At 30.9% G+C, this 57671-nt stretch carries 48 protein-coding genes (1 of these 48 only partly in view); 27 read left to right on the top strand and 21 right to left on the bottom strand.

What is annotated here, in order from left to right; genetic code table 11:
* The 3 genes from secDF to obgE all read left to right on the top strand — a co-directional run.
* Positions 1 to 1680, top strand: the 3' portion of a protein-coding gene (secDF, locus tag KV700_RS15105) for a protein translocase subunit SecDF (protein WP_218598385.1). 1296 nt of this gene lie to the left of the window's left edge; the window shows 1680 of its 2976 coding nt (coding positions 1297-2976); the start codon falls outside the window, past its left edge; it ends in the stop codon at positions 1678 to 1680.
* Positions 1681 to 1778: 98 nt separating this feature from the next.
* Entirely contained in the window at positions 1779 to 2897 is a 1119-nt protein-coding gene (locus tag KV700_RS15100; RefSeq protein ID WP_218598384.1) for an adenylate kinase, read from the top strand.
* 97 nt (positions 2898 to 2994) lie between these two features.
* Positions 2995 to 3984: a GTPase ObgE gene (gene obgE / locus KV700_RS15095; protein WP_166386633.1), complete on the top strand. Its 990-nt coding sequence runs from the start codon at positions 2995 to 2997 to the stop codon at positions 3982 to 3984.
* A gap of 394 nt (positions 3985 to 4378) precedes the next feature.
* Here obgE and KV700_RS15090 read toward each other — a convergent pair whose 3' ends face one another.
* From KV700_RS15090 to KV700_RS15080, 3 genes are all read right to left on the bottom strand, one after another.
* Positions 4379 to 4825, bottom strand: a complete 447-nt coding sequence (locus KV700_RS15090; RefSeq protein ID WP_254712931.1) for a hypothetical protein — start codon at positions 4823 to 4825, stop codon at positions 4379 to 4381.
* Positions 4826 to 5003: 178 nt separating this feature from the next.
* Positions 5004 to 6407: a M56 family metallopeptidase gene (locus KV700_RS15085; RefSeq protein ID WP_218598382.1), complete on the bottom strand. Its 1404-nt coding sequence runs from the start codon at positions 6405 to 6407 to the stop codon at positions 5004 to 5006.
* 160 nt (positions 6408 to 6567) lie between these two features.
* On the bottom strand, positions 6568 to 6930 hold the full coding sequence (locus KV700_RS15080; protein WP_166386627.1) for a BlaI/MecI/CopY family transcriptional regulator: 363 nt from the start codon (positions 6928 to 6930) through the stop codon (positions 6568 to 6570).
* Between the two features lie 166 nt (positions 6931 to 7096).
* Between KV700_RS15080 and KV700_RS15075 the strand changes: the two genes are divergently transcribed.
* The 9 genes from KV700_RS15075 to KV700_RS15035 all read left to right on the top strand — a co-directional run bounded on the left by KV700_RS15075 (position 7097) and on the right by KV700_RS15035 (position 18078).
* A complete protein-coding gene (locus tag KV700_RS15075; RefSeq protein ID WP_166386625.1) occupies positions 7097 to 7597 on the top strand; it encodes a DUF456 domain-containing protein in 501 nt (166 codons plus the stop codon).
* A 509-nt stretch (positions 7598 to 8106) separates the two neighbouring features.
* Entirely contained in the window at positions 8107 to 9801 is a 1695-nt protein-coding gene (lysS, locus tag KV700_RS15070) for a lysine--tRNA ligase (RefSeq protein ID WP_218598381.1), read from the top strand.
* 519 nt (positions 9802 to 10320) lie between these two features.
* Complete coding sequence (locus KV700_RS15065; protein WP_218598380.1) at positions 10321 to 11211, top strand: fructose bisphosphate aldolase; 891 nt, start codon at positions 10321 to 10323, stop codon at positions 11209 to 11211.
* A 406-nt stretch (positions 11212 to 11617) separates the two neighbouring features.
* Positions 11618 to 12112 (top strand): antitoxin Xre/MbcA/ParS toxin-binding domain-containing protein, encoded by a 495-nt coding sequence (locus KV700_RS15060; protein ID WP_166386619.1) that lies wholly within the window; start codon positions 11618 to 11620, stop codon positions 12110 to 12112.
* The gene (locus KV700_RS15055) at positions 12112 to 12570 is read left to right on the top strand and encodes an RES family NAD+ phosphorylase (protein ID WP_218598379.1); all 459 of its coding nucleotides are present in this window, start codon (positions 12112 to 12114) and stop codon (positions 12568 to 12570) included. Before KV700_RS15060 ends, KV700_RS15055 begins: the two co-directional genes overlap by 1 nt.
* Positions 12571 to 12848: 278 nt before the next feature.
* Positions 12849 to 13766 carry a glutaminase gene (locus KV700_RS15050; protein ID WP_218598378.1) on the top strand — a complete coding sequence of 306 codons (918 nt, stop codon included), beginning with the start codon at positions 12849 to 12851 and terminating at the stop codon, positions 13764 to 13766.
* A 113-nt stretch (positions 13767 to 13879) separates the two neighbouring features.
* A complete protein-coding gene (locus KV700_RS15045) occupies positions 13880 to 14791 on the top strand; it encodes an SMP-30/gluconolactonase/LRE family protein (protein ID WP_218598377.1) in 912 nt (303 codons plus the stop codon).
* A gap of 193 nt (positions 14792 to 14984) precedes the next feature.
* A complete protein-coding gene (pulA, locus tag KV700_RS15040) occupies positions 14985 to 17246 on the top strand; it encodes a type I pullulanase (protein WP_218598376.1) in 2262 nt (753 codons plus the stop codon).
* 130 nt (positions 17247 to 17376) lie between these two features.
* Positions 17377 to 18078 (top strand): hypothetical protein, encoded by a 702-nt coding sequence (locus tag KV700_RS15035; protein ID WP_218598375.1) that lies wholly within the window; start codon positions 17377 to 17379, stop codon positions 18076 to 18078.
* 148 nt (positions 18079 to 18226) lie between these two features.
* Here KV700_RS15035 and rsmG read toward each other — a convergent pair whose 3' ends face one another.
* Positions 18227 to 18856 (bottom strand): 16S rRNA (guanine(527)-N(7))-methyltransferase RsmG, encoded by a 630-nt coding sequence (gene rsmG, locus KV700_RS15030; RefSeq protein ID WP_218598374.1) that lies wholly within the window; start codon positions 18854 to 18856, stop codon positions 18227 to 18229.
* 121 nt (positions 18857 to 18977) lie between these two features.
* Here rsmG and KV700_RS15025 point away from each other — a divergent pair, with 121 nt between their 5' ends.
* Both KV700_RS15025 and KV700_RS15020 read left to right on the top strand, forming a co-directional pair.
* Positions 18978 to 20069, top strand: coding sequence for an acyl-CoA desaturase (locus KV700_RS15025; RefSeq protein ID WP_166386604.1), 1092 nt, complete (start codon positions 18978 to 18980; stop codon positions 20067 to 20069).
* 26 nt (positions 20070 to 20095) lie between these two features.
* Positions 20096 to 21283 carry a pyridoxal phosphate-dependent aminotransferase gene (locus tag KV700_RS15020; protein ID WP_205860434.1) on the top strand — a complete coding sequence of 396 codons (1188 nt, stop codon included), beginning with the start codon at positions 20096 to 20098 and terminating at the stop codon, positions 21281 to 21283.
* A gap of 556 nt (positions 21284 to 21839) precedes the next feature.
* Here the strand turns inward: KV700_RS15020 and KV700_RS15015 are convergent.
* The 14 genes from KV700_RS15015 to mraZ all read right to left on the bottom strand — a co-directional run bounded on the left by KV700_RS15015 (position 21840) and on the right by mraZ (position 40246).
* On the bottom strand, positions 21840 to 24488 hold the full coding sequence (locus tag KV700_RS15015; RefSeq protein WP_218598373.1) for a T9SS type A sorting domain-containing protein: 2649 nt from the start codon (positions 24486 to 24488) through the stop codon (positions 21840 to 21842).
* A 187-nt stretch (positions 24489 to 24675) separates the two neighbouring features.
* Positions 24676 to 26529: a cell division protein FtsZ gene (gene ftsZ, locus KV700_RS15010; RefSeq protein WP_218598372.1), complete on the bottom strand. Its 1854-nt coding sequence runs from the start codon at positions 26527 to 26529 to the stop codon at positions 24676 to 24678.
* Between the two features lie 64 nt (positions 26530 to 26593).
* Positions 26594 to 27949: a cell division protein FtsA gene (gene ftsA, locus KV700_RS15005; protein WP_166386598.1), complete on the bottom strand. Its 1356-nt coding sequence runs from the start codon at positions 27947 to 27949 to the stop codon at positions 26594 to 26596.
* A 6-nt stretch (positions 27950 to 27955) separates the two neighbouring features.
* Positions 27956 to 28591: a cell division protein FtsQ/DivIB gene (locus tag KV700_RS15000; protein WP_254712930.1), complete on the bottom strand. Its 636-nt coding sequence runs from the start codon at positions 28589 to 28591 to the stop codon at positions 27956 to 27958.
* Between the two features lie 79 nt (positions 28592 to 28670).
* Positions 28671 to 30053 carry a UDP-N-acetylmuramate--L-alanine ligase gene (gene murC / locus KV700_RS14995; protein ID WP_302849999.1) on the bottom strand — a complete coding sequence of 461 codons (1383 nt, stop codon included), beginning with the start codon at positions 30051 to 30053 and terminating at the stop codon, positions 28671 to 28673.
* A gap of 110 nt (positions 30054 to 30163) precedes the next feature.
* Positions 30164 to 31264, bottom strand: coding sequence for an undecaprenyldiphospho-muramoylpentapeptide beta-N-acetylglucosaminyltransferase (murG, locus tag KV700_RS14990; RefSeq protein ID WP_218598370.1), 1101 nt, complete (start codon positions 31262 to 31264; stop codon positions 30164 to 30166).
* The gene (locus tag KV700_RS14985; RefSeq protein ID WP_166386592.1) at positions 31248 to 32432 is read right to left on the bottom strand and encodes an FtsW/RodA/SpoVE family cell cycle protein; all 1185 of its coding nucleotides are present in this window, start codon (positions 32430 to 32432) and stop codon (positions 31248 to 31250) included. Before KV700_RS14985 ends, murG begins: the two co-directional genes overlap by 17 nt.
* A gap of 79 nt (positions 32433 to 32511) precedes the next feature.
* Entirely contained in the window at positions 32512 to 33846 is a 1335-nt protein-coding gene (murD, locus tag KV700_RS14980; protein WP_218598369.1) for a UDP-N-acetylmuramoyl-L-alanine--D-glutamate ligase, read from the bottom strand.
* Positions 33847 to 35073: a phospho-N-acetylmuramoyl-pentapeptide-transferase gene (gene mraY, locus KV700_RS14975; protein ID WP_218598368.1), complete on the bottom strand. Its 1227-nt coding sequence runs from the start codon at positions 35071 to 35073 to the stop codon at positions 33847 to 33849.
* Positions 35074 to 35075: 2 nt separating this feature from the next.
* Entirely contained in the window at positions 35076 to 36542 is a 1467-nt protein-coding gene (locus tag KV700_RS14970; protein ID WP_218599867.1) for a UDP-N-acetylmuramoyl-L-alanyl-D-glutamate--2,6-diaminopimelate ligase, read from the bottom strand.
* Position 36543: 1 nt separating this feature from the next.
* Positions 36544 to 38505, bottom strand: a complete 1962-nt coding sequence (locus KV700_RS14965; protein WP_218599866.1) for a penicillin-binding protein — start codon at positions 38503 to 38505, stop codon at positions 36544 to 36546.
* Between the two features lie 59 nt (positions 38506 to 38564).
* Positions 38565 to 38891: an FtsL-like putative cell division protein gene (locus tag KV700_RS14960; protein WP_166386586.1), complete on the bottom strand. Its 327-nt coding sequence runs from the start codon at positions 38889 to 38891 to the stop codon at positions 38565 to 38567.
* A gap of 1 nt (position 38892) precedes the next feature.
* A complete protein-coding gene (gene rsmH / locus KV700_RS14955) occupies positions 38893 to 39792 on the bottom strand; it encodes a 16S rRNA (cytosine(1402)-N(4))-methyltransferase RsmH (protein WP_218598367.1) in 900 nt (299 codons plus the stop codon).
* Positions 39779 to 40246 (bottom strand): division/cell wall cluster transcriptional repressor MraZ, encoded by a 468-nt coding sequence (gene mraZ, locus KV700_RS14950; RefSeq protein WP_166386584.1) that lies wholly within the window; start codon positions 40244 to 40246, stop codon positions 39779 to 39781. Before mraZ ends, rsmH begins: the two co-directional genes overlap by 14 nt.
* A gap of 202 nt (positions 40247 to 40448) precedes the next feature.
* On the opposite strand from mraZ, the gene KV700_RS14945 reads away from it, so the two are divergent.
* The 3 genes from KV700_RS14945 to KV700_RS14935 are packed head-to-tail and all read left to right on the top strand — an operon-like array spanning position 40449 to position 42560.
* The gene (locus KV700_RS14945) at positions 40449 to 41213 is read left to right on the top strand and encodes an alpha/beta fold hydrolase (protein ID WP_166386582.1); all 765 of its coding nucleotides are present in this window, start codon (positions 40449 to 40451) and stop codon (positions 41211 to 41213) included.
* A gap of 42 nt (positions 41214 to 41255) precedes the next feature.
* Positions 41256 to 41867, top strand: coding sequence for a ribosome biogenesis GTP-binding protein YihA/YsxC (gene yihA, locus KV700_RS14940; protein WP_166386580.1), 612 nt, complete (start codon positions 41256 to 41258; stop codon positions 41865 to 41867).
* 6 nt (positions 41868 to 41873) lie between these two features.
* A complete protein-coding gene (locus KV700_RS14935) occupies positions 41874 to 42560 on the top strand; it encodes an RluA family pseudouridine synthase (RefSeq protein ID WP_218598366.1) in 687 nt (228 codons plus the stop codon).
* A 408-nt stretch (positions 42561 to 42968) separates the two neighbouring features.
* Here KV700_RS14935 and KV700_RS14930 read toward each other — a convergent pair whose 3' ends face one another.
* Positions 42969 to 45353: a penicillin acylase family protein gene (locus KV700_RS14930; protein ID WP_218598365.1), complete on the bottom strand. Its 2385-nt coding sequence runs from the start codon at positions 45351 to 45353 to the stop codon at positions 42969 to 42971.
* 97 nt (positions 45354 to 45450) lie between these two features.
* On the opposite strand from KV700_RS14930, the gene KV700_RS14925 reads away from it, so the two are divergent.
* The 8 genes from KV700_RS14925 to KV700_RS14890 all read left to right on the top strand — a co-directional run bounded on the left by KV700_RS14925 (position 45451) and on the right by KV700_RS14890 (position 55145).
* Positions 45451 to 46614, top strand: coding sequence for a DegT/DnrJ/EryC1/StrS aminotransferase family protein (locus KV700_RS14925; RefSeq protein WP_218598364.1), 1164 nt, complete (start codon positions 45451 to 45453; stop codon positions 46612 to 46614).
* 105 nt (positions 46615 to 46719) lie between these two features.
* Positions 46720 to 47730 carry a UDP-glucose 4-epimerase GalE gene (gene galE, locus KV700_RS14920; RefSeq protein ID WP_218598363.1) on the top strand — a complete coding sequence of 337 codons (1011 nt, stop codon included), beginning with the start codon at positions 46720 to 46722 and terminating at the stop codon, positions 47728 to 47730.
* A 77-nt stretch (positions 47731 to 47807) separates the two neighbouring features.
* Entirely contained in the window at positions 47808 to 48752 is a 945-nt protein-coding gene (locus tag KV700_RS14915) for a TIGR01212 family radical SAM protein (RefSeq protein WP_218598362.1), read from the top strand.
* A gap of 160 nt (positions 48753 to 48912) precedes the next feature.
* Positions 48913 to 49323, top strand: a complete 411-nt coding sequence (locus tag KV700_RS14910) for a carboxypeptidase-like regulatory domain-containing protein (RefSeq protein ID WP_218598361.1) — start codon at positions 48913 to 48915, stop codon at positions 49321 to 49323.
* Positions 49324 to 49850: 527 nt separating this feature from the next.
* Positions 49851 to 50558: a hypothetical protein gene (locus tag KV700_RS14905; RefSeq protein ID WP_218598360.1), complete on the top strand. Its 708-nt coding sequence runs from the start codon at positions 49851 to 49853 to the stop codon at positions 50556 to 50558.
* 292 nt (positions 50559 to 50850) lie between these two features.
* Positions 50851 to 51525: a YiiX/YebB-like N1pC/P60 family cysteine hydrolase gene (locus tag KV700_RS14900; protein ID WP_254712929.1), complete on the top strand. Its 675-nt coding sequence runs from the start codon at positions 50851 to 50853 to the stop codon at positions 51523 to 51525.
* A 479-nt stretch (positions 51526 to 52004) separates the two neighbouring features.
* The gene (locus tag KV700_RS14895) at positions 52005 to 52199 is read left to right on the top strand and encodes a hypothetical protein (RefSeq protein WP_218598359.1); all 195 of its coding nucleotides are present in this window, start codon (positions 52005 to 52007) and stop codon (positions 52197 to 52199) included.
* Between the two features lie 111 nt (positions 52200 to 52310).
* Positions 52311 to 55145 (top strand): pitrilysin family protein, encoded by a 2835-nt coding sequence (locus KV700_RS14890; RefSeq protein ID WP_218598358.1) that lies wholly within the window; start codon positions 52311 to 52313, stop codon positions 55143 to 55145.
* Between the two features lie 135 nt (positions 55146 to 55280).
* Here KV700_RS14890 and KV700_RS14885 read toward each other — a convergent pair whose 3' ends face one another.
* On the bottom strand, positions 55281 to 55895 hold the full coding sequence (locus tag KV700_RS14885; protein ID WP_218598357.1) for an FMN-dependent NADH-azoreductase: 615 nt from the start codon (positions 55893 to 55895) through the stop codon (positions 55281 to 55283).
* A 119-nt stretch (positions 55896 to 56014) separates the two neighbouring features.
* Here KV700_RS14885 and KV700_RS14880 point away from each other — a divergent pair, with 119 nt between their 5' ends.
* A complete protein-coding gene (locus tag KV700_RS14880; RefSeq protein WP_166386560.1) occupies positions 56015 to 56380 on the top strand; it encodes a helix-turn-helix domain-containing protein in 366 nt (121 codons plus the stop codon).
* A 50-nt stretch (positions 56381 to 56430) separates the two neighbouring features.
* Here the strand turns inward: KV700_RS14880 and KV700_RS14875 are convergent, their stop codons facing one another.
* Positions 56431 to 56847 carry a helix-turn-helix domain-containing protein gene (locus KV700_RS14875; RefSeq protein WP_218598356.1) on the bottom strand — a complete coding sequence of 139 codons (417 nt, stop codon included), beginning with the start codon at positions 56845 to 56847 and terminating at the stop codon, positions 56431 to 56433.
* Between the two features lie 89 nt (positions 56848 to 56936).
* Here KV700_RS14875 and KV700_RS14870 point away from each other — a divergent pair, with 89 nt between their 5' ends.
* Positions 56937 to 57632, top strand: a complete 696-nt coding sequence (locus KV700_RS14870) for a hypothetical protein (protein ID WP_218598355.1) — start codon at positions 56937 to 56939, stop codon at positions 57630 to 57632.
* The last annotated feature ends 39 nt before the right edge of the window (positions 57633 to 57671 follow it).

The raw sequence follows: 57671 nt of genomic DNA, 5'->3' as shown, positions 1-57671 counted from the left end.
GCTGTTGTTTTAGATAACTATGTATATACTGCTCCTTCTGTAAATACACCAATTACAGGTGGTAGAACTTCTATCTCAGGTGGAAGTATGACTATTACAGAAGCAGAAGATATTGCAACTGTATTAAAAGCGGGTAAATTACCTGCAGCTGCAAGAATTATTCAAGCAGAAGTTGTTGGACCATCTTTAGGACAAGAATCTATAGATCACAGTATTCAATCTTTTGGACTAGCTATTTTATTAGTATTAGTTTGGATGATGTTATACTATGGTAAAGCTGGTTTATATGCAGACATCGCTTTAGCAGTAAACATCTTATTTATCTTCGGAATATTAGCTTCTTTCAACGCCGTGTTAACATTGCCTGGTATTGCAGGTATTATCTTAACCATTGGTATGTCTGTAGATGCAAACGTTATTATCTTTGAAAGGATTAAGGAAAGTTTATCAATTAAAAAAGGATTAAAACAATCTGTAGGAGAAGGATTCTCTATAAAAGGAGCTTTATCTGCAATTATAGATGCAAATATTACAACGCTTTTAACAGGTATTATCTTATATGTTTTTGGTACAGGACCAATTAAAGGTTTTGCGTTAACATTAATGATTGGTATTGCAACATCTTTATTTACAGCGGTATTTATTACCCGTTTGTTAATTGATAGATCTGTTAATAAAGGAGCTAACATAACGTTTAACACCTCTATCTCTAAAGGATGGTTCCAAAATATAAATATTGAATTCTTAAAGAAACGTAAGATTGCTTACATTGTTTCTGGAGCAATAATTATTGCAGGTATTATTTCTATTTTCTCAGTAGGGTTAAAGCAAGGTGTAGATTTTAAAGGAGGACGTTCTTACGTTGTTCGTTTCGATCAAAGCATGAATGCTACAGAAGTAGCTTCTACATTAAAAGATGCTTTTGGTACGGCACCAGAAGTAAAAACATATGGTTCTGATCGTCAATTAAAAATAACAACTGTTTATAAAATTGATGAAGACGGACAAGATGTAGATGACCAAGTGCAAAGTGCATTATTTACAGGGTTAAAATCTTATTTAAGAACAACTACTTACCAAGACTTTAAACCAGGTTTCGAAAAAGAAGGATCTGGAGTAATGAGTTATATGAAAGTAGAACCAACCATTGCAGATGATATTAAAACATCAGCATTATATGCAGTATTTGGCTCTTTACTAGTAGTTTTCTTATACATCTTATTACGTTTTAGAAAAGTTTCTTTCTCAATAGGTGCTGTAGTTGCAGTATTCCATGACGTATTAATAGTATTAAGTGTATTCTCTATCACATACAGCTTTATGCCTTTTGATATGGAAATAGGCCAATCGTTTATTGCTGCAATTCTAACAGTAGTGGGATACTCTCTGAATGATACCGTGGTAATTTTTGATAGAATTAGAGAATTTACAGGAACACACCCTAATTGGAAATACAGCGAAGTTGTAGACAAAGGACTGAGTTCTACTTTAGGTAGAACCATAAACACATCTTTAACAACATTATTAGTAATGTTAGCAATCTTCTTATTTGGAGGAGATTCTATTAAAGGATTTATGTTTGCCTTAATTATTGGTGTAGTAGTAGGTACTTACTCTTCATTATTTGTGGCAACACCAATTATGTATGACACTTCTAAAAAAGAAGAAAAAAATAATTAAATTTATTTCTAGATATATTGAAACCGTTTTTAATTTGTAACTATCAGATTAAAAACGGTTTTTTTCATTGAACAAATAGCAATTAAAATTACAACCTAATGAGTATTATAAAACTTCAAGATCTATATTTTAAACCCTTTATTAATAAGGAAGAAATTGCAGTAATCGTAAAGCAATTAGCCATTCAAGTAAAAGCTGACTTACCAAAAGGTGAAGTTCCTATTTTTATAGGAATTTTAAATGGATGTTTTTTATTTGCAGCAGATTTTATTAGAGAGTTTAATGGAGATTGTGAAATTTCTTTTGTAAAATTAGCTTCTTATGAAGGAACGTCTTCTACTGAAAATGTAAAACAATTAGTAGGTATTAATGAAGATTTATCAGGAAGAACTGTAATTATATTAGAAGATATTATAGATACAGGAAACACGCTTCAAGAAATTTATAATATCTTTAGAGATAAAAATTTAAAACAATTAAAAATTGCAACGTTATTTTTTAAACCAGACGTATTTAGAAAAGAACTTCCAATAGATTATATCGGAAAAAGTATTGAAGATAAATTTATTGTTGGTTACGGATTAGATTATAATGGTTTAGGTAGAAATTACCCAGCAATTTATCAATTATCAACACAACCTAAAATGAAAAATATCGTATTATTTGGCCCTCCAGGTGCAGGAAAAGGAACACAAGCAGATTTTTTAAAAGACATGTACAACTTAGTACATATCTCTACAGGAGATGTATTCCGTTTTAACATTAAAAATAAAACAGAATTAGGTTTGTTAGCTAAAAAATATATGGATGAAGGAGATTTAGTTCCGGATGAAGTAACCATAAATATGCTAAAAGCAGAAGTTGAAAAAAATACTGATGCAAATGGCTTTATTTTTGATGGTTTTCCAAGAACAGAATCTCAAGCAGAAGCTTTAGATATTTTTTTAGCTGAAAAAGGTGAACAAATAAACGGAATGGTAGCTTTAGAAGTTCCGGAAGATGCTTTAGTAACTCGTTTATTAGAAAGAGGAAAAACAAGCGGTAGAACAGATGATACTGATGAAAGTAAAATTAGAAACCGTTTTAACGAATACAATACAAAAACAGCTGTTTTAAAAGATTATTTTGACGCTCAAAATAAATACTACGGCGTTAATGGTTTGGGTTCTATTGAAGAAATTACACAAAGAATTGCAAAAGTATTTGATACACTTTAAAATGTGTAACTGTGTAATTGTTTAACTGAGTAACCTTTAAACGTATATTACATAGGGCAATTAAACATTTAAACATTTACACGATTAAACAACAATTATGACTGAAGGAAATTTTGTCGATTACATAAAAATATACGCTTCTTCTGGTAAAGGCGGACAAGGTTCTATGCACTTACATAGAGAAAAGTATATTACCAAAGGTGGACCTGACGGTGGAGATGGTGGACGTGGAGGACACATTATTTTACGAGGTGATAAAAACATGTGGACCTTGTTTCACTTAAAATTTAAACGTCACTTTAGAGCCGAAGGAGGTGGTGGCGGAAGTGCCAGTAGAAGTTCTGGTGCAGATGCAGATGATATTTATATTGATGTACCTTTAGGTACCATCATTAAAGATGCAGATACAGATGAAGTTATTGTAGAAATTACAGAACATCAAAAAGAAGTAGTTTTATTACGTGGAGGAAAAGGAGGACTAGGAAACTGGAACTTTAAATCTTCTACCAACCAAACACCAAGATACGCACAACCAGGAATGGATGGTTTTGATGGTTGGTTTAGAATGGAATTAAAACTATTAGCAGATGTTGGTTTGGTTGGTTTCCCTAATGCAGGAAAGTCTACTTTATTATCTGTATTAACCTCTGCAAAACCAAAAATTGCAGATTATGCTTTTACTACTTTAAAACCAAATTTAGGAATTGTAGAACACAGAAATCATCAAACATTTGTAATTGCAGATATTCCTGGAATTATAGAAGGTGCAGCAGAAGGAAAAGGTTTAGGACATCGTTTTTTACGTCATATAGAACGTAATTCGGCGTTATTATTCTTAGTTCCTGCAGATAGTAATGACATTAATAAAGAATACGAAATTCTTTTAAATGAGCTAAAACTACACAATCCAGAATTGTTAGATAAAGACCGTTTATTGGCTATTTCTAAAACAGATATGTTAGATGAGGAGTTAGAAGCAGAAATAAAAGCAGATTTACCAAAAGGTGTCGAGGCTATATTTATATCTTCTGTTGCTCAAAAAGGCTTACAAGAATTGAAAGATAAACTTTGGAAAATGTTGAATTAGGCAACGCAATTGCCTTTTGTCATTCAATATTTATTAAAAATAGAAACTCAAACATTCAATTGTTTGAGTTTTTTTTATGCTTGATAAAAGGAAAAAAATGATGATGTGCAGTTTTGTCATTTCGAACGGAGAGAGAAATAACATAAAGTTTGATTAGCATTTTGTTATCACTGTTATGAGATTTCTCTTAACGTCGAAATGACAATTATTGTTGCTTTGTTTTGTGGTAGCCCAGTTATGGAATGTCTAAATAATTCGAAATGAAATAACACGATTGTATTTTTCAGCGTCCAGTTTTGTCATTTCGAACCTTTTCGGGAGAAATCTCATAAAGTTGCTCTTTTTTACTTTAGCTCCCTTATGTAATTTCTCCTTTTCGAATGGCAGGAAATAATTATTCTGTTAATTGAATTCTAATCGGCAATCTATATTTAGTAGTAACCGGAATTCCTCGTTTGTTTGCTGGATAGATTTTTGGAAGTTTCTCTACACTCGCTTTTAGTAAACTATCTAATTCTGGTAATTCCTTTTTAAGGTTTTCAGAAGCCTGAATAGTGTCTAAGCTAAAAATTCCTTCAGAATTAATTATTACATCTACATAAACAATTTCATTAATAGAATCCTTAACAGCCAATGAATGTTGCTGCAACTCCGCTCCTATCTTCTTATGGATAGTTGTTCTAAAACAATCCATTTTTTCTTGTTTATCAATGATAGCGTCGCAACCTTTAAAAGAAGGAAAAGTATCTACAGAAGAAAAATCTACAATCGTATCTAAAGCTGTACTATTATTGCTTTTTGGAGGGCAAAATAAATCACACGAAGTGATAAAAACCATCATTATTAAAAAAGATAAAAACCTTAAATACATACTTTTAATTAAAATGTGAATTTACAAAACTTTAACGACTTTTATTCTAAAGATTTAACACACAGAAAAGAACCTATTAAAGCAAGAAAAAGCCGGAGTTTTTAACTCCGACTTTAACCATTTTAAATAAAAATACAATTTTCTTATTCTAAACTTTTTTCTCTACTAATACTACAAACGGAATTGAATATTTTACTCCTACTTTTTTACCATCTTGTTCTCCTGGAATCATTTTAGGTAAAGACTTCATTACCCTAATAACCTCTGCTTTAATTTTTGGATGTGGAGCTCTTGCCGCAATATCTAAAACATTCCCTTCACTATCTATTTTAAAGCCAACAAAAACTCTTTTTCTACCAGCATCTAAACCAAGTGTATTTACCATATCTGCATCAAAATATTTCCCGAAATGTTTTTGAACACCTTTAGAAAAACATTTTTTATCTCCAGATTCACAGCCAGGGAAAGTAGGTGCTTTGTCAATTATCATAAAAGAAACAAAATTACCATCTCTCTCAGCTTTTACTCTTTCATCAACTTTATCATATAGTTTCTTTTTCAGAAATTTATTAGAATTTAAATTAAATGCTATTTCATCATTTAACTTACTAATGGAATCCTTTAAATTTTGATTTTCTAAAGCAACATTTTTTAAATTTTCTTGTGCAATTTTTTCAGATTCAGTTAGTCGATTTACTGTAGTTTTTGACGCACAAGAAGTATAAAAAAGCATACTTGCTAAGACTGGAATCAAGACCAAATATTTTAATTGATTCATTTTTTTAGATTGTGTTTTCTTCATCATAATAATTCTTTTTTTAATTAAGGTTTTTTTATAAAATTGATTGACAAACGCTATGTTTTCAACTTGAAAAAAGTTGGATAGTAAATTATTGATATACATTTCTTTGGTTGCTGATTTTGCTGCGACTTCGTCAGAAATGTACTCATGTAGTAAAGTGATTCTTTTCTGATAGAAATAAATCATTGGGTTAAACCACATCGCAATTTTTAAAAACTCAAAAAATAATAAATCGAGTGAATGTTTTTCTTTACTGTGTACAAATTCGTGAGCAATAATTTGTTTTTGTTGAGAATCTGGAATTTCTTTTCCTAAAAATATAAAATTAAAAAATGAAAATGCTTTGGTTTCTTTAGGTAGTAAAACTAGAGAATAAGACGGCTTTTTAACAATTTCATTTTTCCTGATTAAGTTGATAATTTTAAAAAACTTAATTAAAAATAAGATTGAAAAAAGAGTAACTCCAATCCAAAATAAAGTACTTACATAATTCTCAGATTGAAACATTGTCGTTTTCTCTATAACTTTTTCTGGTGATAAAACGATTTCTGGTAAATAGATAATAAATTCTTGCGGAACTGCTTTTTGAAACGTTGGTATTTTTATAAATGGCAACACAAAAGAGCAAATTGGTGTAGCTAACAAATACCATCTGTTCTTAGTAAAAAATGTTTCTTTACTGAGGAAGAAATCATAAATAACCAAGAAGAATACTTGAAATAATATAACTTGTAAAATGTAATTGATCATAGTTTTTGATTTTAAAAATATTCTCTATACAATTCCACCCAAAAGTGGAATCACTAGTACTGGCAGCAAATGAAAACTGAGACTGTCTACTGAATACTTTTATTATTCATAATAATTGAGACTGCCAACTGAGACTGCCAACTGAATACTGAATTACTGCCTACTCTTTTTTATTCACTTCTTTTAAAATAGCTTCTAATTCAGAAACATCCATTTTATTTTCTTTTACAAAAAAGGAAACCATACTTTTAAACGAACCGTCGAAATAACCATTCATTAATTTGTGTAAACTTTGGTTGCTGTAGGTTTCTTTTTCAATTACCGGAAAATATAAAAAACCCCTTCCAACTGGTTTATGACCTACAAATTCTTTAGTTTCTAAAATCCTAATAATAGTAGAAACGGTGTTATATGCCGGTTTCGGTTCGGGTAATTTATCTATGACTTCTTTTACGGAAGCTTCTTTTAAATCCCAAAGTACTTGCATAATTTGTTCTTCTGCTTTTGTTAATTGTTTGCTCATAATTTCAACTAAGTTTATAGTTCAAAAATACAAATATAACTAAATATTTAGTTTGAACTAATTTTTTAGTTGATAATTATTGTAACAAACCTAATTTGTAATCGTCTAATTGTTAGAAAACTGCCACTATTATTGATTTTAAAGCAGTATAATTATTTTAAAAACTATGGATATATTTTTATTACTTCTAGGCTTTCTTTTTGTTTGTCTAGGAATTATTGGCTCATTTTTACCGGTTTTACCAGGTCCTTTAACAAGTTGGTTGGGATTACTTTTATTACATTTTACTAAGATTATTCCGATGGATTGGACTTTCTTAGGTATTACTTTAGGACTAGCCATTCTAATTTGGATTCTCGATTATTTTATTCCTGCTATGGGAACAAAACGTTTTGGCGGAACTAAATATGGAGTCTATGGAACTACAATCGGATTAATTGTTGGCTTGCTCTCTCCTATTCCGTTTGGTATGTTGATTGGTACTTTTTTAGGTGCGCTAATTGGGGAATTGCTTTATGATAGTAAAGACACAAACCGAGCTTTAAAAGCTTCTTTTGGGGCATTTATTGGGTTTTTAGCTTCTACGACGATTAAATTCTCTATTTCTGTTATTTATTTTGTGCTGTTTGTTGTTCAGTTTTGGGAGTTTAAAGAAAACTTCTTTTAAAAATTGAACACATAGAAACATAGAAAACATAGATACAGAATAAAAATCACTCCAGTACTATAAGCCAGCAAACAAGTCTAGCCCAGATTGAAGTGGCATCCTTTTTTCTGTCAGTTCGAGTGAATTTTGAAGAATGAAAAATTTGTATCGAGAACAGAAGAAAAAAGATATAACGGAAAGCTGGAAATAGCTACAAAAAAGTAAAATATAAAATTGAAGTAAGAATGCCACATCACATAAGTAAAAATACTTAACAGTGACTAAAAAGCAAAAAAAAAGCGTCCCGTTTCAGGGAAGCTTTCCATTGGTTAACAAAACCACGACACTTTTACTAAAGTGCCAAAACAACACAACTAATGCTGCCCTAACAAAAAGCAGCCGACAAATATACGATGTTTTTTAATATTCTCAAATAAAGATGTTGTTTTTTATTTTATTCTCAATTGTCTATTAATTCATTTGATTGTATCTTTGCTCACTTAAATAAACATCAGAAAACTAAACAGCAAATGCAATTATCAGAACAAGAAGTTGTACGTAGAGAAAAGCTTGTAAAATTACGCGCTTTAGGCATCAATCCGTATCCTGCAGATTTATATCCTTTAGATTCTAATTCTAAGGAAATAAAAAAAGATTATGTTGAAGGGAAAAAGGTAATTATTGCTGGTAGATTAATGTCTATCAACATACAAGGAAAGGCTTCTTTTGCGCAATTGCAAGATGGAGAAGGTAGAATACAAGTGTATTTTAACAGAGATGAAATTTGTACGAGTGAAGATAAAACCTTGTACAATGATGTTTTTAAAAAATTACTAGATTTAGGTGATTTTGTAGGGATTGAAGGCGAATTATTTACCACTAAAGTGGGAGAAAAAACAGTGCGTGTTAAGAACTTTACCTTATTAAGTAAATCTTTAAAACCATTGCCTTTACCTAAGGTAAAAGATGGTGTTACTTATGATGCTTTTACAGATCCAGAATTAAGATACAGACAACGATATGCAGATTTAGTGGTAAACCCTCATGTAAAAGAGGTGTTTATTAAAAGAACTAAATTGTTTAATGCCATGCGTTCTTTCTTTAATGATGCTGGTTATTTTGAAGTTGAAACTCCGGTTTTACAACCAATTCCTGGTGGTGCAGCGGCAAGACCTTTTATGACACATCATAACTCGTTAGACATTCCGTTATATATGAGAATTGCTAATGAATTGTACTTAAAAAGACTAATTGTTGGTGGTTTTGATGGTGTCTATGAATTCTCTAAAAACTTTAGAAATGAAGGAATGGACAGAACTCATAATCCTGAATTTACAGCCATGGAAATCTATGTTTCTTACAAAGATTACAATTGGATGATGGATTTTTCTGAAAAACTTTTAGAGCATTGTGCAATAGCTGTAAACGGAACTTCTGAAGCTACTTTTGGTGAACACCAAATAGATTTTAAAGCACCGTACGCAAGAGTAACAATGGCAGATTCTATTAAACATTTTACTGGTTTTGACATTACTGGAAAAACAGAAGATGAAATTAGAACGGCTGCAAAAGGCATGAATATTCCTGTTGATGAAACCATGGGAAAAGGAAAATTAATTGATGAAATTTTTGGTGAAAAATGTGAAGCAAATTACATTCAGCCTACTTTTATTACCGATTATCCGAAAGAAATGTCTCCTCTTTGTAAAGAACACAGAGACAACCCAGAATTAACGGAGCGTTTTGAATTAATGGTTTGTGGTAAAGAAATTGCAAATGCATATTCTGAATTAAATGACCCAATTGACCAACGTGAGCGTTTTGAGCACCAACTTAAATTGGCTCAGAAAGGTGATGATGAAGCAACGGAGTTTATTGATGAAGATTTCTTAAGAGCATTAGAATACGGAATGCCACCAACGTCTGGAATGGGTATTGGAATGGACCGTTTAATTATGTTTTTAACCAACAATCAATCGATACAAGAAGTACTTTTCTTCCCTCAAATGAGACCAGAAAAGAAAACTGTAGCTGTTGAATTGAATGATGATGAAAAAGCAGTTTTAGCTATTATTACAAAAGCAGAAAAGATTGAGTTAAATGACTTAAAAGTAAAATCTGGCTTGTCTAACAAAAAATGGGATAAAACCATTAAAGGTTTAACGAAACATAAAGTAGCTAAAGTTTCTAAAACAGACGAAGGTTTGTTTGTAGAGATTGTATAATAATGCTTTGATAAGACTTGTCATTCTGAACTTGTTTCAGAATCTCATATTTTAGTTATAAATTATGAGATTTCTCAATAGACAAAACCGTCTCATTTCGAAATGACAAATAAATTACACAAAAGGAATTACAGCAATGTAGTTCCTTTTTTTATTGCTCTTTTTTATAAGGATTTTCTAATACGTGTGTAAATACAAATTACCTAAGTTAACAACAGAGAATGGCATTTGTGCTAGCAAGGCTAGAACATTAGCCGTTATTTAATAAATTTAATTTGAATAAAATTATTTACATTTAAAAAAAATAGCATCTAGTATAATTCTATTACGCTCATCAATTCAAACACCTCTAAGATACTCATTATCAAAATAACATAATACTTTCAGTAAAAAAAACAGCTAATTATTAGATAAAATTTAACGGTTTTTTTATGTTCTATTTGTTGCTGAATAAATTAACTTTTTAGACCTTTATGTGAACAAAAAACTATTTTTTTTAATTCAAAAAATTATAATGTCATGTACACATTTCAAGAGCAATTAAAAAGTATTAAAGAAGGTAAAGGGTTTATTGCCGCTTTAGATCAGAGTGGTGGAAGTACACCAAAAGCACTATTAGGTTACGGTATTGCAGAAGATCAATATAAAGATAAAACAGAGATGTTCCAACTCATTCATGATATGCGTACTCGAGTAATTTCTGATAAAAACTTTACTCAAAATAAAATTTTAGGTGTTATTCTTTTTGAAAAAACAATGAATGGTTTAATTGATAAAAAGCCTGTACCTTCTTATTTATTAAAAAAAAATATTGTCACTTTTTTAAAAATTGATAAAGGATTAGAAAATCTTAAAGAGGGTGCTAAATTAATGAAACCCATACCTAACATGAAGTCTCGTTTATCTGAAGCTAAAAAATTAGGCATATTCGGTACAAAAATGCGTTCTGTAGTTTATGAAAACAATTTAAACGGAATTAGAGATATTGTAAAACAACAATTTGCCTTTGGTTTAGATATTCTTGAATGCGGTTTGATTCCTATTCTAGAACCAGAAGTGGATATTCATGCGAAAGACAAAATTGAAATTGAAGCTCTTTTAAAGCAAAATATTCTTTTAGAATTAGATAAGTTAGACGAAAATAAATCTGTTATTTTAAAATTAACATTACCAACAGTTCCAGATTTTTATAAAGGCCTAGTAAACCACCCTAAAGTTATTAGAGTATTTGCACTTTCTGGAGGTTATGATATAGAAACAGCAAACATCTTATTAGCTAAGAATAAAGGCGTAATAGCTAGTTTTTCTAGAGCCCTTTTAAACAATCTAAAATTTCAACAAAGTACAGATGAGTTTTCATTGGCTTTAGACAGTGCTATAGACAGTATTTATAAAGCTTCAATTACTTAAAAAACGCTTATAAATAAACTGGCCGTTATTTATACTAAAAATTCAAATTATTCAATTACCACTGCTTTATCGCTGATTAAACTTCTTTTGAAAACAGGTAAAACATCAAAAGTAAATTGAAATTAAATTAAAGTAGGTTCTATTAAAAATAGTCAAATGAAGAGCAATTTTTAAGTAAAAATATTGAGATTTCTCAATCAACAAAAAAGTCTCATTTCTAAATAACATCGATAAATAAAAAGGAATTACAATAATGTAGTTCCTTTTTTTTTAGTTACAATAATTTATATTTAATTGAAAATGAAATATTAAGATCAATAAACCCTTCTAATTTTAACATAATATTTATAATTACCCTTAAAAACCAAGACAAAAGTCGTATATTTGAGGTCAAATGGATACTATTATGGATTATAAAGAAAACTCATCAGATTTTACTATTGTAAACGAAGCAATAAGTAGTTATGTATTAAATTCTCCTTTTAGCTTCAATAAAGAAAATATTACATTTTCAGAATTTTTTGATAACAAAATGCTTATTATTCAGGTTATTAAAAGTGGTTTACCTTTTAAAATATTCAATGCTATAAAAAGCATCATTCCTTTTACAGAAGAAGATTGGGCAAACTATTTAAATATTTCTACAAAATCTTTACAAAGATATAGTAACGATGCAAATTTCGTTTTTAAACCAATTCATACAGAAAAAATTATAGAAATAGCAGAAGTAAACAACCTTGGTAAAGAAGTTTTCAATTCTACAGAGCAATTTTATTTGTGGTTAAATACACCGTCTTATGCTCTTAATAATTTAAAACCAGCAGAACTTATAAAAGATTCTTACGGTAAAGAATTAGTAATGGAAGAATTAAATAGAATAGAGCATGGAATTTTTGCCTAATGAAGCTATTTAGATTATCTAAACGAAAATATGCAACAGCATTTAATGGAAAAGGAGCTGCCAAATCTAATAATAGATGGAACTCTAAAGGAACTGAAATTATTTACACCGCAGAAAGTAGAGCACTAGCCATGGCAGAAGTTGCTGTACATTTAACAATTGCTACTTTACCCAAAGATTATGTAATGATTACAATACTTGTTCCGGACATTGTTTCTATACAAAAAATTGATGCAAAAAAACTTTCAGAAAATTGGAACAGTAATCCGTCTAATTCTAACACAAAAAAAATTGGAGATAACTTTATAGATGCTATGGAGGCATGTATTTTAAAAGTCCCTTCTGCCGTAGTACAAGGAGATTTTAATTATTTGATAAATCCTTATCATAAAGAATTTAAAAAAATTAAAATAATAGAAATAACAGACTTTCCTTTTGATAATAGAATATTTCAATAATAAAAAACAGCCAAAAAAAAACAATTTTTCCGTAAGCAGTAAATGTATCAAAATGATTCAAAAGATTATAAAAAAATAAGCATTATCATTGTCAACTTGTTTCAGCATCTCATTTTTAGAATCATGATTTTTTAATGAACAAAAAGTCTCATTTTAAAATGACACAAATATATAAGAAGGAATTACAGCCATGTAGTTCCTTTTTATTGGTTTGTACTTTTGTTGTTCGTTTTAAATTTTTAGAATAAGTTTGCGATGCCTAATATCATAAAAAAACAATGGAAAATTATAAGGAAGTAATTGAATGCGTTTATGCAGATCTTAAAAATATTGATGATAATGGTAAAGTAGCCAACTATATTCCGGAATTGGCTTTTGTAGATGGAAATAGTTTTGGTATAAGTATAACAAACATTAAAAATGAAAATTTTGGAATTGGAGATTTTGAAACAAAATTTTCTATACAAAGTATTTCTAAAGTGCTAACACTAAGCTTAGCTTACAAGTTTGAAGGTTTAAAGTTATGGGAAAGAGTAGATGTAGAACCCTCTGGAAATCCATTTAACTCTTTATTACAATTAGAAGCAGATTTAGGAAAACCCAGAAATCCATTTATAAACGCTGGAGCCATTGTAATTTGCGATATTTTGGTAAGTCATCTTAAAAACCCAAAAGCAGATTTTTTAAATTTTTGCAGAGAAATCTCTAACAACCCTACATTAAATTACAATGAAAAAGTAGCCGAATCTGAAACTATTACAGGCTTTAGAAATATAGCACTATGTAATTTTATAAAATCTTTTGGTAACATTAAAAATAATGTTGATGAAGTTTTAGATCTCTATTTTCATACTTGTTCTTTAGAAATGACTTGCAAAGAACTTTCGCAAATATTTTTATTTTTAACTGTTGATAATTTTACTACCGCAAAAGGAGAAAGAGTAATAACAGAGAGCCAAACTAAAAGAATTAATGCGATTATGCTTACTTGTGGTTTTTATGATGAATCTGGTGAGTTTGCTTTTCGTGTTGGATTGCCAGGTAAAAGTGGTGTTGGAGGCGGCATTGTAGCCATTCATCCAGATAAATATTGTATTGCTATTTGGAGTCCGAAATTGAATAAAAAAGGAAATTCTTATAAAGGAATGTTGTTTTTAGAAAAATTCACCTCAAAAACAGCTTCTTCAATTTTTTAGAAAAATTAGAATAATACTATTTTATAATTAGATAAAAACAGCTATTTAAAGGGTAATAAATACTCTTTTTTAGCTTTACTTCCTTACTATTTTCGTAATTCTAAAAACGTCTTATGAAATCAAGAATCTTATCACTTCTACTTATCATTGCTTTTTCTTACCAAAGCAAAGCACAAACGCCTGTAAAATTAAGTACAAATCAATTTCGATTTATTGAAGGTCCGGCTTGGGATGGTGCTGAATTTATTTATTTTTCCGATATTCCTGATAAAAAAGTATACAAATACTCTGTAACCAACAATACGTTTGCACTTGCTTTTGATAATAAAACAGATGGTTGCAATGGATTGATGTTTGACCAAGATTATAATTTAGTAGTCTGCGGATTTAGAGCAGGAAATATTGTTAGAAGAAAAGTAGATGGAACTTTAATTGAAACCTTATTTACAGAATATAAAGGAAAACGTTTTGACAACCCAAATGAGGTTTGTATCGATAAAAAAGGTGGAATTTACTTTACAGATCCAACAAGAAGAACCCCACCTTTTCAGACAAAGAGAAGAGTATATTACATCACTCCAGAAGGAAAACTAACTGTGCCAACCGAATCAGGATTCACATTCCCAAATGGACTCTTAATTTCTAATGATGGAAAACATCTTTTTGTAAACGATTCTGATACGCATGATATTTATAAGTTTAACATTAACCAAACAGACGGAACAATTACAAACAAAACCGTTTTTACTAGTTTAACCAACGCTAATGATGGTGAACCAAAATCTCAAGCAGACGGAATGGCTTTAGACACAGAAGGAAACTTATATGTATGTTCTAAATTAACAATTCAAATTTTCAATAAACAAGGAACTAAAACGGGGTCTATCTTATTTCCAGAACAAACCACCAATTGTACTTTTGGAAAACCTGATAAAAAAACGTTATTTATAACTGCCACTAAAAATTTATACAGCATTAATTTAACAAAAACAGGTTTTCAACATCCTTTCGATTTACCTGAATAACCTGTTTATTTCCTAACCAGTAACTTCCCTCCAAGGATAAGAGGTATGCTTGTGAAACAACTATTTTTAATTACGATGCAAGCCTCAGATAATTAAACCATTAGCCATCTCTCTACGAATAAATATTTTTAATAATTCCGTTGCATATTACAATAAAAATGAAGAACTTTCCAGTACTTTCAATCAGAATGAAATGGAAAAGGACCTACATAATTTTTCTTCTTTTGAAGAATACCCAACAACAGATAAAAGTCTTTGGTTAGACTACTCTAAAGAAGAAACAATTTTTAAAATTTGGTCTCCTAGAGCAACTGCAGTAAAGCTAAACCTCTATAAAACCGGAAATGATTCTGAAGTTTTTGAAACGTTAGATCTAATTGCTGAAAAAAATGGCCTTTGGCAAAAAAAGGTTCAACGAGATTTAAACGGAACTTATTATACATATCAAACTTATATTGATGATCATTGGTTAACCGAAACTCCTGGAATTTATGCAAAAGCAGTGGGTGTAAACGGTAACAGAGCCATGGTTTTTAATGCGGATGAAACAAATCCTAGAAATTGGAATAAAGACACCTACGTAGAATTAAACGTACCAAATAGTGCCATCATTTATGAATTACATATTCGGAATATTACCATTCAAAAAGAAGCGAATTCATCGTATCCTGGTAAATATTTAGGATTAGTAGAAAAGGGCGTAAAAAGTACTCAAAATGTTCCTACTGCAATCGATCACATCAAAAGATTAGGAATTACACATGTACATTTACTCCCCACCTTTGATCAATATTCTATTGATGAAACTCATTTAGAAACTCCTCAATTCAATTGGGGCTACGATCCCCAAAACTACAACGTCCCGGAAGGTTCTTTTTCTACAAATCCTTTTAAAGCAGAAGTTAGGATTAAAGAATTTAAAACCATGGTACAAGCATTTCATGATGCCGGAATTGGAGTTGTTTTAGATGTTGTATATAATCATACTGGCGTAAAAGAAACTTCTAATTTTAATTTAGAAAACCCAGGTTATTATTATCGTTTTAATAACGATGGTAGTTATTCTAACGCTTCTGGTTGTGGTAACGAAACTTCTTCTGAAAGAAAAATGACGCAAAAATTTATGCTTGAGTCTGTAAAATATTGGACAGAAGAATATCATTTAGATGGTTTTCGTTTCGATTTAATGGCCATTCATGATATTGAAACCATGAATTTAATAGCAGAAGAAGTTAAAAAGATAAACCCAAATGCACTTATTTATGGTGAAGGTTGGGTTGGTGGAGACTCTCCGCTTCCAGAAGAAAAGCGCGCCTTAAAAAAACACATTCCTCAAATGCCAAAAATTGCTGCTTTTTGTGATGATATTAGAGATGCAATAAAAGGGGGCGTTTTTGAAGACAATAGCACCGGTTTTGTTAATGGTGCAAAGTTTACAGAAGAATCTATTAAATGTGGCATTGTAGGTGCTATAGAGCATCCTCAATTAAATTATCAATACGTTAATTATTCAAATAAAGCTTGGGCGCAACAACCTTGGCAAGCTATTAATTATGTTTCTTGTCATGATAATTATACGCTATACGACAAATTAAAAGTGTCTAGACCAGATGCTTCTTTAGATGAAATTAAAGCAATGCATAAATTGTCTACAGCCATTGTTCTTACATCCCAAGGAACACCTTTTTTACATGAGGGATCAGAAATAATGAGTACCAAAAAAGGAGATCATAATTCATACAAATCTCCAGATGCCATCAATGAAATAGATTGGAATTTAAAAGTACTAAATGCAGATGTTTTAGCATACTATAAAAACCTTATCAAGTTAAGAAAAAAACATCCTGCTTTTAGAATGCCAACAGCAAAAGAGGTGCAAGATAATTTAAAATTTAAAAAAATAGATGATGGTTTGGTTTCTTATCAGCTAAAAAACAATGCAAATAAGGATACCTGGTCAAAAATATTGGTCATTTTTAACAGACAAAACTATGACATAAACTATGAGTTAGACCAATCTTGGAAAATTGCAGTCTTAAAAGATTCTTTTGATTTTGAAGGAACAGAAAATGTTACAGATAATGTAATTGTTCCTGCAATTTCTATGATGGTTTTGTTTCAGAAAAAAATAAATACACAAGAAAAATATTATAAAAAGCAACTATTAGGTTTGGTAGAAAAACTTTTTATTGAAACTGGTGATGCTAAAAGTCGTTTTATTAATTGTGAAGCCCAAATTGAAACAACATATATTGCATCTAAAAATAAATATACGCCAAAAGAAGCTATTGAATTTTGGGATAAAATGTGGGGTGAATTAAATACAAAAGAAGCCCTTTTTAACAAATCTATAGAACTAAAATCTTCTTTCTTAATGACCGTTAAATCCAAAAGAAATGCTTCCTTAGAAAAATATTTATTATTTTTTCTGGAAGAATTAGCTAGGTTAAATTAAAAAATCACTGCTTTATAATTCTTAATTAAACACCCTTTTAGTTTGTTTCTAAAAGAAAAAAATAGATTTTTGTATTCTACGGATTTAAGTTATTTATAAATATCATATCCGTATAAAGTAAGAAACTATTATGATCAATTCTCCTCATTCTGAGCATCAAATTAAATCTGTTACTAATTTTAAAGAGTTACTTTCCATTCCTTTTCAGGGAAATGTAAATGCCCTTTGTTGGACTCGTGAATTAAAAGGTGATTTTTCTGAAATTGTAAAAAAGGTTGCACTTAGTGGTAATATGATAGAACTTCTTCCTGAAGAACTTCTAGATCTTCAGTTAAGTAAACAAGGTCAAATTGCTAGAGAAATTCTTTTAAATGACTATAAAACACTACAAAATAACGGAAAATCTCCTACTCTAAACATTATAAAAAATTATGAGAGAGATGATGCTTTTCCTTTTTTCCCTACAGATGTTTACTCTTTTCATGTAGATCGTTCTCCCATACCTGCAGATACTTTTTTATGCACATATCATGGCGCTTCTAGTGCTATTTTATCAAATTCTCAAGGCACACAAAAAATATTAATTCCAGAAATACGAGCGGAACTCAAAAAACTATATGGAGAGGAATCTGAAGCTGGTTTTGAATCCTTTTTAAGTGAATTTTTCTTTGACTTACATTATCAAGCCAAGCCTAATGCACAGCCTATTAATTTAGGTGTTGGTCATTTATGGAAACTAGCAATTGATCATCCTGAAAGCAAAGTATTACCTTGTTTGCACCGTGCTCCAGAAGAAAAAAATGGAGAACATCGATTAATGATGATCTGTTAACTGCAAAACAATTGGAAAAAATAATATAGAAGAGTATATCCTTTTTAAAATATAAATTGAATTAAATAGAAAAGATACACTCATTGGTGCATCTTTTCTATTTAAATATTCTTTTAATAAGAAGAGCTCTATTAGGTTAATTTAAAGACTACCCTTTAAACTTCATCCCTAAATGCACTACTTTTTTTGTTTCATAAAAGTCTTCTTCAAAAAAATCTGGTAAATCATAAATCGTCGCAGACGTATATAATTTTAATTCTTCAGATAAATCACCACCTTTTAAATATAAAATTCCGTTTTTTAAATCGTGATTTTGCTTTTTAGAAATTCTACCTTTCGTCCAGCCCACAAACGTTTCCATTTGTGCTACTGCTCTACTTACAATAAAATCATAAGTATCTTTTACCTCTTCTACTCTTCCGTTTGTAGTTTTTACGTTTTCTAAACCTAAACCAGCTACAACTTCATTTACTACTTTTATCTTTTTACCAATAGAATCTACCAAATGAAACTGTGTTTCTGGAAATAAAATTGCTAATGGAATACCAGGAAAACCTCCTCCAGTACCAACATCCATCACTTTAGAACCTGGTTTAAATTGCACCACTTTTGCTATTGCTAAAGAATGTAATACATGGCGTAAATACAGTTCGTCTATATCTTTTCTAGAAACAACATTTATTTTTAAATTCCAATCTTGGTATAATTCTTGAAGTTTAGAAAACTGTTCTATTTGGGTTGTGGTTAAGTCCTTAAAATACTTGAGTATAATTTCCATTAATAAATATATTTGAATTGCAAAAATAGTTATTTGTATTGGAACAATTCTAAACAAAATATGCCGTTTATTATAAAACTCCATTTCAAAAAGTATATTTTTGCATATTATAAACATAAAAATGAAAACAATAAATTTTTCTAGAGTAGATAAAGCTAAATTCTTTAGAACTCTAAACAAACGAGTAAATACATATTTTAAAGAAAACGAATTACAAAAAACAGGAAACTGGAAATTGTACACCAAAGCAATTGTTATGTTTTCTCTTTTCTTGGTTCCTTTTATTTTAATTTTAACAGTCTCGATGCCGCAATGGCTAATGGCACTTTTAATGGTAGTAACCGGAATAGGAATGGCCGGTGTTGGTATGAATGTGATGCATGATGCAAATCACGATTCTTTTTCTAAAAGGAAATGGGTAAATAAATTAATGGGAAGCAGTATCTATATACTTGCCGGAAACGTGTATAACTGGAAAGTACAACACAATGTTTTACACCATACCTATACAAATGTAGAAGGGCATGATGAAGATATAGATGCAGGACGAATTATTCGTTTTTCTCAACATTCTTCATGGTTACCAATTCATAAAATTCAGAAATATTATTCTATCTTCTTGTACGGATTGTTAACCATAAACTGGGCAATTACTACAGATATTAAGCAAATGCATCGTTATTTAAAACGTAAATTATCTTATGGTAAATTTCCAAACCCTGCTACAGAATGGACTAAGTTAGTCATTTCTAAAGTTGTATATTACGCACTTTGGATTGTTTTACCTTTATTAGTTTTAGACATTGCATGGTGGAAAGTTTTAATTGGCTTTTTTGTAATGCATTATACTGCTGGTATGATTTTGAGTTTGGTTTTTCAATTAGCACACATTGTACCAAATACAGAAATGCCACTTCCAGATAAAGACGGTAATTTAGAACACACTTGGGCAGTCCACCAATTATACACAACATCTAACTTTGCCCCTACTAATTCATTGGTAAACTTCTATACAGGTGGTTTAAATCATCAAGTTGAACATCATATTTTCCCGCATATTTCTCATGTACATTATAATAAATTAGCTAAAATTGTAAAAGAAACTGCCAAGGAATTTAATTTACCTTATAATGAATACGCTACTATGCGTAAAGCCGTTATAGAACATTTTAGACATTTGGGAGCTTTGGGTAAAAACCCAGAAATAGCATAAGTAACACAACAACAACTAACAGTAAAATGAAAAATCCATTATCGGACAGAATTAACAGTTTACCTGTATCTCAAACCTTAGCAATGGCTGCTAAAACAAGAGAATTAAGAGCAGAAGGAAAAGATATTATTGGTTTAAGTTTGGGAGAACCAGATTTTAATACACCAGATTTTATTAAAGACGCTGCCATTGAAGCTATCAATCAAAATTACAATTCGTATTCTCCAGTAGATGGGTATGCAGATTTAAAAGAAGCTATTTGTGTAAAGTTTAAACGTGACAATGATTTAGTTTATAAACCAAGTCAAGTTGTTGTTTCTACAGGAGCAAAACAATCTATTGCAAACATTGCACAAGTATTATTAAACCCAGGAGATGAAGTTTTATTACCAGCTCCTTATTGGGTAAGTTACTCTGCAATTGCAATTTTATGCGAGGCAACGTATGTAGAAATCCCTTCTTCTATAGAGAATGATTTTAAAATCACTCCAGAACAGTTAGAAGCTTCTATTACACCTAAAACAAAAATGATTTTCTTTAACTCACCAAACAACCCAAGTGGAACTATTTATAGTGAAGCAGAATACAGAGCGTTGGCAGCAGTTTTAGAAAAACACCCACAGATTTTTATCTTATCAGATGAAATCTATGAACATATCAATTACGATTCTAAACCATTTAGTTTTGCAGCAATTGAAAGCATGTACGACAGAACCATTACCGTAAATGGTTTGGCAAAAGCATTTGCTATGACAGGTTGGAGAATTGGTTATATTGGTGCTCCAGAATGGATTGCTAAAGCATGTACTAAAATGCAAGGTCAAATTACTTCTGGTACAAATTGTATTGCTCAAAGAGCTGCAATTACAGCCGTTTTAGCTCCAGTTTCTAAAATTCAATATATGGTAGATGAGTTTAAAACTCGTAGAGATATCATTATTGGTTTATTAAGAGAAATAGATGGCTTTAAAGTAAACGTTCCTGAAGGAGCTTTTTACGTTTTTCCAGATGTTTCTGCATTCTTTGGTAAAACAATTAACGGTTATAAAATTGAAAACGCAAGCGACTTTTCTTTATTCATTTTAGAAAGAGCAAATGTAGCAACTGTAACGGGTGAAGCTTTTGGTACGCCTAACTGTATCCGTTTATCTTATGCCGCTTCAGAATTACAAATTAGAGAAGCAGTAAAAAGAATTAAAGAAGCGTTAAGCTAATCTTTAAAACATATATTTATATTAAAATCCATCTTTAATTAGATGGATTTTTTTTGTTTGGGCGTGCCCTAAAGGTCAGGCTTTTCGCACTCGCTTTTTTGTAAAAAAAAAAGAGCTCAAACAATTGCTTCAATCCTTCACGCAAACCTATATAACAAATTATCAATTAATTACAAAATACATCTTTCTTTAAACAAAATAAATAAAACTAAAAAACCACATCTACCGAAAGACGTGGTTTTAACAAACATTGGGGGACAACTAGGGGATATATTTTTATTCTTTTATAACAAGCTTCTTGTAATATAAGTCAAAGATATTATTAATTAGCATTAAAAAACTTTATATCAGCCCATTAACTTTAAACCTTAGACTACCTGTAACTTTATTACGTTTAATAAAATTCTTTATTCCATTTAAAGAACAACCAAATACACTTTTATCCATATAATCACCTAAACAAGAGACCACTTACGTAAAATATATAATAATAAATATCCCATAATTATTTTCTAATTATGGGATATTATAGGAATTACAATAATAAAAAATCGCCTTATTTCATCACTAATTTAACTATTTTATAATTTCTAAAATCATTTCTTATTTTTATAAAATAAATACCAGATTTTAAACCTTCCCTTAACATAGATACCCTATTGTTTCCAATTATTGTTTGCGTTTTAATTTCTCTAATTAAAGAACCAGTTATATTATAAACTTCAATTTTAGTTGTTGCATTTGTTTCTGAATAAAAACTTAACTCCGAGCTATATTTCATTGGGTTAGGTACTAATAACACTTCATTTTCAGCAATAACATTAGTGTCAACCGCTAACGGTCGTGCTGTAAATTGTATGTCTTTTAAATTCAGTTGTTTTTCTAACACTGTAGTTCCATCAGAAGACATTGTAAACACAATATTTACGGTATCAGATAAATCTATACTGCCACCTAATGCAGAAACAAAATGAGAAAAAGGAATGGCATAATGACTCTCTGTATCGTTTAATTTTACAGTAGTTCTAAATTGGTTTTCCCAAGCACCTATACTTTCTTTAACAATTGTTATTTCTACATCTCCCGTTCCTTTTGCATCTAATTCCAACGTAGAAAACTTAGATAAATCTACAGCTGTAAACCTAGGTGTTAAAGATCTAAAAGCAGAAACATACGCACTTGTAGTTGCTTTTAAAGCAATATTTCTTTCTACTCTATAACCACTTCCTGTATAAATATTCTCATTTTGTGTTATTGCAAACTCACTAACGATTGTTCCTTCTGGAGAATCATCTTTTCCCCAAACACCATCTGACATAAATAAATCATCTGGCGTTAAATTGTATTCATTTTCTATTCTAAAACCAATATCAAAAATATTTCCAGTTTCTATAACTAAAGATTCTAAGTAATTACCTTTTAAGTCTATTTTGTCATTAAAATACTCTGTAGCTGAAGTTTCAGTTCTTTTAAAACCAGCATCTATTACCACACTTTTACTTCTTCTAACATTAATTAGCTCTAGTTCTAAAGTACCATTAACATACTTCCCTTTTTTAACAAATACAGGTGGCGGAGAAGATGTTTCATAATCTAAAATAGGCTTCTGAATTTCAAACAAAGCCAAAGCTTCTTCTCCTAAAGTTAACAAGTCATCTACACTATTAGACCAGATTTGAAAATTATAATAAGTAGCACCTGCTTGGTATTTATCAATATTCCAATGACTATCTATTTCAAAATTTTTATCACCATTAATCAATCTTCCAGAAAAACTTAACACAAACTCTTTAGTTCCATTACTATTCTTTATAATTGACTTAATAAAGTGTACCCCATCGCCTTCTTGCTCTTCTTCTCCTTCTTCACTTTCTTGTTGAAAAAGTTCTATGGTAGAAACAGACAATAATTCTGCTCCTAACAATCTATCACAAATAAACTTCGTGTGTTCATACACTCCATTTTCTGTTTTAGTAGCCAAGACAACTGCAATCGTTTCTCCATCTTTTACATAATCTACAGAGTAAAGTTCAGTAGCATTTGTAATTGCTATTAAATCTAATGGAGACGATTCTACTGTTGTTGTACCAGCAATTACGTCTAAAGGAATTAAATCTTTTAAATCGAAGTTTGTACTTTTAGCGGCAGACTTCTTATATTTTTTACTTTTTATAACTTTTTTAGCTTTTAATTTATCAAACTTATAATTCCCCTTTTTCCTTAAATAGTTTCTTTGATTGATTTGCTGAGAAAGACGGTCATTACTTTCTAAACCACCATCATTACCACTAGAAACTTGTGGCGCTAATACAGGACAAACAGCTACTCCAGAACACGCTGGATCATCACAATCTACCAATCCGTCTCCATCATCATCTAATCCGTTAGAACAATCTTCTTGAGGTACAGGAGCTGTAGGGCACCTTGCTCCATCATTAGAACTGCTTGAAGGTCCGTAAGCAAAAAGGTTAGAGTCTAACTGACTTCCTGGTTCTAGTGTTTGTACACTTTGAATAACATATACAGTACCCGTTTGATTGGCAGAAACATAAAAACGCCCTGACTTATCAAAATAAACGGCACCATATGTATAGGTTAAACCGGCTAAAATTGGTACTTCTCCTAAACTAATTACTTCTCCTGTAGTAGCATTAATTCTATATAATATATTGGTCTTTTTTTCTACCGTATATAAATGACCATCTACAGAGTTAAAAGCCCAATCGTGAACACTAATATTTTTTGACAAGGTTTCACTACTAATATATTTTGTATAGTTCTGCGATTCCGGATTTAAATCTATTTTATAATAACTTGTTCCACCTCCTTTTAAATAGTAGATTCCTTCTGAACTAACATCACCTACATATCTACTAGAATTTGGTAACTCATCTACATAAAAAGTTTCTACATTAAAGTTTTTACCAATTCTTACAATTGTTTTTGCAGGTGTACTTAATGATCCCCAAATGTATCCATCTGCAGGATTATACCCTACTGCGTTAATAGATCCAGGGGTAATATCTTCTTTTACAATATAAGAACTTCCAGAAGCTAAATCTAAAGCATAAATATCATTCCTTTGAAATAAATATGCATTATAATCACAATTAAAAGGTTCTTCTTGTGCTTTTAAAGAAAGCGTAGTTATTATAACCAATAAAAAGGTTATTAACTTAAAATGTTTAGGTAGTTTTGATTCCATCTGTCAGTATTTTTAACAAAAGTATTTTATTTTAAAAAAAAATACTCTTTTGGGGGGTTAATGGCGCTAAAGTGTAGACCAACACTAATATATGAAAAGATAAAGGTTTAACCAAAACTTAATTATATTATAAAAGCCACATTAAAAATGTGGCTTTTATAGATATTTTAAATAAAATAAGGAATACTTAGTCTACATTGTCATGTAAAAAAGAATTATTAGATTTAAAACTAATTTCATCGGTATTCTTTTGAATAGATGTTTTTGTACTACTAATAGGACTATTTGTATCTAAATTTATCCCTAACCTTTTATAAGCTGGCTGACGCTCAATTTCATCAATGTTCTTATTCATTTGATCATTGAATTTATAATTGAAACCTTTCATTGTTTTACGTCTCTCTTCAGCTCTCTTTTGCAATTCAGTAATTGTTAAATCTAAAGGAGAAACTTCTTCACTTTGCGTTTCTATTTGGTTTACTTGTGCCTGAGGAGTTCTTGTTTTTAATTCAAAATTAATTTCCTCTTCAGCAACTTTTCGCTCTACCATACCAGAACTTTTACCAATAGTTGGCTGCGCATCAAAATCTTCTAAAACATAACGCTTTTCTACCACTTTTCTCTCAAAAACAACCTCTTCTGCCTGTATCGCTTCAACCTCCTTAATTTTTGGAGTTTCTACTTCTGCCTGTGGTTTTAAGGGTAAATCAAATAATAAATTAGGTTCAACTGCTTTTAATTCTTCTACAACTTGTATTTCTTGAACTGGAGTTATGTCTGTAATAACAAAATCATCTTCAGAGGCAACTTCTACTTCAACATCATCATAAACAACTGCCATATTTACAATTTCATTGGTAGTTTTAACCAAGTTTGTTTTTGGCACCACTACTTCCTCTTCTAAAGAATGAACTACTTTTTCCTCTACAGCACTTGTTAGTGGCTCGTTTAAAGAAGGCGCTTTTGTAATTGTTTTTTCACTAAAATCATAGGTAGCTTTTTGCTCATCTTCAAGGGTGTGCACAATTTTTTTTACTTCCGTATTTGTAATTGTACTTTGTTGATCTGCAGCAAAACCTGTAGCAACAATAGTAACAGCAATTGCATCACCTAATTCTTCATCTTCTCCAATACCCATAATAATATTGGCATCATAACCGGCTTCATCTTGTATATAATCGTTTATTTCACCAATTTCATCTAAAGTTACCTCATTAGTACCAGATACAATTAACAACAATACATTCTTTGCTCCTGTAATTTTATTATCATTTAATAAAGGAGAATCTAATGCTTTAATAATAGCTGTTTTAGCTCTAGTCTGACCTTCTTCTTTTGCAGAACCCATAATTGCAGTTCCACTATTAGAAAGTACAGTTTTAGCATCATGTAAATCTATATTTTGTTTATAGTGATGCGTAATTACCTCTGCAATTCCACGAGAAGCTGTAGATAAAACCTCATCTGCTTTAGAGAAACCAGCTTTAAAACCAAGGTTTCCGTAAACTTCACGAAGTTTATTATTGTTTATAACAATTAGAGAATCAACATTTTGGCGCAATTGATCAATTCCTAACTGAGCTTGTTTAGCACGTCTTCTACCTTCAAAGGCAAAAGGCATCGTAACAATACCTACAGTAAGCACATCCATATCTTTTGCAATTTTTGCAATAATAGGAGCTGCTCCTGTACCAGTACCACCCCCCATACCAGCAGTAATAAATACCATTTTGGTTTGGGTATTTAGCATTTGCTGAATTTCTTGCATACTTTCTTTAGCTGCTTGTGCACCCACTTCTGGATTTGCACCTGCACCTAAACCAGAAGTTAAACTTACTCCTAATTGAATTTTATTAGGAACAGGACTGTTTTCTAAAGCCTGTGCATCTGTATTACAGATTACAAAGTCTACTCCTTTAATTTGTTGTGTAAACATGTGGTTTACTGCGTTGCTACCGCCTCCACCAACTCCAATTACTTTAATTGTGTTAGATTGTGTCTTAGGCATGTCAAATGAAATGTTATCGAATTCTGCGCTCATAATAACCGATATATTGTTTATTATTATTTTTTTGATTTTTGTTCTCTTTTCTTAATCTCAATCTTTATTCTGCGTTGTCCAAAAAATCTTTTAAACTTTCTGTAAACTTTTCAAAAAACGACTTCTTTTTTGGTTTAGGTCTTGGAACTGGTTCCGGTTCTCGTTCCTCTTCAATGGGTTCTTCTGCTTTAGTCTCAATTGAATCTTGTACCACAGGTTGTTCTACCTCAGGTTCTTCTATAACCTCAACAACAGGTTTTTGTTTTTCTAAACCTTCCATTAATAGACCAACAGTTGTCGCAAAAGCCGGACTAGATAAAAGTTCATCAGATTCTCCTGCCAAATGTTCATTAGGATATCCAATTCTTGCATCCATACCTGTAATATACTCTACCAACTGGCGTAAGTGCTTTAATTGTGCCCCTCCACCTGTTAACACAATACCTGCAATTAGTTTTCCTTTTGCAGTTTCATGTCCATAATTTTTTATCTCTAAATATACATGCTCAATAATTTCTTGAACTCTTGCATGTATAATTCTTGATAAATTTTTTAAAGTAATTTCTTTAGGCTCTCTACCTCTTAAACCTGGTATAGATACTATTTCTGTTTCTTTATTTTCTCCTGGCCATGCAGAACCAAACTTTATTTTTAATAATTCTGCTTGCTTCTCTATAATAGAACAGCCTTCTTTTATATCTTCTGTAATTACATTTCCTCCAAAAGGAATTACAGCTGTATGTCTAATAATTCCATCTTTAAAAATAGCTAAATCTGTTGTTCCTCCTCCAATATCAATCAATGCAACTCCTGCTTCTTTTTCTTCCTGACTTAACACTGCATTTGCAGATGCCAAAGGTTCTAAGGTTATTTCACTTAAACCTAAACCTGCACTTTTAACACAACGCCCAATATTTCTAATAGAAGAAACTTGCCCAACAACTACATGAAAATTCGCTTCTAAACGACCTCCATACATACCTATTGGCTCTTTAATATCTGCCTGAGAATCTACTTTATATTCTTGTGGTAAAACATGAATAATTTCTTCTCCTGGCAACATTACTAATTTATGAACCTGGTTTATTAAGTCATCAATATCATTTTCATCAATTACCTCATCTGCATTATTTCTTGTAATATAATCACTGTGATGTAAACTACGAATATGTTGCCCAGCAATACCTACAACAACTTCATGAATCTTAACACCAGAAACACTTTCTGCCTCTTCTACTGCTTGCTGAATAGACTGTATGGTTTGCGTAATATTACTTACAACCCCACGTTTAACACCTAAACTTTTAGCTTTACCGATTCCTATAACTTCAATCTTGCCATATTCATTCTTACGACCAATCATTGCTGCGATTTTGGTTGTACCAATATCTAAACCAATTGCTATTTTATTGTTCTCCATTTTGATTTATTTTGCGCACACAACTTGGTTGTGATATTTTAAATTAATCGTTTTGTATTCTTCAATCGTTTTATCTTCAAATGTCTTGTTATAAAACGCTTTTAACTTCTTAAATTTCACATCAATTTCAGATAATTTTCCAAAATCAATTTTATAATTTCCACTTCTCACGGAAAATTGATACTCACCATCGTCAAATTTCTCTATTCCCACGACTTCTTTTCGCAAAAAATCATCCTCTAAAATAAAGGATATTAATGGTAATATTTCTTTAACTTCCTCCTCTTTTTTAACACCAGAAACCAGCATTACTCTTGCTGAAAAATTACTAGATAAAGGTATCTTTACACCTTGTTTATCAACATAATAAGAATCTTTTTTATTTATAATTCTTGCAACAGGTGTACGCTGTTTTATGATTGTTTTTAGGGTGCCCGATATGGTTAAAAATACTGCTGCATTTTCAACATAAGGGTTTTCAGAAACCGTTTTTTCCAAACTGTATAAATTTATCACAGATTTCGCTTGGTTTTTCACAGTTGTATCATTTTGTATTAACAATTTATCAACCATAGAATGTGTTAAAAATTGATTGTCTCCAGCCTCAAATTCTATAATAATATCTGTTACTTTTTTATTCAAATTTCTTTTTTCAGAAAAACTAGATAAAAAGCCCAAACCACCTATTAACAAAAGGAATGCTATGTATTTAAAAAACTTCTTAAACTTCATTTTCCATCGCTTTTAAAAGTTCTTTTTCTACTTCATTTACCATCACTCCAATATCTCCCGCACCTAACATTACAACTACTTTTGCTGATGAATTATTAATATCTTTTATTAAATTATTTTTTTTAGTCAGTTTTTTATTCTTACAAACAACTTTATTTAATAACCATTCAGAGTCTACTCCGGCAATTGGTTCTTCTCTTGCAGGATAAATATCTAACAATAAAACCTCATCGAATTTTGATAATGCAGATGCAAAATCTTCAATAAAATCTTTTGTTCTAGAAAACAAATGTGGCTGAAAAACAACCAACACTTTTTCGTTAGGGTACATTTCTCTAACAGAACTCTCTACAGCATTTATTGCTGTTGGATGATGTGCATAATCATCAATCAATACAAAATCATTTGTTTTGATTTTATACGAAAATCTTCGTTTTACTCCTTTAAAAGTTGATAATCGTTCTTTAATTACCGATAACGAAATTCCATAAACATCTGCCATAGCTATTGCCGCCAATGCATTCATCACATTATGCTGACCTGGTAAATGAAATTCAATATTTTTTATTTCTGATGAAGGTGTTTTCACATCAAAAATATATTTACCGCTTTCTATTTTTAAATTGAATGCGACATAATCTGCAGCTTCATTAACAGCATACGTCAAGCCCTCTAAAGGCAAGCCTTTTGCAACAATTAACGTGTTTTCTACTTTGTTCGTAAACTCAACAAACGATTCGTTTAAAGCTTCTGAGTCTCCATAAATATCTAAATGATCTGCATCCATAGAGGTTACACATGCAATATTAGGACTCAGTTTTAAGAAAGATCGATCAAACTCATCTGCTTCTACAACGCTTACTTTATCATCCCCTAAAATTAGGTTAGAATTATAGTTTTCTGCAATTCCACCTAAAAAGGAAGTCGCATTAACTGTATTCATAATATGACCTAAAATAGCAGAAGTCGTAGTTTTACCATGTGTCCCCGCAACCGCTAAACAGAAAGTTGTTTCCGTTATTTTCCCTAAAATTTCAGCTCTTTTTAAAACTGTAAAGCCATTATCTAAAAAATAACTTAGTTCAGCATGATTTTTAGAAACGGCAGGCGTATACACTACCAACGTTTTTTTACTATCTAAAAATGAAATAGGAATATTTTTTACAGCATCTTCAAAATGAATTTCAGCACCCAAATCTTCTAAATCTAAAGTAATTTGAGTTGCAGTTTTATCATAACCAGCCACACTTTTCCCATTAGACGCAAAGTAACGAGCAATTGCACTCATTCCTATGCCTCCAATTCCGACAAAATAAATATAAGCCCATCCTAAATCCTTCCCAAAGGGAAGGACTTGCTCACTGTTATGTATTTTTCTATTTATCAATTTTACTATTTAAATATTTATATCTCTTTATTTTCAAATTTTCACTTCGCTTTCTCTCACAGATTTCACAATCATATTTCTTCCCTTTGGGAAGATTAAGATGGGCTATTTAATAATTTTTCTACTTCATTAACAATAGCTGTTGTTGCTCCTGGAAGCGCTAATTCTTTTATATTTTCAGATAAATTACTTTGTTTTCCTTTATCTTTTAATAATGTTTCAAAAACGATTGGAAACGACTCTAATTCACTTTCTTTTAACAAAATTGCACCATGTTTATCTGCAATTGACTTTGCATTTTTTGTTTGATGATCTTCCGAAACATTTGGTGAAGGAATAAACAATACCGGCTTACCTACAATACACAATTCTGAAACCGAACTTGCACCTGCTCTAGAAATAATAATATCCGATGCAGCGTAGGCAAAATCCATTCTATTTAAAAACTGATACACCTGAACACCTTCTATTTCGTTGAATTTTTTATATTCTTCAAAATATAATTTACCACATTGCCAAATAACCTGAACGCCTTGTTTTTTAAAGAATTCTAGATTAGCTTCTACCAATTGATTAATTTTTCTTGCTCCTAAACTACCTCCTAAAACTAAAATAGTTTTTTGCTCTTTTTCTAATTTAAAAAACAGTTTTCCTTCGGCTGTTTTAGAATGAATAGATAATAAATCTTGACGAACAGGGTTTCCTGTTTTTACAATTTTATCAGCAGGAAAAAAACGTTCTAAATTATCATAAGCAACACAAATTTTGTGCGCTTTTTTACTTAATAATTTATTGGTAATTCCAGGAAACGAATTCTGTTCTTGTATTAAAGTAGGAATCCCTTTTCTATTAGCCATTATTAAAGTTGGCCCACTTGCAAAACCACCTGTACCAATTGCTACATCTGGTTTAAATTTTCTAATAATCTTAGAAGCATTCCATAAACTACTGATCAACTTAAAAGGAAAAGACAAATTGTCTATAGTTAACCTTCTTTGTATTCCAGAAATCCACAATCCTTTTATTTCATATCCCGCTTGCGGAACTTTTTCCATTTCCATTTTATCCTTTGCGCCTACAAATAAAAATTTTGCATTTGGGTAACGCAACTTTAATTCGTTTGCAATAGCAATAGCAGGATAAATGTGTCCTCCTGTACCTCCTCCAGAGATTAATATATTAATCGAGTGTTTCATGAAGTATGTTTAAAGGGTTATCATCTAAAATATCTTCTTCTGTTTCTTCTTTGGAAGCACTTACACTTAAAATCATCCCTAATGCAAAACAGGTCATCCAAATAGAAGTACCACCACTACTAATTAGCGGTAAAGTTTGCCCCGTTACCGGGAATAAATTAGTTGCAACTGCCATATTTATGGAAGCTTGAAAAATGATTGGAAGTCCAACTCCCAACACTAACAACGTGCCAAAAATTGTAGTTGTTTTTCTAATGACTACAAAAATTCTAAACAGTAAAATAAAATAGATGGATACTATTAAAAATCCACCAACTAAGCCATATTCTTCTACAATTATTGCAAAAATAAAATCTGATGTAGATTGTGGTAAAAAATTCTTTTGAACACTTTTACCCGGACCAACACCAAATGTTTCTCCCATAGCAATTGCTATTTTTGCTTTCTCTACTTGATATTGCTCCTTGCCGTCATCATCAGAAAAACTAGCGATTCTGTTTTCCCAAGTTTGCACTCTATTTGGCATTAAATCTGGAAATGCTTTGGCTGCTAAAATAAAAATTAACAACAAACCAATTCCTGCTCCTATTATAAATCCTAAGTACTTAACTGGATAACCACCAATAAAAGTTACAATTAAAATCATGGTAAAAATAATGGCTGTTGTAGAAAAGTTTGCTGGTAAAATTAAGACTAAAACAACTGCAACTGGCAACCATAATTGCCATAAACTATCTTTAAAACCAATTGTGTTATCCTTATTCTTAGACAAATACCTTGCTACATAAACCATTAACACTAAACCTGCCAAAGTAGAGGTTTGAAAACCAATTCCTCCAATACTAATCCATCTACTTGCATTTGCTCCCCCAATTGTTGTACCCTGAGACAGCGTATAAATCAATAAAAAGACAATTACAGGAAGCATGATAACTGAGCCACCAGAGAAAAATCGATAAGGCACTTTGTGAACTCCGTAAATAATAGCAAAACCCATTATTAACAACACAATATGCTTTATCAAATACCCAAAAGAAGAACCAGAACCAACAACATACTCCAAGTTTGTGCTTGCGCTATAAACTGGCATAAATGAGAATATTGCCAAAATAGCAACAATTGCCCAAATGGTTTTATCTCCTTTTATATATTGAAAAATGGTTTTCATTAAATAGTACTTAAATTTCTAAAATATTAAACTTTACCTTATAATTATACGCATAAATAATTACACGAATAAACAATTTTTATAAACTTCTTACTGCCTTCTTAAATTGACGACCTCTATCTTCATAATTATCAAACAAATCGAAACTTGCACATGCTGGCGACAATAAAACAGCTTCTCCACTTTCTGCTAATTTGTGAGATACTTTTACAGCTTCTTCTGCCCCTGCAGTTTCTACTATAATATCTACCACATTACCAAAAGTGTTTTTAATTTTATCGTTATCAATACCTAAGCAAACAATTGCTTTTACTTTTTCTCTTACCAAAGGCAACAAATCATTATAATCGTTCCCTTTATCTACACCACCAACAATCCAAACAGTGGTTTTCTCCATGCATTCTAACGCATAATACGTTGCGTTTACATTAGTAGCTTTAGAATCATTTATATACTCTACGCCTCTAACTTTTGCTACATTTTCTAAGCGATGCTCTGCTCCTTCAAAATCTTCTAAACTCTCTATTATAACTTGCTTTCTAGCTTTTAACAATTGAGCTGCCATAGTAGCTGCCATAGCATTTTTTGTATTGTGTTTTCCTTTTACTGATAAAGTTGATAACGGCATGTTAATTTTGTCTTTATTTATATTGATAATAATATTGTTGTCTTTGATATACGCTCCATACTCTAATTCTTTTTCAAGCGAAAACGGAACTAATTTCGCGCTTGTTTTATGTTCTTTTAACCAATTATTGATTGCCTCATCATCTGCATCATAAATTAAATAATCGGTTGCTGTCTGATTCTTTGTGATTCTAAATTTTGAATCTATATATTTATTAAAATCGTATTCGTACCTATCTAAATGATCTGGTGTAATATTTGTTAAAATTGCAATATGACTATTAAAATTTTCTATTCCGTCTAACTGAAAACTACTTAATTCTAACACATAGTTTTCATAAGATTCTTCAGCTACTTGTTGCGCAAAACTGTCTCCAATATTACCTGCAACACCTACATTTAATCCTGCTTTCTTTAAAATATGATGCAGTAATAATGTGGTCGTTGTTTTTCCATTAGAACCTGTAATCCCTACAATTGTTGCGGCTGTAAACTGCGCTGCAAATTCAATTTCTGAAATAACAGGAATTGAATTTTCTTTTAATTGCTGAATTAAAGCAACCGTATCTGGAATTCCAGGACTTTTCATCACTACATCTGCATTTAAAATTTTGCTTTCTGTATGCTGATTTTCCTCAAAATCGATCTCGTTATTTAAAAGAACTTCTTTATACTCTTTTGCTATTTTATTTTTATCTGAAACAAAGATCTCGTATCCCTTTTGTTTACCTAAAAGCGCTGTACCAACACCACTTTCTCCTCCACCAAGAATTACAAGTCTTTTCATTTATCTTAATTTTAAAGTAACAATTGTAAATACTGCTAGTAAAATTCCTACAATCCAAAAACGGACTACAATTTTACTTTCGTGATAATTTAATTTTTGATAATGATGATGTAAAGGCGCCATTTTAAAAATTCTTCTTCCTTCTCCAAACTTCTTTTTTGTGTATTTAAACCAAGAAACTTGCATAATTACAGAAAGGTTTTCCACCACAAATATTCCTGCTAAAATTGGCAACAATAATTCCTTACGAATGGCAATTGCAATAACCGCTATAATTCCACCAATTGTTAAACTTCCCGTATCTCCCATAAAAACCTGAGCTGGATAGGTATTGTACCACAGAAAACCAATTAACGCTCCTGCAAACGCCAATATAAAAACAGTCATTTCTCCAGAATCTGGTATGTACATAACATCTAAGTAATCTGCAAAAATGATATTCCCAGAAACCCATGCAAACACCGCTAAGGTTAACACTATTATGGCAGATGAACCGGTAGCTAAACCATCAATTCCATCTGTTAAATTGGCACCATTTGAAATTCCTGTCACAATAAAAACAGTTACAAAAATGAAAACAATCCATCCATACTTCTCGTATCCATCACCTAAAAAACTGAAGGCTTTCGAATACTCTAACTCATTGTCTTTAAAAAATGGAACCGTAGTCTTAGTAGATTTATGCGCTTCTCCAAAAACAATTTTTCGTCCATCCTTATTTACTATTTGCTGCTCTTTTGGTAATTGCTCTTTTATGGTAACTCCATCATTAAAATATAACATAGAACCTACAATAACACCTAAACCAACCTGACCTAAGACTTTAAACTTACCGCTTAAACCGCCTTTATCTTTTTTGAAAACTTTTATATAATCGTCTAGAAAACCAATTAATCCCATCCAAACGGTAGTAATAATTAATAAAATTACATAGACATTATCTAATTTAGCTAATAACAAAACCGGAATTAATGTTGCTAAAATGATAATAACACCTCCCATTGTTGGCGTACCCGTTTTTTGTTTCTGCCCATCTAAACCTAAATCTCTTACAGTTTCTCCTACTTGCTGGTTTCTTAAAAAATCTATAATTCTTCTACCATAAATTGTTGAAATTAATAATGATAAAATAAAAGCTCCCGCTGCTCTAAATGTGATAAACTGAAACAATCCAGCACCAGGGAAATCCATTATATTTTTTAAATATTCAAATAAATAATATAGCATTCTTAATTATTTTTTAATTGCTTGAAACAGTTCTTTACTTCTTCTAAATCATCAAAATGAGTTCTCACTCCATTAATTTCTTGATAATTTTCATGTCCTTTTCCTGCTATTAGTATAATATCTCCACTTTCAGAAAACTTACACGCAGTTTTTATTGCTTGTCTTCTGTCTAAAATTGACAATGTTTTTTTATAATTTTCAGCAGCAATACCTACTTCCATTTCATCTAAAATAGTCTGTGCGTTTTCCGTTCTAGGATTATCTGATGTAAAAATCGCCTGACTACTTAACTGAGAAGCAATATGTGCCATTTTTGGTCTTTTAGTAACATCTCTGTCGCCACCACAACCAACAACTGTTATCAGTTTTTCATTACCAGTTCTAATATCATTAATGGTTTCTAGTACATTTTTTAAAGCATCTGGCGTATGTGCATAATCTACAATTGCCGTAACTCCATCTTCTGATATAACATACTCAAAACGACCACTTACATTTTCTAACTGACTGATAATTGTTAAAATTTCTAATTTCTCTAATCCTAACAATTCTGCTGTTGCAAAAATTGCTAATAAGTTAGATGCGTTAAACTGACCGATTAACTTAGTCCAAACTTCTGTTTCATTTATTTTTAAAAGTGTACCCGAAAACTGCTTCTCTAAAATCTTAGCTTTATAATCTGCTAATGTTTTTAAAGCATAAGTCACTTTTTTTGCTTTCGTATTTTGCAACATAAAGTCGCCATTTTTATCATCGATATTGGTAAGCGCAAATGCAGATTTAGGCAATGAGTCAAAAAACACTTTCTTTACATCCCTGTATTCTGCAAACGTTTTATGATAATCTAAATGATCGTGCGATAGGTTTGTAAAAATTCCACCAGCAAACGTTAATCCCTCTGTTCTTTTCTGATGAATTCCATGAGAACTCACTTCCATAAAACAATAATCTACACCTGCATCAATCATTTTATCTAAATAACTGTTGATAGTCACAGAATCTGGAGTTGTATGCGTTGCTTTAAACTCAACATCATCAACCAAAATTTTTACTGTTGAAAGCAAACCTACTTTATAACCTGCTTTTTTAAATAATTGATACAAAAGTGATGCGATCGTAGTTTTTCCATTTGTACCCGTAACACCTACTAAAGGCATCTTTTTTGACGGATTTTCATAAAAATTAGACGCCATTATCGCCAAAGCAACATTCGCATCTGCAACCTGAATATATGTAATTCCTGTTTTTTTATCCGCAGGAAAATCTTCACAAATAATTGCAACTGCACCTAAACTAATGGCTTTTTCAATATATAAATGACCATCTACTGAAACTCCCTTTTGAGCAATAAAAACGTCATTCTTTTCAATTTTTCTAGAATCGAAAACAACAGCATTTATATCAATATTTGTACCTCCAAATACTTGATCAATAGCAACCTGATATAATATGTCTTTTAAATTCTTCAGTTTATGAAAGTTTTAAAATAATGGTTCGTCCTTTAACTAATTTCTCTCCTTTTCTTAGTGATTGAGACTTCACTTTACCAACACCTGTAAACTGTACCTTTAATCCGATGTTTTCTAACAAAGCCAAAGCATCCATACCAGACATCCCTCTAACATCTGGAACCTCTTGATACTCCTTATTTATTTCTTTATCAAAATCTAAATACTCTTTATCTATAGCTGCAAATTCTATTTTATCATCCACAGATTGATTATCTATAGGAGTTGTTGTATAAATCTTCTGTGCAATTTCCTTAAAAACAGGTCCAGCAACTGTTGCCCCGTAATATCCTTTCTTTTTCTTTGGGTCATGAATAACTACAATACAAGAGTATTTTGGATTATCCGCAGGAAAAAAACCAGCAAAAGAAGCTACATAACGTTTACTTGAATAAAAACCGCCTTCCCACTCACCTTTACTATTTTTAGTTCTAGGAACATATTTTTTAGCAGTACCGGTTTTACCAGCCATAGAAAAATTAGGAGAATAAATACCTCTACCCGTACCTTTTTCCACTACGTTTTCCAATACCTTTTTTAACTTACTTAAAGTCTCATCAGAAGCTATTTTCGGATTTAAAACCTCTGTTTTAAAAACCTTTTCAACCTTATCTTCTTTTCTTAATTCTTTTACAAATCTTGGTTTTACCATTACACCATTGTTTGCAATAGCATTATAAAACATTAACGTTTGCATTGGTGTTATAGAAATACCATATCCCCAAGACATCCATTCTAATGAAATTTTACTCCATTCTTTATCTTTTGGATTTGGTATGTAAGGTTTCCCTTCTCCTTTTATCTGAAAACCAATTGGTTTTGTAAAACCGTATTCAGCTATTTTATCATAAAACCTTTGAGGATTTTTATCATAATATTTCTGAATCACTTTTACCACACCAACATTAGAAGAAACCTCTAAAATTCGTCCAACAGAAATCTTACCATAACCACCGTGATGAGAATCTTCTACTTTTCTTCCATTTATAAAAATTCTACCTTTTTCTGTATCTATAACCGTAGACGTATCTACAACCTTATCATCTAACGCAATCATCATGCTCGCTAACTTAAAAGTAGAACCAGGCTCATGACTTTCCCAAACGGCATAATTTCTTTTCTCGTAATACGTTCCTTTAGAAGTTCTTCCTAAATTAGAAATTGCTTTAATCTCTCCAGTCGCAGTTTCCATAACCACCGCACAACCATGTTCTGCTTCAAAATACTCTAACTTATCTAACAAAGCATGATGCGTAATATCCTGAATATTAACATCTATGGTTGTTATAATATCATGCCCATCAACAGGCTCTCTTTCATTTACATCATTTATTGGTTTCCACTGATTTTTAGCAATTTTCTGCTTCCATCTTAAACCATTTTGACCTTGCATATAATCTGCAAAAGCACCTTCTATCCCTGCTTCACCTCTAAAATCATCATACCCAATAGTACGTTCTGCAATTTTACCAATAGGATGTGCTCTTACCGTTTTGTGCTCTGCAATAAAACCACCGCTATACACACCTTTATTAAAAATAGGAAATTCTTTAACCTTCAAATAATCTGTATACCCTACATTTCTAGCAATTAACAAATACCTGTTTCTTCTCTTTTTTGCAGTTCTTAATTTATTTTGATAATAGTAAGGCGTTTTACCAAACATACCAGAAAGAGCCTTAGACAGCGCTACAAAGTTTTTCTCAAAAACCTCACTATCTACAACAACCACATCCATTCTAATTGTAAATTTAGACATAGAAGTAGCCAACAAATTACCATCTGCCGCATAGACATTTCCTTTATTAGCGTAAATAGTATCTTGCCTGATAGTTAATTCTGTTGACAGTTTTCTATACTTATCTCCCTCCGTATGTTGAATGGAAAAAATACGAAACACAATAGCCAACAAAAACAGCGTCATAAAAGCAGCTACTATGTAGAATTTGGTAAGTATGCTTTTTTTCTGAGTTGCCAATTTTATTAATCTTTAATGGTTACTTTTATTTTTTTGGGAGGGGATTTTAAAGGCTCTAAACCTCTTGCTTTTGCTTTTTCTCTGATACTCGACTCCATTTTCATTCTCATTAAAATAGTACCAGTATCCACATACACTGCTCTTAACTCTCTTTTCTCTTTATTCATCTTTGAAATCTGAATAACTTTTCGTTCTGCTCTATGTGCACTTGTTATCATAATTAACAACAATGCAACTACAAAAATGATAATTCGCCAATTATTAAAAGCGGCATCATCTGTAAGAAAACTTCCTCTCAGAAAATCGTAGACTCCTTTTTTAACTTTAGACATTTTACTTTCTTAAAGCTGCTATCCTTAACTTAGCACTACGAGCTCTATTATTTAGTTTAATTTCTTGCGCCGTAGGCACAATCAACTTCCCTACTTTTTGCATTGGCTCATTACTTCTACCAAAAACATCTTTCTCTAATTCTCCTTTAAACAAACCTGTTCTTATAAATCTTTTCACTAGTCGATCTTCTAAAGAATGGTAAGAAATTACACTTAATCGGCCATCTTCTTTCAACAAATTAGGCATCTGCTCTAAAAACTCTTTTAAAACATCTAATTCCTCATTTACTTCTATTCGAATTGCCTGAAATATTTGTGCAATTATTTTATGTTCTTTTGCTTTTGGCAAATACTTTTGTAATACTTTTCTTAACTGAAAACTTGTATCTATTTTCTCTTCTTGTCTTTTCTCTACAATTGTTTTTGCTATATTTCTAGAATTTCTCAACTCTCCATATAAAAACAATATTTCCGCTAATTTTTCTTCGGAATATGAATTGACAATCTCTTTAGCTGATGTTCTAGATTTCTGATTCATTCTCATATCTAAATCACCATCAAAACGAGTAGAAAAACCTCTTTCCGCTTCATCAAATTGATGAGAAGAAACACCTAAATCGGCCAAAACACCATCTACTTTTCGAACACCATTAAACCTTAAAAATCTTGATATATATCTAAAATTCTCAGGTATTAAAACAAAACGTTCATCATCAATTACATTTCCTAAAGCATCTGGATCTTGATCAAAACCAAACAATTTCCCGTTAGCACCCAATCTTTTCAAAATTTCTCTTGAATGTCCTCCGCCACCAAACGTAACATCTACATAAACACCGTCTTCTTTAATAGCTAACGCATCTACACTTTCTTGCAATAAAACTGGATTATGATAATTCATCTAATTCTGTATTTCCCATTACCTCTTCAGCCAAATCAGCAAAATCATCTGCCGCATCATCAATGGCTTTTTCATACTTCTCTTTATCCCAAATTTCAATGATATTCACTGAAGAAGACATTACTACTTGTTTTTTAATACCCGCAAACTCAAACAAGTCTTTCGGTATTAAAATTCTACCACTAGCGTCTAATTCTACCATCTTTACTCCTGCTGTAAATCTTCTAATAAAATCATTATTCTTTTTATTAAACCTGTTAAGTTTGTTGATTTTTTCCATCATCAAATTCCACTCTTTCATTGGATACAACTCTAAACACGGTTGAAAAACAGCTCTTTTCACCACAAAACCATCTTGTAACACAGAATCCAGTTGCTTTTTAAAGGCTGATGAAAACATCAATCTTCCCTTAGCATCTGATTTACACTCATATGTACCGATTAGGTTTATCACTCTTAAAATATATTAATTGAAGTCAAAAATATGTAAATTTTACCACTTTTTACCACATTTTACCACTTTGTTAATAAATAACGCTTTTATTAACAATTCATTGCAATTAGAACCCATTTTATTTTAAAAATAGTCCTTTACGAAAACGATATTTATTTCGCAAAAAAGAATTACATTTGCTTCTAAGCCAATTAAAAATTTAATGACTGATAAGTTAACAGAGGAAGGGAAATTTACATATGCAGAAGCTGGAGAAGGACCTGTAATCATTATTTTACACGGATTAATGGGTGCTTTGAGTAATTTCGACTCAACATTTGATCATTTTTCCAATAACGGATATAAGGTTTTAATACCTGAATTACCATTATACTCATTACCCCTTATAAAAACAAATGTTAAAAACTTAGCAAAGTTTTTAAAGGAGTTTTTAGAACATAAAAAAGTAGAACACGCCATTCTTTTAGGGAACTCTCTAGGAGGGCACATTGCATTATATTTTACAAAACATTACCCACAAAAAGTAAGTGCACTTGTACTTACCGGTAGTTCTGGTATGTATGAAAAAGCGATGGGAGATAGTTTTCCTAAAAGAGGAAACTACGAATATATAGAGCAAAAAGCTAGAGAAGTTTTTTACGACCCAGCTATTGCAACTAAAGAATTAGTAGACGATGTTTACAGTACTGTTAATGACAGAATGAAAGCTTTAAAAACTTTATCTATTGCCAAAAGTGCCATAAGACATAATATGGCTAAAGATTTACCCGATATGAAACATCCAACATGTTTAATTTGGGGAAAACAAGACGGTGTAACACCACCTGAGGCAGCAGAAGACTTTCATAAACTTTTATCGAACTCAGAATTATTCTGGATAGATAAATGTGGACATGCAGCAATGATGGAGAAACCAGAAGAATTTAACAACATTCTTCACGCTTGGCTTACTTCTAAAAACATATAATTCTCACTTAGAGAAATTTCAATAAAAAGACACCCCAGTATAATGAAAATTAGATCTGCAGATTTTGTAATGAGTAATAGTAATGTTACGAATGCTCCAAAAGAAAGAATGCCAGAATATGCATTTATAGGACGTTCTAATGTTGGTAAATCTTCATTAATTAACATGTTAATGGAACGTAAAGATTTAGCAAAAATTTCTGGAAAACCTGGAAAAACACAACTTATTAATCATTTTAAAATTAATGAAGAGTGGTTTTTAGTAGATTTACCTGGTTACGGTTATGCTAAAGTTTCAAAAAAGAAAAGAACTATTTTTCAGTTTTTTATAGAAAACTACTTCAAAGAAAGAGAACAACTAGTATGTACTTTTGTTTTAATTGATTCTAGACACGATCCTCAAAAAATTGATTTAGAGTTCATGAAATTTTTAGGCGAAAACCAAATTCCGTTTTGTATTGCTTTTACCAAAGCAGACAAATTAGGAAGCTCTAAAATAAACAAGCAAATTACTTCTTATAAAAAGAAATTATTAAACACTTGGGAAACGCTTCCAATGTCTTTTATTACTTCTTCTTCTACCGGACTTGGTAGAGAAGAGTTTTTAAATTTTATTGATGGAGTGAATAAAGATGTTGCTAAAGATTTTAAATAATCAAAAATGCATTCTACTAAAGAAAATTTACAAATTTTATTTGAAGACAACCACATTATCATTGTAAATAAACGCGCAGGCGATATTACACAAGGTGATAAAACAGGTGATAAACCTTTAAGTGATGTTGTAAAAGAATACATTAAGGACAAGTACGACAAACCTGGAAACGTATATTTGGGTGTTGTGCATAGATTAGACAGACCCACTTCTGGTATTATTATTTTTGCGAAAACGTCTAAATCTCTAGAACGTCTTAATAAGATGCTACGAGAAAAAACAATTAATAAAACCTATTGGGCAGTTGTAAAAAACCATCCGAAGAAAGAAAAAGACACCTTAATTAATTTCTTAAAAAAGAACCCGAAGAATAATAAATCTACGGCATACCCTAAAGAAATTGATGGTAGCAAAAAAGCGATTCTTCATTATGCCGTTATTAAAAAACTAGATAATTACTCCTTAATAGAGGTAGATTTAGAAACCGGAAGACACCACCAAATTAGATCGCAATTATCTAATATTGGCTGTCCTATAAAAGGAGATTTAAAATACGGATTTGACAGAAGCAACAAAGATGGAAGTATTCATTTGCATGCTCGTAGAATTCAATTTATACATCCAGTCACAAAAGAACAAATTACCGTTACAGCACCGACTCCGAAAGAAGTTATTTGGAACGCCTGTTTGTAATTTATCATTCTTAAAACACCTCTAATTGTCATTTTTAACTCCAATTGTCATTTCGAGGCTAGGAGAAATCTCATAGCAATGATAACAAACACCTACCTAATTTTATGGGATTTCCTATAAGGATAAAAATAACAAACTGATTGCAAAACAGCATAACAATTGTCATTTCGACGTTAGGAGAAATCTCATAACAGTGATAACAAACACCTACCTAATTTTATATAATTTTCCACTAAGGAAGAAATGACAAACTGATTGCATAACCGCATAACAATTGTCTTTTCGACGATAGGAGAAATCTCATAACAGTGATAACAAGGACCTACCTAACCTTATGGGATTTCTCCCAAAAGGTCGAAATGACAAAACTAAGTGTTTTATTTTTTTCAGATGACCAAGAACAAAAAACTACTCCATCGGCTTAAAAATCAACACATTTTTACTTTGTTCAATTTCAGCTTGATTTAGTTTCATTTTTACAAATTTCCCTTCTAAGTATTTTTTAGTTTGATTTTTGTAATACCTACTAAACACATTACCAGATTGCCCGGTAGGTATAATTGCTAAACTATTTTCTACATCAGAAAAATCGATAATCCTTCTTGTAGATGGTCCCGCAGCTACTTTATAATACCCCGTACTATCTAGTTTAAAAATCTGATTATTTATCACTTCATTCCCACCAATAGTTTCATAAGGACCTAAGTTAAACAGTTTTCGCAACAATCCGCCTGCTTTACCTATTGCATGCTCATACTCTACTGAGATCACTCTGTTCCAAGTCCAATTTTCTACATTTTCACCTAACTGATTTTGTAAAAATGAAAAAGCACTTTTATAAGACGCTTGTATAATATCACTTTTCGTTTCAACCTTATCTTTCGTAGCAATATTATCCCACCAAACAGAATGCTCTCTATTGAGTTGATTTGGCAATACTTCATCCTGCAATTGAGAATTGATAAACAACTCGAAACTATCACCCAATTCATCTTTATAAGTCGCGCTTAAAAACTCATATAAAAAACGATTGTAAATTGTTGGGCCAACAGCTGTTTTTAAATAATTTCCATCCCAATTTTCAAGTACCGAAAATCCTTTTCTTTCCGATGCAGACAAATCAGATTTATCTACACTTTTTAACAAATCACGAATAATATTAGTCACTGTAGAAGACTTCACATCATAAGTCATACTAGCAATATCTTCTTTTGTAAAATCATTCTTTTTATCTAATAATTCTACAATTCTTTTAGCCCTATCCTGCGGCTGATAATAACCAGGATACAATTCTCCTCTTACAGAATCTACTTGATTATTGGCAGAATACACATAATTCCAACTTGGGTTTATAGCTTGCGGATTTTCTTCAAAAGGTAAAAACTCCAAAATCTCATCATTTCCAGAAGCTCCATTTAAATAAGTTTTAGAAGACAAACTGTCTCTTAGTTGATACAATCTTGCCGAAGAAAACCAAGCAATATTATCTTTTGCATCACCATACATTACATTTAAACCTGGTGCGTGAATTCTAGCAACTCCACTTTTAAAATCTTTCATAGAGTTTGCATGAGACATTTTATAAGAAACATCTAACATTTCATTAGGCAGTTGCGTGTACACCCAATTCATGGCAATAGGTCTATCATCTATAATATGTGTTATTAAATTATTCATTATAGGTCCGTGTTTACTTACTTTTACCAGAAAAGTAGTATCCTCTTCATTCTTTATACGAATGGTTTTGTCCCTAAATTCATATTTTTTATAACCTTCTTTGGTTTTATATTCTGCTGCATCCGCAGGATTATTTTCTTCTACATAAAAGTTTAGATCATCATTTGCCAACATGGTTAAACCATAAGCATATTCTCTATTATGTCCTAATAAAGGAAATGGCATTAAAGCAATATTGAATCCATAAATTTCAAAATCGGGTGTTTTTATATGGTTTTGATACCAAACTGAAGGTTGCGAAAACCCAATATGCGGATCGTTTTCAAAAATCACTTTTCCGTTCTTCGTTTTTTCCGGACCTAGAATCCAAGCATTACTACCAATAAAAGGAGAAACAGGTAAATCGTCCATAATGGCAGCTACTGATTTAGAAAATGTAGCTTCAACTTTAGTTGGAATACTTGTTCTGTTAATTGTTAAATACTCATTATTAGTACTCAATAATTCATTTAAATAAGAATCTCCAAGTTTTTCTTTAATCTCAGTTAATAAAGGATCCGTTTTATGAGCAGCTGCAAAACTAAAAGACATATAACCAAAAACATTATAAATATCTTTCATTGTATACTTCTCTTTCTCCACTCCTACCAACGTAAATTCTAAGGGTGTTTTTCCTTCTTCTATATATTGATTTATTCCATCTAAATAAGACTGGGTTAAAATATAAGATTGAGTCGTTTTATCTAGACCAGCAATTGTTACCTCTGCAGCTTCTTCAATTCCTAACCCTCCAAAAAACTGATCTACACTTACCAAGTCTTTTCCAAAAATCTCAGACAATCTTCCGGACGCAATTCTTCGCATTAATTCCATTTGCCACAATCTTTCTTGCGCATGCACATACCCTAAAGCAACATAAGCATCCTCTTCATTTTGAGCATTGATATGCGGCACACCAATATCATCAAAATAAACCGTTACTTCTTCAGAAATATTTTTCAATTCTAACTCCCCAGAGTATTTTGGATGATATGTTTTAGAGTACACCCAAACAGAAACCACCAGCAAGACTACAAGAATTAACAGAATTTTAAAAAAACGTCCTAAAAACTTCATAAAATTGATTTTTTTCAAAGATAACAGAATTATTATTTACAGATAACTACAAAGAAAATGAAAGTAAGTTGTATTTTTGATGAGCAAAATTTTTTATATGAAAAAAATTCAAATGGTTGACCTACAAGGTCAATATCAACAAATAAAAGAAGCTGTAAATTCTTCTATAGAAGAGGTTTTAAATACTTCAGCATACATAAATGGACCTTTAGTTCATGAATTTCAAGCAGATTTAGAAAAATATCTAGGTGTAAAGCACGTAATTCCTTGTGCAAACGGAACCGATGCATTGCAAATAGCAATGATGGGATTAGGTTTAGAACAAGGTGATGAAGTGATTACTGCCGATTTTACTTTTGCAGCAACTGTAGAAGTAATTGCATTGTTAAAATTGACGCCTGTTTTAGTGGATGTAGATGCAGACACGTACAACATAGATATTGAAGCTTTAAAAAGAGCAATTACTCCAAAAACAAAGGCCATTGTACCTGTTCATTTATTCGGACAAGTAGCAAATATGGATGCCGTTATGGAAATTGCAAAAGAGCACAATCTTTTTGTAATTGAAGACAATGCACAAGCAATTGGAGCAGATTACACCTTTAAAGACGGATCAAAAAAGAAAGCAGGTACTATTGGAAACGTAGGAACAACTTCTTTTTTCCCTTCTAAAAATTTAGGTTGTTATGGAGATGGTGGTGCAATTTTTACAAATGATGACGCATTAGCACATACAATTAGAGGAATTGTAAATCACGGAATGTACACACGTTATTACCATGATGTAGTGGGTGTAAATTCTCGTTTAGATTCTATACAAGCCGGAGTTTTAAAAGCAAAATTACCACTTTTAGATACTTATTGTGAAGCAAGAAGAAATGCGGCTCGTTTTTACAACAAAGCATTATCGACTTCAGAACACATTATTACACCTGTAACAAAGTCGAACGCAACACAAAGTTGTGGAGAAATTTGTGATACTTGCGATTGCCATGTTTTTCATCAATATACATTGCAAATTACAAACGGAAAAAGAGATGCATTGCACAAACATTTGTTAGAAATCGGAATTCCAAATGCGATATACTATCCAGTAGCTTTGCATTCTCAAAAAGCGTATACAGATACTCGTTACAACGAAAGTGATTTCCCAGTTACTAATGAGTTGATAAAAACAGTAATTTCTTTACCAATGCACACAGAGCTAGACAAAGAACAGTTAGAGTTTATTACAAAGACTATTTTAGATTTTGTAAACTAAAAAGGACAGCATTGTTATTTAGAGGAAAAACAACATTGCTATCTTATAATAACCAAACATATTACTGCATTATAATTCCTCTTAATGATGCATAAATAAAACAGAATGAAAAGAATATTAGTTACAGGAGGATTAGGATTTATTGGTTCTCACACCGTTGTAGAATTACAAAACGAAGGTTTTGAAGTAGTAATTATCGATGATTTATCGAACACATCTATCGGTGTACTAGATAACATTACATCTATAACAGGTATTAAGCCAGATTTTCATCAAATCGATTTAAGAATTAAAAGTGATGTAAAAAGCTTTTTCGAAAACAACAAAGTAGACGGTATTATTCACTTTGCTGCTTTTAAAGCGGTTGGAGAAAGCATGCACAAACCTTTAGATTACTACGAAAACAACTTAGGTTCTTTAGTATATTTATTACAAGAAATGAGAGACAGAAAGTTAGATAACTTTATTTTCTCTTCTTCTTGTACCGTTTACGGACAAGCAGATGAATTGCCTATTACAGAAAATGCACCTGTAAAAGCAGCAGAATCTACTTACGGGAACACCAAACAAATTGGCGAAGAAATTTTAAGTGATGCGAGTAGAGCACATGGTTTAAATATTATCGCATTAAGATATTTTAATCCAATTGGAGCACATCCATCTATTAAGATTGGAGAATTACCTCTAGGAGTTCCTCAAAACTTAATACCTTATATTACACAAACTGCTGCAGGTATGCGTGATGAATTATCTGTTTTTGGTGATGATTATGATACCGTAGACGGAACAGCTGTTCGTGATTATATTCACGTAGTAGATTTAGCAAAAGCACACATTGCTGCTTTACAACGTTTGATTAAAAAGAACAATAAAAAGGCTTTTGAGTACTTTAACGTGGGTACAGGAACCGGTAGTTCTGTTTTAGAAGTAATTAAAGCTTTTGAAAAAGCTTCTGGAAAACCTTTAAATTATAAAATTGTTCCTAGAAGAGAAGGTGATATTACTGCTGCTTTTGCAGACACCACGATTGCGAATAAAGAATTGAACTGGAAAACAGAAAAAACGCTAGAAGAAGCATTAGCGTCTTCTTGGAAATGGCAATTAGCTCAAAAATAAAATTCTTAAAAACTCCAATCTTTACCGATTGGAGTTTTTTTTTGATTAAAACAAACTAAATACTTATACTACTTTTCATGAAGATTTCAGGGAAGCGTTATTTAGATTACGCTTCGTTTATCAAATTAACCTTTGGAGAAAGGGTTCAAAAAATATCTTTAGACATTGGCTTTTCTTGTCCTAATAGAGATGGTTCTAAAGGTTACGGAGGTTGCACCTATTGCAACAACGATACCTTTAACCCAGATTATTGCGAACCCAACAAAAGTGTAAAACAACAATTAGAAGAAGGTATTTCTCGGTTTTCTACCAAATATAAAACGCAACAATATTTAGCCTATTTTCAAGCTTATACAAATACCTACTCAGATTTTGAATCCTTAAAGAAAATGTACGAGGAAGCGTTAAGTGTTCCTAATGTTATTGGTTTGGTTATTGGAACAAGACCCGATTGTATTTCTGATGAAGTGATCGATTACTTATCCTTTTTATCAAAAACATATTTTATTTCTCTAGAATTCGGAGTGGAAAGCACTTCGAACAAAACTTTAGAAAAAGTAAACAGATGTCATTCTTATGATGATAGTATTGCTACTTTTAATAAATGTAAAAACAGGGGTTTTCATTTAGGCGCACATTTAATTATCGGTTTACCAGGAGAAACCAAAGAAGATTTGCTTAATCATGCCATTGAAATTTCGAAGCTACCTATAGACACTTTAAAACTGCACCATTTACAGATTGTAAAGCAATCTATCATGGCGTCTCAATACAAACGAAACCCAGAAGATTTTAATCTGTTTACACAAGAAAGCTATATTGCCTTTATAACCAAATTTGTTACTTTATTAAGACCAGATATTGTTATAGAGCGCTTTATTAGTCAAGCACCTATAGATTTGCTAATTGCTCCAAAATGGAACGGACTTAAAAACTTTGAAATGGTTGCTAAAATTGATAAACAACTGGAATTAGAAAATATTTGGCAAGGGAAGAATTATACATCTTATTTGAAAAATTAAGTATAAAAAACACTCTAATTTTCAACTTAAAACAACCACAAAAGAGTTAATTTAGTTTGATTCTAAAATCAAAAAAAGCTAACTTCGTTAACTTCTGATATAAAACATTGAAACGATTTAATATCATTAGAGTTGTAGCAAATTAAAAACTGAACACAAAATGAAATATTTTTTATTAATTATAGCTTCTGCTATGCTATTTTACCCTTTAGAAAATAAAATTAAGCCTGAAATTATATTTGGATCAAAATCTGTTGAATTTAGAAAAGAAAAAGATTCTTTAATAATTTATGGTAATATTAAAGATAATGTCGGAGACTCATTCAAATACGTAAATGTAAATATTCAAAACTCAAATTTGAAAATTAAAGTGAATGAAAACGGAGATTATAAAGTAAATGTATTTGACCTTTTGAATAAAAAAGATGAATTAATCATCCAATTTTCTTTTTTAGGATTTAAAACTGAAAAAAGAAATGTAAAAAAAGAATTATTCAATAGGAATAATATTTTAGAAATTAACATTAAAATGAAAGAAGAAATAACAATAATTGAATGTCCGAATGGATAAAAAACTTGCTACAACACCGTGTATAAAAAATTGCTATTTTTAGCTTAACCCAAAGTCGTTGCATTTTTGCAAACTTATATTTTCCTGCGGAAAATACTCGTTCACAAAATCGCAACTTTCCATAACACAACAACGTTAACGAAACCGAAAATCAATCACAAAAATAAAAACGAACTCTTTCTTGTTCGTTTTTTCATTTTAAAGACTCATTAAACATTTCAATAACTCCCCATATCCAACCTCTATAAATTCGATTGCAATATTTTTAAATCTTACTATTTTCCCAAAATACAACGGACTTAAAAATTTTGAAATGGTTGCCAAAATTGATAAGCAAGTGGGGTTAGAAAACACATGGAAAGGGACGAATTATACGGAGATTTAGAATATTAAACAAGTTGTAAACCTTAGTTTAAAAAAATAAAACCTTAAAAAAACAGCAAAAAACATGCTTGGTTTGGTTTGTTTCAATAGACCAAAAATGTTAACTTCGTTAACTAAATAAATAAAAAATTAAAAACAATACTATGAAAAAAATTTTTACTCTAATTACATTTATACTATTAGTAACAACAAACTTAAATGCTCAAAAGGAGATAGATTCTCTTACTTACGAGAACACTCAAGACATTAACTTTTTTAAGGATATAAAAAATAGAACTTTAGTAAAAAAGTATAAAACAATTAATAACAATGTAATTAAAATTGGAGATACTATTATTTTAGGATATCCAACTTCACAAGAATTTAGCTCTAAAACATACTCTGGTAGTTATGGAAATAAGGCTAGAGGAGGAATTTCAAGCACAAGAAGCACTGCGAAAAAAACTTATGAATTTATAAAAATGGGAAGACCTGCAGGTTTTGGAAGTGTTATGTCTTCCTTAAACGGAGATGCTGAAACAATGGCTAGTAATAGCTTAAAAAATACTAAAGCTATAGTTGAAGAAATAAAAGCTTATCATCAAGGAAGTAAAAAGAAACCGCTATATCTAGTAATGGTTTTAGGAGAAATGAATGGCAAAGCTTTTGGTATAAATAAATATTTAAGCGTAATGAATACTGAATTAGCTATTGAATCTGGTGAAGTTTTGTTGAAAAACAGAAAAATGACAAGAGATGAAGCTATTGCAAAATTAAGAGAGGGTAAAGAATTAATGGAAATCGAAATGATGACTAAAGAAGAGTTTGAAAAATTAAAAAAGGAACTTGGTCCAATAATTAGAAATAATTAAAGTTAATTATTCTCCTCTAAATAAACGTGTATTTTACTAAGAGAGACACCGTCTCTCTTAATACATAAACTTTAGTAAAACACAAAACATCATACAATAACTAAAAAAAACGAACTTTTACAAGTTCGTTTTTTTTATAAATATCATTAGATAAATTCAGCTAAATCTATTAAAACTTATCAATCGGGTAGAAAACATGCTTGGTTAATTGTTAAAATAAAAATCTCAAATAATTCTAGATTTATTTAGTTCGTTGTAATTTTGCGATTCCTAAATTTAGTAACAATAAATCATGAATAAAATATTAAATCAGACTTATCCTTTCCTTATACTCTCTTTAATTTTATTCAGTTGCAAAACTAGTCAAAAGAATAAATTTGAATTGCAACAAGGAGATTTACTATTTCAAAATACAGGAACAGGTGAGATAGACAATGCCATTAAAGACGTAACGGCAACTTCGGTTTCTAAAAACTATTCGCATGTTGGCATGGCAATGCAAAAAAATAAAGAATGGTTTGTAGTAGAAGCGATTCCAAAAGAAGGTATTCGTCAGACTCCATTGCAAAAGTTTCTGAATAGAAATAAAAATAAACTCAACAAGTCTCAAACCACAGTGGCTAGACTAGATAGTTATTACCAACCTTATATTTCTAAAGCAATAGCCTATGGTATTGAAAGAATAAACACACCTTATGATGAGATTTTTTTATGGGATGACAATTCTTATTATTGTTCCGAATTAGTTTATAAAATGTTTTCTTCTCAAGACTTACCTAAAGACTCTGTTCCTTTTCTTACGCACCCAATGACATTTAACGACAGCACAGGAAACCCTATGCCTAGTTGGAAAAAGTACTATGAAACACGCAACCAACCAATTCCTGAAGGAATTGAAGGAACGAACCCGAACTTAATGGCTAGCAGTCCTTTCATCACATTTGTACATGATTATGAAAATGAATAACGCGTAACTTCTTTTCTATAAACAATTGACGCCGTCAGCAATAATTAAAACTCGTTTTGCTGCTTAATTCATAAGTTTAGAATATTTAATAGGTACATCAATCTCCTATTTTATGAAGTATGATCATAAAAGAAAATAAAGGTGGAAAAAAATCTCTATCTAAATCTGATTGATTATTTGACAAATAATTTATAACTAAGTTTTAGTAGATTTACAAAAACAGTTCATAATTCACCCAAACCAGAAACAAAAACCATTAATTACAAGTAATTCTCAAGCTATTCAATCAGTTTCCTGCCTTTTAATGTTCTTATATGATAATTATATCACCCTTAGAATATCATATCCATAAAACCTACTTGTAATATTTTACACATTCATGTTTCTTCACTCTTTTATCGGATTTTAACAGTTATAAATAGACTGCCCTTTCAATTCCCGATAACTTTGTAGCCGATTTATTAATGATACTAGAAAACATGAAACTGATTAAAATTAAAAGAAAAACACGCTTAGAAAAACGATTTACGCCCAAAATGGGAAAACTACACACCAATGTAACCTACATTCAAAAAAGATTATTTAATATCATACCTATAGAAACGGTACACAAATATAGAGAAACATATTACGGAGAAATTAAAGATTGTGAAGACTGTGTTTTATCTAAATAATATTCAAAATCCTAAACTAAAGTTTAGGATTTTTTTTGCATTATATTTAACAACACAAAAATATGCTCATCAATAAATAATAGTATTTTTAAAAGCTTAAAATCAACCAAAATGAAAAAAATATTACTTGTACTCTTAGCAACAACTTGCTTATTAAGTTGTAAAAAATCATCCGAAGAAAACACACCAGAACTGAGTATCAATTATAAAAAAATTGAACTAGAAAACGGCTTAGATGTTGTTTTTCATGTAGACAAATCAGATCCTGTTGTAGCAGTAGAATTAATGGTGCATGTTGGATCTGCAAGGGAAGTGGAAGGTAGAACGGGTTTTGCTCATTTATTTGAACATTTATTATTCTTAGAATCAGAAAATTTAGGGAAAGGTGGTCTAGACAAAATGAGTGCTAAAATTGGTGGTTCTGGTGCTAATGGATCTACCTCTAGAGACAGAACAAATTACCTACAAACCATACCAAAAGATGGTTTAGAAAAAATGATTTGGGCAGAAGCAGATAAATTAGGCTATTTTATAAACACCGTTACAGCCCCCGTTTTAGCAAAAGAAAAACAAGTTGTTAAAAACGAAAAAAGACAAAGTATAGATAACAGACCGTATGGACATAACCAATATGTAATTGGTAAAAACTTATACCCAAAAGACCATCCATATAACTGGCAAGTTATTGGCTCTTTAGAAGACTTACAAAATGCAACCTTACAAGACGTAAAAGATTTTTATAAGAAATGGTACGTACCAAACAATGCTACTTTAGTCTTGTCTGGAGATATAGATATTGCACAAGCTACAGAATGGGTTCACAAATATTTTGATGAAATACCAAAAGGAAAAGAAGAAATACCTGCATTGACTAAAAGACCTGGTATTGTTAAAGAAACCAAGTTTTTATATTACGAAGATAACTTTGCCAGAGTTCCGCAATTAACAATGGTTTGGCCAACTGTAGAGCAATACAATCCGGACTCTTATGCGCTAGATGTGTTGTCTCAATATTTAACAGATGGTAAATCAGCCCCTCTTAATCAAGTTTTAGTTGATGATTTAAAATTGACTTCTAGAACAGGTATGTACAGTAGAAATTCTGAATTGGCAGGTGAAATTCAAATTTCTATCCGAGCTTTTAACAATGTAAAACTAGACGATGTAAAAGCTGGAGTTGAAAAAGGATTGGCTAAGTTTGAAACTGAAGGAATTTCAGAAAAAGATTTAAATAGAATTAAAGCAGGTCAGGAAACTAATTTTTACGCAAGTCTTTCTAGCGTTTTAGGTAAAGGAACCAACCTTGCATCTTATAACACCTATTTGGGCAACCCAGGCTTTGTAACAGAAGATATTAAAAGAACACTATCTGTAACTACAGAAGATGTAATGCGTGTTTATAATAAATATATAAAAAATAAAAATTATATAGCAACCAGTTTTGTTCCTAAAAGTAGTGCCGAATTAGCAGTAACAAATTCTCAATTAGCAGATGTTGTTGAAGAAAAAATTGTAACAGGTGCAGAAGAAAATTTTGATGCTAAAATTGCTGCAACGTACGAGAAAACACCTTCTTCTTTTGACAGAAGTGTAGAACCAAATTATGGTGAAACCCCTTCTTTAGCAGTTCCTAAAGTATACGAAAGTAGTTTAAAAAATGGTTTAAAAATCTTTGGAATTGAAAATGATGAAGTGCCTTTAGTTCGTTTTAATATAACAATAGATGGAGGCCAATTATTAGAATCTATGGATAAATTAGGTGTTGCTAACTTAACTGCAGATTTATTAAATAAAGGAACCAAAAACAAAAGTGTAAAAGAATTAGAAGAAGCTATTCAAGAATTAGGCGCTTCTATTTATGTCTATTCAGATGTTGAAAACATAACTTTAAGCGGAACAACTTTAGCTAAAAACTATGATAAAACATTGGCTTTAGCCCAAGAAATTTTATTAGAACCAAGGTTCGATGAAAACGAATTCGATTTACTTAAAAAAGCTACTATTGCTAATTTACGTCAGCAAGAAGCGAGCCCTAATTCTGTAGCAAGAAATGCTTACAATGAATTAATTTATGGAAAAGAAAACATCCGTTCTAAAAATATTTTAGGATCTACAACATCCGTAGAAACAATTTCTATAGAAGATTTAAAAACGTACTACAACAAGTACATTTCTCCTTCTGTAGCTAAAATGTTGGTTGTAGGTGATATTTCTAAAGAAAAAGTAATTGCTTCTTTAGAAACTTTAAATACTAATTGGAAAGCTAAAGAAGTTACAATTCCAACTTACATAACACCAGAAACACCAACTAAACCTACTGTTTATTTTTATGATATTCCGAATGCAAAACAATCTGTTATACAGTTTGGCACACCCGCTTTAGCGGCAACTGATAAAGATTTTTATGCCGCTTCTGTGATGAATTATATTTTAGGTGGTGGTGGTTTTGCTTCTCGTTTAACACAAGAATTACGTGAAGGAAAAGGATATACATACGGAATTGGCTCTAGGTTTTCTGGTACAAAAGCAAAAGGTGCTTTTACCATTTCTAGCAGTGTAAGAACTAATGTTACTTTAGAATCTGCTCTATTGGTAAAGCAAATTCTAGAAGAATACCCAACTACTTTTTCTGATAAAGATTTAGAAACTACAAAAAGTTTCTTAATTAAAAGTAACGCAAGAGCTTTTGAAACCTCTAGAGCAAAATTAAATATGTTGTCTAATATTAGCGATTATGGTTGGAGTGCAGATTATGTAAAAGAGCAAGAAAACACCGTTAATAACATGACCAAAGAACAAATTACAGCATTGGCTAACAAATATGTAAATCCTAATAAAATGATTTGGTTAGTTGTTGGTGATGCAAAAACACAATTAGAAAGAATGAAAGAATTAGGGTACGGAGAACCAATTTTATTAAATAAAACACAGAGAATTAAAAATTAAATTTAAGATAATTCCATAGAAAAGCCCCAATTTCAACTTTAAAATTGGGGCTTTTCTTATTCTTAAATTAATTATTTTAAGCAAAAAAAACTTAATAGCCTTACTACTATATAAATAACTTAAAATGAATACTAATTAATACCATTGATTACTTACTACTTTAATTTCTTCTTTTGCATCGGCTATCATTTGATTCGATTTGTCTGCATACTCTATCATACCAAACTTATTGATAGCTTGAGCAGGAATTCCAAGAAAATTAAATGCTGTTATTAAAAAAGGAGTCGCAAAATTAACACTTTTATAAGGCTCTATTCCAAAATCACTACCACTTGTCATTAATATCAAAGCTTTTGTGTTTTCACAAAACCCTTTAATTCCAGTTTCAGTATATCCAAAAGTTTTTCCAGCCTGTATAACTGCATCAAACCAAGCTTTTACGGTTGCAGGAACTGAAAAATTATACATAGGGCTTGCCAAGACAACAAAATCGGTATCCAATAATTGTTGCATCATTTTATCATTTTTAGCTAAAACTTTCTGTTCTTCATCAGTAAGCTCTACACCTCCAAAATTTCTATTTACATAAAGATTCAAATTTTCTTTTAATAATAAATCTGGCGCTTCTTCTGCCAAGTCAATAAATGTTATTGCTGTTTTTTCTTGATTATTTTCGATAAAGAAATCAAGCATTTTTTTTGTATTTGAATTCTCTCTTGGAGTGTAACTTAAAATTAGTGTTTTTTTCATTTTAATATCCTTTTATTAAGATTCACAAATTTATAGTAAATTTGCTATACAAAGTATATCACTATACTAAAAGATAGTAGTATACTTTAGTATAGTGGCTAATCTAAATAAATCTAAAGATGAACAAAAAAAAGACTGAAACGGATATTTACACACCTACAGAATGTAAAAAATTTATTCTTCCTGTTCGAGATGTCATAGATATCATTGGTGGAAAATGGAGATTACCAATTATTATAGCTCTTTCTTTTAAAATTCACAGATTTAAAGAATTAGAACGTCAAATTGAAGGAATAACTCCAAGAATGTTATCTAAGGAATTAAAAGAATTAGAAATAAATGGACTAATAAACAGAGAGGTATTTAATACAATACCTGTTTCTGTTGAATATAGTCTTACGGATTATGGAAAATCTTTAGATAAAGTAATTGAAACGATGAGAGACTGGGGATTAACTCATAGAGACAAAATAAAGAATGAATAAAAAAACGATTTCATATCATTAGGGCTGCATACCATTTGATAGCAACATTATCAGAAATTAAGTAACATAGAATTATAACGACCTTGAACTGATTGAATACCATAAGACTTATCTAAATTCAAACCTTTTATATCCTTTATTTTATTAAATTCTCGCATATTAGCATCTCCCCACAAACTGAACTCTATAATTATTGGAGTTAAACGAATTCCTTTATCTGTTAACAGATAAATATTCTCTTTTTTATTTTCAGGAATTTTTGTCTTGAAAATTAATTTATAAGACTCTAATAATTTTAATCGTGCAGACAAAATACTAGGGGCTATACTTTCGTCCGAATTAGATATTTCTTTGAATGTCTTTTTATGTTTAATTAACATATCTCGTATAATTAACAAAGACCATTTATCTCCTATAACATCTAAGGTAGAAGAGATTGGACAACCAGAACGAAATTCTTTTTTCATTTTCAACAGATTATTACTTTCAATTCGAAAGTAATTATTATTTTTGCTTTCAATTCAATAGCAAAAATACAAAATTTAAAACAAAAACTATGTTAGCAGGACATTTTACCACCGCATTAATTGCCAAACAAAAGTTCCCAAAAGGAACATTACTTTATTTTTTAATCATATCACAATTACAGGATCTATTGTGGTTTACCTTCCATTATTTAGGTCTTGAAGTTACTGAGCCAAGTGATGCTTTTGATGCCACTTTAAGTAATATGGCTGTAGATATGTTATATAGCCATGATTTAGCACCTTTATTATTTTGGCTAGCTATTGCATTTATATTTGGAAAATTATTATTTAAAAGCACGCAAATAGGATTAGTAAGTATGGCTTTAGTATTGGTACATTTTATATTAGATTTCTTTTCTGGCCATATGCATCATCTGTTTGGATCTGGCACAATGGACGCTGGTCTTGGTTTATATGCTTCCAACGTATATTTAGCTATTTTTATAGAAGTAATATTCATCATTGGATCACTTTTATATTTCTTTAAAGGAGAGGCAAAAAAAGGAATTATACGAACCACTAAAAACAGAGTTGCTATAATTTCTGTTTTCGCTTATGGAATTGTTTTTATGTCACTAATTGCAACACGTTCTTTTAGAGAAATTTTAAGTATACCAGCATTTGATTTAGGTTTTAACACCAATATGCCTGTCCTTATTTTTACTTATGTAGCAATGCTTTATTGTTTGTATTATTTTCTACCTAAATTTAATACCACAAAATAATAATGAGAATTTTAAAAACAATCTCAAAATAATTCATTT

The organism is Polaribacter sp. NJDZ03 (genome assembly GCF_019263805.1).
Classification (GTDB): Bacteria; Bacteroidota; Bacteroidia; order Flavobacteriales; family Flavobacteriaceae; genus Polaribacter.
Note: the sequence above shows the minus strand (reverse complement) of the source record. Positions and strands in the feature narration are given on the sequence as shown.

Bases quoted from the DNA above. Each gene is read 5' to 3' on its own strand.
- galE (WP_218598363.1), top strand. From the start codon at position 46,720: ATGAAAAGAATATTAGTTACAGGAGGATTAGGATTTATTGGTTCTCAC.
- KV700_RS15045 (WP_218598377.1), top strand. From the start codon at position 13,880: ATGAAATCAAGAATCTTATCACTTCTACTTATCATTGCTTTTTCTTAC.
- ftsZ (WP_218598372.1), bottom strand. From the start codon at position 26,529: ATGAGCGCAGAATTCGATAACATTTCATTTGACATGCCTAAGACACAA.
- KV700_RS15020 (WP_205860434.1), top strand. From the start codon at position 20,096: ATGAAAAATCCATTATCGGACAGAATTAACAGTTTACCTGTATCTCAA.
- KV700_RS15035 (WP_218598375.1), top strand. From the start codon at position 17,377: ATGATCAATTCTCCTCATTCTGAGCATCAAATTAAATCTGTTACTAAT.
- KV700_RS15060 (WP_166386619.1), top strand. From the start codon at position 11,618: ATGGATTATAAAGAAAACTCATCAGATTTTACTATTGTAAACGAAGCA.
- KV700_RS14935 (WP_218598366.1), top strand. From the start codon at position 41,874: ATGCATTCTACTAAAGAAAATTTACAAATTTTATTTGAAGACAACCAC.
- murG (WP_218598370.1), bottom strand. From the start codon at position 31,264: ATGAAACACTCGATTAATATATTAATCTCTGGAGGAGGTACAGGAGGA.
- KV700_RS14945 (WP_166386582.1), top strand. From the start codon at position 40,449: ATGACTGATAAGTTAACAGAGGAAGGGAAATTTACATATGCAGAAGCT.
- KV700_RS15075 (WP_166386625.1), top strand. From the start codon at position 7,097: ATGGATATATTTTTATTACTTCTAGGCTTTCTTTTTGTTTGTCTAGGA.
- KV700_RS15015 (WP_218598373.1), bottom strand. From the start codon at position 24,488: ATGGAATCAAAACTACCTAAACATTTTAAGTTAATAACCTTTTTATTG.
- KV700_RS14895 (WP_218598359.1), top strand. From the start codon at position 52,005: ATGAAACTGATTAAAATTAAAAGAAAAACACGCTTAGAAAAACGATTT.
- mraY (WP_218598368.1), bottom strand. From the start codon at position 35,073: ATGCTATATTATTTATTTGAATATTTAAAAAATATAATGGATTTCCCT.
- KV700_RS14915 (WP_218598362.1), top strand. From the start codon at position 47,808: ATGAAGATTTCAGGGAAGCGTTATTTAGATTACGCTTCGTTTATCAAA.
- KV700_RS14910 (WP_218598361.1), top strand. From the start codon at position 48,913: ATGAAATATTTTTTATTAATTATAGCTTCTGCTATGCTATTTTACCCT.
- KV700_RS14885 (WP_218598357.1), bottom strand. From the start codon at position 55,895: ATGAAAAAAACACTAATTTTAAGTTACACTCCAAGAGAGAATTCAAAT.
- KV700_RS15065 (WP_218598380.1), top strand. From the start codon at position 10,321: ATGTACACATTTCAAGAGCAATTAAAAAGTATTAAAGAAGGTAAAGGG.
- KV700_RS15055 (WP_218598379.1), top strand. From the start codon at position 12,112: ATGAAGCTATTTAGATTATCTAAACGAAAATATGCAACAGCATTTAAT.
- KV700_RS14905 (WP_218598360.1), top strand. From the start codon at position 49,851: ATGAAAAAAATTTTTACTCTAATTACATTTATACTATTAGTAACAACA.
- KV700_RS14870 (WP_218598355.1), top strand. From the start codon at position 56,937: ATGTTAGCAGGACATTTTACCACCGCATTAATTGCCAAACAAAAGTTC.
- KV700_RS14925 (WP_218598364.1), top strand. From the start codon at position 45,451: ATGAAAAAAATTCAAATGGTTGACCTACAAGGTCAATATCAACAAATA.
- murD (WP_218598369.1), bottom strand. From the start codon at position 33,846: ATGAAAAGACTTGTAATTCTTGGTGGAGGAGAAAGTGGTGTTGGTACA.
- KV700_RS14985 (WP_166386592.1), bottom strand. From the start codon at position 32,432: ATGAAAACCATTTTTCAATATATAAAAGGAGATAAAACCATTTGGGCA.
- KV700_RS14965 (WP_218599866.1), bottom strand. From the start codon at position 38,505: ATGACGCTGTTTTTGTTGGCTATTGTGTTTCGTATTTTTTCCATTCAA.
- rsmG (WP_218598374.1), bottom strand. From the start codon at position 18,856: ATGGAAATTATACTCAAGTATTTTAAGGACTTAACCACAACCCAAATA.
- KV700_RS15080 (WP_166386627.1), bottom strand. From the start codon at position 6,930: ATGAGCAAACAATTAACAAAAGCAGAAGAACAAATTATGCAAGTACTT.
- KV700_RS14880 (WP_166386560.1), top strand. From the start codon at position 56,015: ATGAACAAAAAAAAGACTGAAACGGATATTTACACACCTACAGAATGT.
- KV700_RS14900 (WP_254712929.1), top strand. From the start codon at position 50,851: ATGAATAAAATATTAAATCAGACTTATCCTTTCCTTATACTCTCTTTA.
- lysS (WP_218598381.1), top strand. From the start codon at position 8,107: ATGCAATTATCAGAACAAGAAGTTGTACGTAGAGAAAAGCTTGTAAAA.
- KV700_RS15090 (WP_254712931.1), bottom strand. From the start codon at position 4,825: ATGATGGTTTTTATCACTTCGTGTGATTTATTTTGCCCTCCAAAAAGC.
- ftsA (WP_166386598.1), bottom strand. From the start codon at position 27,949: ATGGAGAACAATAAAATAGCAATTGGTTTAGATATTGGTACAACCAAA.
- KV700_RS14960 (WP_166386586.1), bottom strand. From the start codon at position 38,891: ATGTCTAAAGTTAAAAAAGGAGTCTACGATTTTCTGAGAGGAAGTTTT.
- obgE (WP_166386633.1), top strand. From the start codon at position 2,995: ATGACTGAAGGAAATTTTGTCGATTACATAAAAATATACGCTTCTTCT.
- rsmH (WP_218598367.1), bottom strand. From the start codon at position 39,792: ATGAATTATCATAATCCAGTTTTATTGCAAGAAAGTGTAGATGCGTTA.
- KV700_RS15100 (WP_218598384.1), top strand. From the start codon at position 1,779: ATGAGTATTATAAAACTTCAAGATCTATATTTTAAACCCTTTATTAAT.
- yihA (WP_166386580.1), top strand. From the start codon at position 41,256: ATGAAAATTAGATCTGCAGATTTTGTAATGAGTAATAGTAATGTTACG.
- KV700_RS15050 (WP_218598378.1), top strand. From the start codon at position 12,849: ATGGAAAATTATAAGGAAGTAATTGAATGCGTTTATGCAGATCTTAAA.
- KV700_RS15085 (WP_218598382.1), bottom strand. From the start codon at position 6,407: ATGATCAATTACATTTTACAAGTTATATTATTTCAAGTATTCTTCTTG.
- KV700_RS15025 (WP_166386604.1), top strand. From the start codon at position 18,978: ATGAAAACAATAAATTTTTCTAGAGTAGATAAAGCTAAATTCTTTAGA.
- pulA (WP_218598376.1), top strand. From the start codon at position 14,985: ATGGAAAAGGACCTACATAATTTTTCTTCTTTTGAAGAATACCCAACA.
- KV700_RS14890 (WP_218598358.1), top strand. From the start codon at position 52,311: ATGAAAAAAATATTACTTGTACTCTTAGCAACAACTTGCTTATTAAGT.
- KV700_RS14930 (WP_218598365.1), bottom strand. From the start codon at position 45,353: ATGAAGTTTTTAGGACGTTTTTTTAAAATTCTGTTAATTCTTGTAGTC.
- KV700_RS14875 (WP_218598356.1), bottom strand. From the start codon at position 56,847: ATGAAAAAAGAATTTCGTTCTGGTTGTCCAATCTCTTCTACCTTAGAT.